The organism is Streptomyces sp. NPDC001450 (assembly GCF_053597295.1).
In genome coordinates, this window is record NZ_JBSFHY010000030.1 from 57,672 (window position 1) to 113,542 (window position 55,871).

50 protein-coding genes and 2 pseudogenes (2 of these 52 cut by a window edge) are annotated in these 55,871 nt (G+C 70.2%); 12 read left to right on the forward strand and 40 right to left on the reverse strand.

Annotated elements, in window-relative coordinates:
* The 5 genes and pseudogenes from ACWC5O_RS29125 to ACWC5O_RS29145 form a co-directional block, all read right to left on the reverse strand.
* Positions 1 to 438: the 5' end (the start) of an L-serine ammonia-lyase gene (locus tag ACWC5O_RS29125; protein ID WP_450581481.1), read on the reverse strand. It extends 945 nt beyond the left edge of the window; the window shows 438 of its 1,383 coding nt (coding positions 1-438); its start codon is at positions 436 to 438; the stop codon falls past the left edge of the window.
* A gap of 99 nt (positions 439 to 537) precedes the next feature.
* Entirely contained in the window at positions 538 to 1,719 is a 1,182-nt protein-coding gene (locus ACWC5O_RS29130) for an NAD(P)/FAD-dependent oxidoreductase (protein WP_450581482.1), read from the reverse strand.
* Between the two features lie 227 nt (positions 1,720 to 1,946).
* Complete coding sequence (locus ACWC5O_RS29135) at positions 1,947 to 3,080, reverse strand: aromatic ring-hydroxylating oxygenase subunit alpha (RefSeq protein ID WP_450581484.1); 1,134 nt, start codon at positions 3,078 to 3,080, stop codon at positions 1,947 to 1,949.
* Positions 3,081 to 3,100: 20 nt separating this feature from the next.
* Positions 3,101 to 4,249 (reverse strand): N-methyl-L-tryptophan oxidase, encoded by a 1,149-nt coding sequence (gene solA, locus ACWC5O_RS29140; RefSeq protein ID WP_450581486.1) that lies wholly within the window; start codon positions 4,247 to 4,249, stop codon positions 3,101 to 3,103.
* A 277-nt stretch (positions 4,250 to 4,526) separates the two neighbouring features.
* Positions 4,527 to 4,832: pseudogene (locus ACWC5O_RS29145) on the reverse strand (alcohol dehydrogenase catalytic domain-containing protein); the annotation flags it as partial.
* Between the two features lie 392 nt (positions 4,833 to 5,224).
* Here ACWC5O_RS29145 and purU point away from each other — a divergent pair.
* Both purU and ACWC5O_RS29155 read left to right on the forward strand, forming a co-directional pair.
* The gene (gene purU, locus ACWC5O_RS29150) at positions 5,225 to 6,094 is read left to right on the forward strand and encodes a formyltetrahydrofolate deformylase (RefSeq protein ID WP_450581488.1); all 870 of its coding nucleotides are present in this window, start codon (positions 5,225 to 5,227) and stop codon (positions 6,092 to 6,094) included.
* A gap of 72 nt (positions 6,095 to 6,166) precedes the next feature.
* Entirely contained in the window at positions 6,167 to 6,964 is a 798-nt protein-coding gene (locus tag ACWC5O_RS29155) for an IclR family transcriptional regulator (RefSeq protein ID WP_450581490.1), read from the forward strand.
* Here the strand turns inward: ACWC5O_RS29155 and ACWC5O_RS29160 are convergent.
* From ACWC5O_RS29160 to betA, 15 genes are all read right to left on the reverse strand, one after another.
* Complete coding sequence (locus ACWC5O_RS29160; protein ID WP_450581491.1) at positions 6,952 to 9,282, reverse strand: FdhF/YdeP family oxidoreductase; 2,331 nt, start codon at positions 9,280 to 9,282, stop codon at positions 6,952 to 6,954. The genes ACWC5O_RS29155 and ACWC5O_RS29160 overlap by 13 nt on opposite strands.
* Positions 9,283 to 9,318: 36 nt before the next feature.
* Complete coding sequence (gene folP, locus ACWC5O_RS29165) at positions 9,319 to 10,146, reverse strand: dihydropteroate synthase (protein WP_450581605.1); 828 nt, start codon at positions 10,144 to 10,146, stop codon at positions 9,319 to 9,321.
* Between the two features lie 112 nt (positions 10,147 to 10,258).
* Positions 10,259 to 10,609: a bifunctional 3-phenylpropionate/cinnamic acid dioxygenase ferredoxin subunit gene (locus ACWC5O_RS29170; protein ID WP_450581493.1), complete on the reverse strand. Its 351-nt coding sequence runs from the start codon at positions 10,607 to 10,609 to the stop codon at positions 10,259 to 10,261.
* Positions 10,606 to 11,229, reverse strand: a complete 624-nt coding sequence (locus ACWC5O_RS29175; protein WP_450581494.1) for a sarcosine oxidase subunit gamma — start codon at positions 11,227 to 11,229, stop codon at positions 10,606 to 10,608. Before ACWC5O_RS29175 ends, ACWC5O_RS29170 begins: the two co-directional genes overlap by 4 nt.
* A complete protein-coding gene (locus ACWC5O_RS29180) occupies positions 11,222 to 14,497 on the reverse strand; it encodes a sarcosine oxidase subunit alpha family protein (protein ID WP_450581496.1) in 3,276 nt (1,091 codons plus the stop codon). The genes ACWC5O_RS29175 and ACWC5O_RS29180 overlap by 8 nt, the downstream gene beginning before the upstream one ends.
* Positions 14,498 to 14,509: 12 nt before the next feature.
* The gene (locus tag ACWC5O_RS29185; protein WP_450581497.1) at positions 14,510 to 15,742 is read right to left on the reverse strand and encodes a sarcosine oxidase subunit beta family protein; all 1,233 of its coding nucleotides are present in this window, start codon (positions 15,740 to 15,742) and stop codon (positions 14,510 to 14,512) included.
* The gene (glyA, locus tag ACWC5O_RS29190) at positions 15,739 to 17,025 is read right to left on the reverse strand and encodes a serine hydroxymethyltransferase (protein ID WP_450581499.1); all 1,287 of its coding nucleotides are present in this window, start codon (positions 17,023 to 17,025) and stop codon (positions 15,739 to 15,741) included. Before glyA ends, ACWC5O_RS29185 begins: the two co-directional genes overlap by 4 nt.
* Positions 17,022 to 17,882: a bifunctional methylenetetrahydrofolate dehydrogenase/methenyltetrahydrofolate cyclohydrolase gene (locus ACWC5O_RS29195; RefSeq protein WP_450581501.1), complete on the reverse strand. Its 861-nt coding sequence runs from the start codon at positions 17,880 to 17,882 to the stop codon at positions 17,022 to 17,024. The genes glyA and ACWC5O_RS29195 overlap by 4 nt, the downstream gene beginning before the upstream one ends.
* 22 nt (positions 17,883 to 17,904) lie before the next feature.
* Positions 17,905 to 20,343 (reverse strand): GcvT family protein, encoded by a 2,439-nt coding sequence (locus ACWC5O_RS29200; protein ID WP_450581504.1) that lies wholly within the window; start codon positions 20,341 to 20,343, stop codon positions 17,905 to 17,907.
* A gap of 217 nt (positions 20,344 to 20,560) precedes the next feature.
* On the reverse strand, positions 20,561 to 21,529 hold the full coding sequence (locus tag ACWC5O_RS29205) for an ABC transporter substrate-binding protein (RefSeq protein ID WP_450581506.1): 969 nt from the start codon (positions 21,527 to 21,529) through the stop codon (positions 20,561 to 20,563).
* Positions 21,530 to 21,543: 14 nt separating this feature from the next.
* Positions 21,544 to 23,544 carry an ABC transporter permease gene (locus tag ACWC5O_RS29210; RefSeq protein WP_450581508.1) on the reverse strand — a complete coding sequence of 667 codons (2,001 nt, stop codon included), beginning with the start codon at positions 23,542 to 23,544 and terminating at the stop codon, positions 21,544 to 21,546.
* The gene (locus ACWC5O_RS29215) at positions 23,544 to 24,632 is read right to left on the reverse strand and encodes a quaternary amine ABC transporter ATP-binding protein (RefSeq protein WP_450581510.1); all 1,089 of its coding nucleotides are present in this window, start codon (positions 24,630 to 24,632) and stop codon (positions 23,544 to 23,546) included. Before ACWC5O_RS29215 ends, ACWC5O_RS29210 begins: the two co-directional genes overlap by 1 nt.
* Positions 24,633 to 24,652: 20 nt before the next feature.
* Entirely contained in the window at positions 24,653 to 26,122 is a 1,470-nt protein-coding gene (locus ACWC5O_RS29220) for an aldehyde dehydrogenase family protein (RefSeq protein WP_450581511.1), read from the reverse strand.
* 138 nt (positions 26,123 to 26,260) lie between these two features.
* Positions 26,261 to 27,097 (reverse strand): 5,10-methylenetetrahydrofolate reductase, encoded by an 837-nt coding sequence (locus ACWC5O_RS29225; RefSeq protein WP_450581513.1) that lies wholly within the window; start codon positions 27,095 to 27,097, stop codon positions 26,261 to 26,263.
* Between the two features lie 3 nt (positions 27,098 to 27,100).
* The gene (gene betA, locus ACWC5O_RS29230; RefSeq protein WP_450581514.1) at positions 27,101 to 28,771 is read right to left on the reverse strand and encodes a choline dehydrogenase; all 1,671 of its coding nucleotides are present in this window, start codon (positions 28,769 to 28,771) and stop codon (positions 27,101 to 27,103) included.
* Between the two features lie 150 nt (positions 28,772 to 28,921).
* Between betA and ACWC5O_RS29235 the strand changes: the two genes are divergently transcribed.
* The gene (locus ACWC5O_RS29235; protein WP_450581516.1) at positions 28,922 to 29,719 is read left to right on the forward strand and encodes an IclR family transcriptional regulator; all 798 of its coding nucleotides are present in this window, start codon (positions 28,922 to 28,924) and stop codon (positions 29,717 to 29,719) included.
* 70 nt (positions 29,720 to 29,789) lie between these two features.
* Here ACWC5O_RS29235 and ACWC5O_RS29240 read toward each other — a convergent pair whose 3' ends face one another.
* The 5 genes from ACWC5O_RS29240 to ACWC5O_RS29260 all read right to left on the reverse strand — a co-directional run bounded on the left by ACWC5O_RS29240 (position 29,790) and on the right by ACWC5O_RS29260 (position 34,458).
* Positions 29,790 to 30,923: an aromatic ring-hydroxylating oxygenase subunit alpha gene (locus tag ACWC5O_RS29240; RefSeq protein ID WP_450581518.1), complete on the reverse strand. Its 1,134-nt coding sequence runs from the start codon at positions 30,921 to 30,923 to the stop codon at positions 29,790 to 29,792.
* Between the two features lie 41 nt (positions 30,924 to 30,964).
* Complete coding sequence (locus tag ACWC5O_RS29245; RefSeq protein ID WP_450581519.1) at positions 30,965 to 32,128, reverse strand: NAD(P)/FAD-dependent oxidoreductase; 1,164 nt, start codon at positions 32,126 to 32,128, stop codon at positions 30,965 to 30,967.
* Positions 32,125 to 32,487, reverse strand: a complete 363-nt coding sequence (locus tag ACWC5O_RS29250) for a bifunctional 3-phenylpropionate/cinnamic acid dioxygenase ferredoxin subunit (RefSeq protein ID WP_386575325.1) — start codon at positions 32,485 to 32,487, stop codon at positions 32,125 to 32,127. Before ACWC5O_RS29250 ends, ACWC5O_RS29245 begins: the two co-directional genes overlap by 4 nt.
* Positions 32,488 to 32,740: 253 nt before the next feature.
* Positions 32,741 to 33,376, reverse strand: coding sequence for an MBL fold metallo-hydrolase (locus tag ACWC5O_RS29255; RefSeq protein ID WP_450581522.1), 636 nt, complete (start codon positions 33,374 to 33,376; stop codon positions 32,741 to 32,743).
* On the reverse strand, positions 33,373 to 34,458 hold the full coding sequence (locus ACWC5O_RS29260) for an S-(hydroxymethyl)mycothiol dehydrogenase (protein WP_450581524.1): 1,086 nt from the start codon (positions 34,456 to 34,458) through the stop codon (positions 33,373 to 33,375). Before ACWC5O_RS29260 ends, ACWC5O_RS29255 begins: the two co-directional genes overlap by 4 nt.
* A 711-nt stretch (positions 34,459 to 35,169) precedes the next feature.
* Between ACWC5O_RS29260 and ACWC5O_RS29265 the strand changes: the two genes are divergently transcribed.
* Together ACWC5O_RS29265 and ACWC5O_RS29270 are read left to right on the forward strand one after the other, a co-directional pair.
* Positions 35,170 to 35,382, forward strand: coding sequence for a helix-turn-helix domain-containing protein (locus ACWC5O_RS29265; protein WP_450781102.1), 213 nt, complete (start codon positions 35,170 to 35,172; stop codon positions 35,380 to 35,382).
* Positions 35,383 to 35,611: 229 nt separating this feature from the next.
* Positions 35,612 to 35,935 carry a hypothetical protein gene (locus ACWC5O_RS29270; RefSeq protein WP_450581528.1) on the forward strand — a complete coding sequence of 108 codons (324 nt, stop codon included), beginning with the start codon at positions 35,612 to 35,614 and terminating at the stop codon, positions 35,933 to 35,935.
* Between the two features lie 62 nt (positions 35,936 to 35,997).
* On the opposite strand, the gene ACWC5O_RS29275 is transcribed toward ACWC5O_RS29270, so the two are convergent.
* The 3 genes from ACWC5O_RS29275 to ACWC5O_RS29285 form a co-directional block, all read right to left on the reverse strand.
* The gene (locus ACWC5O_RS29275) at positions 35,998 to 36,843 is read right to left on the reverse strand and encodes an alpha/beta fold hydrolase (RefSeq protein ID WP_450581530.1); all 846 of its coding nucleotides are present in this window, start codon (positions 36,841 to 36,843) and stop codon (positions 35,998 to 36,000) included.
* A gap of 65 nt (positions 36,844 to 36,908) precedes the next feature.
* Positions 36,909 to 37,355 carry an organic hydroperoxide resistance protein gene (locus ACWC5O_RS29280; protein ID WP_450581532.1) on the reverse strand — a complete coding sequence of 149 codons (447 nt, stop codon included), beginning with the start codon at positions 37,353 to 37,355 and terminating at the stop codon, positions 36,909 to 36,911.
* A 77-nt stretch (positions 37,356 to 37,432) separates the two neighbouring features.
* The gene (locus ACWC5O_RS29285; RefSeq protein ID WP_450581533.1) at positions 37,433 to 39,007 is read right to left on the reverse strand and encodes a tannase/feruloyl esterase family alpha/beta hydrolase; all 1,575 of its coding nucleotides are present in this window, start codon (positions 39,005 to 39,007) and stop codon (positions 37,433 to 37,435) included.
* A gap of 168 nt (positions 39,008 to 39,175) precedes the next feature.
* On the opposite strand from ACWC5O_RS29285, the pseudogene ACWC5O_RS29290 reads away from it, so the two are divergent.
* Positions 39,176 to 39,391 (forward strand): annotated as a pseudogene (locus ACWC5O_RS29290) (ABC transporter ATP-binding protein); the annotation flags it as partial.
* A 50-nt stretch (positions 39,392 to 39,441) separates the two neighbouring features.
* Here the strand turns inward: ACWC5O_RS29290 and ACWC5O_RS29295 are convergent.
* Entirely contained in the window at positions 39,442 to 39,642 is a 201-nt protein-coding gene (locus tag ACWC5O_RS29295) for a hypothetical protein (protein ID WP_450581535.1), read from the reverse strand.
* Positions 39,643 to 39,864: 222 nt separating this feature from the next.
* On the opposite strand from ACWC5O_RS29295, the gene ACWC5O_RS29300 reads away from it, so the two are divergent.
* On the forward strand, positions 39,865 to 40,905 hold the full coding sequence (locus ACWC5O_RS29300; RefSeq protein ID WP_450581537.1) for an alpha/beta fold hydrolase: 1,041 nt from the start codon (positions 39,865 to 39,867) through the stop codon (positions 40,903 to 40,905).
* Between the two features lie 31 nt (positions 40,906 to 40,936).
* On the opposite strand, the gene ACWC5O_RS29305 is transcribed toward ACWC5O_RS29300, so the two are convergent.
* The 4 genes from ACWC5O_RS29305 to ACWC5O_RS29320 all read right to left on the reverse strand — a co-directional run bounded on the left by ACWC5O_RS29305 (position 40,937) and on the right by ACWC5O_RS29320 (position 44,587).
* On the reverse strand, positions 40,937 to 41,416 hold the full coding sequence (locus ACWC5O_RS29305) for a hypothetical protein (protein ID WP_450581539.1): 480 nt from the start codon (positions 41,414 to 41,416) through the stop codon (positions 40,937 to 40,939).
* 56 nt (positions 41,417 to 41,472) lie between these two features.
* The gene (locus ACWC5O_RS29310) at positions 41,473 to 42,021 is read right to left on the reverse strand and encodes a CGNR zinc finger domain-containing protein (protein ID WP_450581540.1); all 549 of its coding nucleotides are present in this window, start codon (positions 42,019 to 42,021) and stop codon (positions 41,473 to 41,475) included.
* 112 nt (positions 42,022 to 42,133) lie between these two features.
* Entirely contained in the window at positions 42,134 to 42,931 is a 798-nt protein-coding gene (locus ACWC5O_RS29315; RefSeq protein WP_450581542.1) for a maleylpyruvate isomerase family mycothiol-dependent enzyme, read from the reverse strand.
* 141 nt (positions 42,932 to 43,072) lie between these two features.
* A complete protein-coding gene (locus ACWC5O_RS29320; RefSeq protein WP_450581544.1) occupies positions 43,073 to 44,587 on the reverse strand; it encodes an MFS transporter in 1,515 nt (504 codons plus the stop codon).
* Between the two features lie 130 nt (positions 44,588 to 44,717).
* On the opposite strand from ACWC5O_RS29320, the gene ACWC5O_RS29325 reads away from it, so the two are divergent.
* Positions 44,718 to 45,155, forward strand: a complete 438-nt coding sequence (locus ACWC5O_RS29325) for a MarR family winged helix-turn-helix transcriptional regulator (RefSeq protein WP_450581545.1) — start codon at positions 44,718 to 44,720, stop codon at positions 45,153 to 45,155.
* A gap of 50 nt (positions 45,156 to 45,205) precedes the next feature.
* Here ACWC5O_RS29325 and ACWC5O_RS29330 read toward each other — a convergent pair whose 3' ends face one another.
* Both ACWC5O_RS29330 and ACWC5O_RS29335 read right to left on the reverse strand, forming a co-directional pair.
* Complete coding sequence (locus ACWC5O_RS29330; RefSeq protein WP_450581547.1) at positions 45,206 to 46,009, reverse strand: SDR family oxidoreductase; 804 nt, start codon at positions 46,007 to 46,009, stop codon at positions 45,206 to 45,208.
* On the reverse strand, positions 46,006 to 47,013 hold the full coding sequence (locus ACWC5O_RS29335; protein ID WP_450581549.1) for an NADP-dependent oxidoreductase: 1,008 nt from the start codon (positions 47,011 to 47,013) through the stop codon (positions 46,006 to 46,008). Before ACWC5O_RS29335 ends, ACWC5O_RS29330 begins: the two co-directional genes overlap by 4 nt.
* Before the next feature lie 247 nt (positions 47,014 to 47,260).
* On the opposite strand from ACWC5O_RS29335, the gene ACWC5O_RS29340 reads away from it, so the two are divergent.
* A complete protein-coding gene (locus ACWC5O_RS29340; RefSeq protein WP_450581551.1) occupies positions 47,261 to 47,767 on the forward strand; it encodes a DUF485 domain-containing protein in 507 nt (168 codons plus the stop codon).
* A complete protein-coding gene (locus ACWC5O_RS29345; protein ID WP_450581553.1) occupies positions 47,764 to 49,380 on the forward strand; it encodes a sodium/solute symporter in 1,617 nt (538 codons plus the stop codon). Before ACWC5O_RS29340 ends, ACWC5O_RS29345 begins: the two co-directional genes overlap by 4 nt.
* Positions 49,381 to 49,519: 139 nt before the next feature.
* Here ACWC5O_RS29345 and ACWC5O_RS29350 read toward each other — a convergent pair whose 3' ends face one another.
* Positions 49,520 to 50,695, reverse strand: coding sequence for a PucR family transcriptional regulator (locus ACWC5O_RS29350; RefSeq protein ID WP_450581555.1), 1,176 nt, complete (start codon positions 50,693 to 50,695; stop codon positions 49,520 to 49,522).
* A 224-nt stretch (positions 50,696 to 50,919) separates the two neighbouring features.
* On the opposite strand from ACWC5O_RS29350, the gene ACWC5O_RS29355 reads away from it, so the two are divergent.
* A complete protein-coding gene (locus ACWC5O_RS29355; protein WP_450581557.1) occupies positions 50,920 to 51,570 on the forward strand; it encodes a carboxymuconolactone decarboxylase family protein in 651 nt (216 codons plus the stop codon).
* On the forward strand, positions 51,563 to 52,372 hold the full coding sequence (locus ACWC5O_RS29360) for an SDR family NAD(P)-dependent oxidoreductase (RefSeq protein ID WP_450581558.1): 810 nt from the start codon (positions 51,563 to 51,565) through the stop codon (positions 52,370 to 52,372). Before ACWC5O_RS29355 ends, ACWC5O_RS29360 begins: the two co-directional genes overlap by 8 nt.
* An 85-nt stretch (positions 52,373 to 52,457) precedes the next feature.
* Here the strand turns inward: ACWC5O_RS29360 and ACWC5O_RS29365 are convergent, their stop codons facing one another.
* The 4 genes in view from ACWC5O_RS29365 to ACWC5O_RS29380 are tightly spaced (at most 5 nt apart) and all read right to left on the reverse strand, a layout consistent with a single transcriptional unit that may run on beyond the window.
* Entirely contained in the window at positions 52,458 to 53,735 is a 1,278-nt protein-coding gene (locus ACWC5O_RS29365; RefSeq protein ID WP_450581559.1) for an ABC transporter substrate-binding protein, read from the reverse strand.
* Between the two features lie 5 nt (positions 53,736 to 53,740).
* Entirely contained in the window at positions 53,741 to 54,925 is a 1,185-nt protein-coding gene (locus ACWC5O_RS29370) for a branched-chain amino acid ABC transporter permease (RefSeq protein WP_450581561.1), read from the reverse strand.
* Positions 54,922 to 55,803: a branched-chain amino acid ABC transporter permease gene (locus ACWC5O_RS29375; protein WP_450581563.1), complete on the reverse strand. Its 882-nt coding sequence runs from the start codon at positions 55,801 to 55,803 to the stop codon at positions 54,922 to 54,924. Before ACWC5O_RS29375 ends, ACWC5O_RS29370 begins: the two co-directional genes overlap by 4 nt.
* 5 nt (positions 55,804 to 55,808) lie before the next feature.
* Positions 55,809 to 55,871, reverse strand: partial view of an ABC transporter ATP-binding protein gene (locus ACWC5O_RS29380; protein WP_450581565.1) — the end only. 744 nt of this gene lie beyond the right edge of the window; only the last 63 of its 807 coding nucleotides appear in the window; its start codon lies off the right edge, out of view — the gene reads right to left on this strand; it ends in the stop codon at positions 55,809 to 55,811.

Genomic DNA, 55,871 nt, shown 5'->3' on the forward strand with positions numbered 1-55,871 from the left:
CAGCAGCGGCAGGCCGTCGGCGTCGTGGGCGAACAGGGTCATGCCGTTGGCGTGGTACGGCAGTGACCGCCGGCGGTGCAGGACCAGGTGGGTCGAGACGTCGAAGCCGATCTCGTGGGCCGTACCGATCTCCGCGCCGAGGAGGCGGATGCGCCGCGTGGCGCGGACCCGCTCGACGTCCAGCTCGGCCTGGGCGACGTCGACGGTGTGCGGCTCGTTGCCCTCCAGCCCGAGCAGTACGGCCTTGGGGGTCCCGTGGCCGTGGCCGGTGGCCCCGAGGGAACCGAACAACTCCGCCCGCACCGCGGCGGTCTGGGCGAGCAGGCCGTCCTTCTTCAGCCGGGCGGCGAACATCCCGGCGGCCCGCATCGGGCCGACGGTGTGCGAACTGGACGGGCCGATGCCGATGGAGAACAGGTCGAAGACGCTGATTGCCACGCCATACTCCGTGGGAGGGGCGGGGCATGCCCGGCATGTCCCGGGCACGCCCCTGCGGGAGGGTTGTCGGTCACCGGCCGGGGTGGTGGGACGGGCGGCTCATGCGACGGTTGCCGCGGTGGCCGGGACGAGAGTGCGGCGCAGCCGGTTGAACAGCTTCGGCTGGTTGAGGGAGAGCACGGCGACGGCGGAGCCCTCGCGCCGGTACACGGCCGTGAAGGAGCGGCTGTCGAGGTCGCCCTCGACGACCTCGGGCACGGCGCCGGCGGCGACGTGCCCGGCGAGCTGGATGCGCACCTGGTACTGGTCGGACCAGAAGTACGGCGCGGTGCGCGGGGCGGGGGCCGGCACCCCGGAGAGCAGCGTGCGGGCGGCGGTCTTCGCCTGTTCGGTGGCGTTGGTCCAGTGCTCGACACGGGCATGCCGTCCGGTGAACGGATGCGGGCAGCGGGCGACGTCGCCGACGGCGACCACGCCTGGGACAGTGGTCGAACAGCCGGCGTCGCACACCACGCCGTCGTCGACGTGTACGCCGGAGCCGGCGAGCCAGTCGGTGGCGGGGCGTACCCCCACCCCGACCACGACGATGTCGGCGGGCAGCACCCGCCCGTCGGCCAGTCGTACTCCGGTGACCCGGCCGTTGCCGGTGAAGCCCGCCACGCCGGTGCCGCACAGCAGACCGACCCCGTGATCGCTGTGGAGCGAGGAGCACACCAGCCCCATCTCGCGGCCCAGTTGGCGCTCCAACGGCACGTCGAGCGCCTCGACGACGGTGACATGGAGCCCGAGCCGGTGGGCGGTGGACGCCACCTCGGCGCCGATGAAACCGGCCCCGATGACGACGACCCGGGGCAGGCCGTTCAGCAACTCCGTGCGCAGGGACCGGGCATCGTCCAGGGTCCGCAGGGTGTGGACGCCGGCCAGTCCCTCCATGCCGGGGAGCCTGCGGGGGGCGGCGCCCGTCGCGATGACCACTCCGTCGGTGCACAGCCGCCGTCCTCCGGCCAGGGTGACGGAGCGGTCCGCCGGGTCCAGCCGTACCGCGCGCTCGCCGAGCAGCCACCGCACCTGCAGCTCCGCGTACTCGTCCGCGTCGCCCAGCGCGAGCGCGTCGGCGTCGAGGTCGCCCTTGAGGAACTCCTTGGACAACGGAGGCCGGTCGTAGGGGGTGTGGCGCTCCTCCCCGACCACGACGATCTCGCCTTCGTAGCCCTCCGCGCGCAGCGCGCGCACCGTGCTGAGGCCGGCCAGCGACGCTCCGACGACGGTGATGCTCCTCATGCCGGCCCTCCGGATACAGAACACTGTCTCGAATAACACAACATCTATCGCTATACGCAACATGCTTTCCGTTGCGCCGATCGGCTGTCAAGAGATGTGCGGACATTTGTCTTCCATGGCGAACCGGATATCACTATGCGCAACACAGTGGCGGGCACGGAAAGCGCCCGTCCACCCGCCGGAGGGGCCGAACGGCGGGTGGACGGGCAGTACTGGTGGCGGCTTGATCAGCGGACGGGGCGTACGTCGAGCTTGTCCTGCAGCCAGGTGTGGAAGGCGCCGATGTGGTGCTCGCTGGGCACCAGGACGCCGCCCTTGGTGTAGGCCCGCGAGCTCATCCCGGGCTGGGTGCGCTCACAGGCGTCGAAGTCCTGCTGGTTGACGCGGTGGAAGAGTTCCACGGAACGGTCCACGTCCTTGCCGCTCTCCACCACGTGCGGCAGGTAGAGCCAGTCGCACTCCACCACCGTGCGGTCGTGCGCCAGCGGGTACATCCGGTGGAAGATCACGTGGTCGGGCACGAGGTTGATGAAGACCTGCGGCTTGACGGTGATGGCGTAGTACCGGCGGTCCTGGCCCTCCGCGACCCCGGGAATGCGGTCCAGGCCCTCGGAGCCGTCGACGGTGAAGCCCTTGACCTCCTCCCCGAACTCCGCGCCGTGGCCCACGTAGTACTGCGCCGCGTAACCGTCGGCGAACTCCGGCAGGACCTCGGTGAGTTCGGGGTGGATGGTGGCGCAGTGGTAGCACTCCATGAAGTTCTCGATGATCAGCTTCCAGTTGGCCTCCACGTCGTAGGTGATGCGCCGGCCCACCTGGAGGCCGTCGATGCCGTAGTTCTCGATCGACTCGGTGTCGCCCAGCCGCTCGACCGCGGCCCCGATCACGTCCGCCTCGAAGGACGGCGGGTTGTCGGCCAGGCACACCCACACATAGCCCAGCCACTCCCGGACGTGGACGTTGACCAGGCCGTACGCGGTCCGGTCGATGTCCGGCATCGAGGTCAGGTTCGGCGCGGCGACCAGCTTGCCGTCGAGGCCGTAGGTCCATGCGTGGTAAGAACACTGGAACGCCCGCTTGACCTCGCCGGAATCCTCGGTGCAGAGCTTGGCACCGCGGTGCCGGCAGATGTTCAGGAACGCCTTGATCGCGCCGTCCCGGGAGCGGGAGACCAGCACGCTCTCCCGCCCGACCTGACAGGTGCGGAACTGGCCGGGCTTGGCCAGTTCCGCGGCACGGGCCACGCAGAACCACATGGCCTCGAAGACGCGCTCCTGCTCCAGAGCGAAGACGGCGGGGTCGGTGTAGTACTCCCCGGAGAGCGTGGAGATCAGGCTCGGGGGCAGATCGGTCGTGGTCATCGGTGTCACCTCGAAAGATGTCAGACGCGGACGCGGCGCGGGGCGAAGAGGGCGATGGGGTGATCGGTGGTGCCGTCCGTGGCCAGGTCGGCGATGATCTCGCCGATCACGGGTACGAACTTGAAGCCGTGGCCGGAGAAGCCGCAGGCCACGGTCACCTGCGGGTGCTCGGGGTGCTGGGCGAGGACGAAGTGCTCGTCGGGGGTGTTGCTGTACATGCAGGCCGCAGCCTTGAGGAAGCGGCCTGGCAGGGCCGGGATACGCGGGCGCAGATACGCGGCCATGGCCTCGATCTCGTCCGGGTGGATCCGCCGGTCCAGGGTGTCCGGGTCGCTGGGGACGCCCTTGCGGAAGAAGGCGACCTTGGCGCCGCCCTCGGAGCCGTCGAGGGACGGGAAGCCGTAGATCTGGGTGCCGTCAGGGTCCTCCCAGATGTAGACGGGGTGCCGGTCGGCGGTGAACGGGCCGGTTCCGCCCTCGGGTTGGAACCAGTACATGACCTGGCGCTCGACCGTCACCTTCACGCCGAGGTCGGGCAGGAGCTTCGACGCCCAGGCCCCGGGGGCGAAGACGAGCCGGTCGGCGGTGTAGGCGCCGCGGTCGGTGACCACCCATGCCTTGTCGCCCGGGCCGTCGGCCTCCCAGCCGAGGACCACTTCCGCGAAGCGCAGATCGGCGCCGTGGGCGCTGGCCAGATCGAGGTGCGCGGTGACGGTCGCCTCCGGCCGGGCGATGCCGGCCCTGCGCTCGTAGAAGGCGACATCCTCGGCGGCCGGGTTGAAGGTGGGGAAGCGGCGCCGGATGTCGGCCGCGCCGAGGACCTCGTGGTCCAGGCCCCACTGCCGGGCACTGTGCAGGGTGCCGGCGAAGGCCGTGCTGTCCGCGCGGCCGATCATGAGGCCGCCGGTCTCGGTGAAGACCTCGCGCCCGGAGTCGACGGCCAGCTTCTCCCACAGTTCGTGGGCGCGGAGCAGCAACGGTACGTAGGCCGGATCCTCGAAGTAGGCCTGGCGGTAGATGCGGGAACCGCCGTGGCTGGAGCCGAGGTTGTGGGCCGGGCCGAAGCGTTCCAGGCCGAGCACCCGCTGACCGCGGGCGGCGAGGTGGTAGGCGGCCGCGCTGCCCATCCCGCCCAGGCCGACGACGATCACGTCGTACGAAGGGGCCATGTGTCCATCTCCTGGGAATCGTGCTGACGATGCGTGGGTCCGTCCCCGGGGCGGTTCAGCGCCGGATGCGCGACATCTCGGGGTCGACCAGCGGCTCGGCGGCGGTGACGGCCACGCCGACTCCACCTCGTCCAGGGCGGTCGCCTCGCTGACGAAGCCCTTCAGGTCGAAGCGGCCTTGCAGGTACAGGTCGATCAGGGCGGGAAAGTCGCGGGAGGGCAGGCAGTCGCCGTACCAGGAGGACTTCAGCGCCCCACCGCGGCCGAAGACGTCCGACGGGGGCAGCCTTGCGACAGGACCGGCACTTGCCGCAGACGGCCCGCCAGTTGAGTACGACGAAGTCGCCGGGCGCGACGTCCGTGACGCCCTCGCCGACCGCCTCGACCACGCCTGCCGCCTCATGGCCCAGCAGGAACGGGAACTCGCCGCTGATCCCGCCCTCCCGACAGTGCAGGTCGGTGTGGCAGACGCCGCAGGCCTGCACCCGCACCTCGCCCGGACCGGGGTCCGGCACCCGGACGGTCTCCGCCGTCACCGGGGCTCCCTTCTTCCGGGCGACTACGGCGCGTACCTCGTGTGCCACTTGGTTCCTCCTCGCTGAGGGGATGTTCGGGACGGCGGGGCGTCGACCGCTCCCCCGGAGTGATCGGCGGAGGCAGAATGCTTGTTGCGCATTACGCACTAATCATCGCTATAAGCAACAGGCAAACTGTCTGCTCCCGCAGCGGCGGCTGTCAAGGGGTTGCCCGCGCGTCGTGCGTGCGCGCCAGGAGCGTTCGCCGCCACCCTCCCGCAGACTGTCGCGAAGCCCCGCGTCAGCCACCCCTGAGCCCGCCGCAACACCCACAACCGTTGCGCATCGCGCAGCGCAATGCCCCAAGAAGAACACCACCTCTTGACCAGGCAGCCACCCTGCCTGGACCATGTTGCGTATCACCCAAATAGTTGCGCATAGCGCACCAAGGGAGGATGTCCATGTCTCCTCGACCGCAGTCCGGCCGCGAGTTCGTCCTCACCCTCTCGTGCCCTGACCGGGCCGGTCTCGTCCACGCCGTGACCAGCTTCCTGGTGAGCCACTCGGGCAACATCCTGGAGAGTCAGCAGTTCGACGACCGGCTCCAGGACCGCTTCTTCATGCGGGTGCACTTCGACGTCTCGGGTCCCGCCTCGCTGGAGGACCTGCGTACCGGTTTCGGTCCGGTCGCCGAGGCGTACCGGATCACCTGGCGGCTGCACGACGCGTCCACCCCGACCCGCACGCTGATCATGGTGTCGAAGTTCGGCCACTGCCTGAACGACCTGCTCTTTCGCAGGTCCACGGGCGCGCTCAACATCGAGATCCCGGCGATCGTCTCCAACCACCGCGACTTCGAGCCGCTGGCGCGGAACTACGGCATCCCCTTCCACCACATCCCGGTGACGCCCGACACCAAGGCGGAGGCCGAGGCCCGGCTGCTCCGGCTCGTCGACGAGCTCGACATCGATCTGGTGGTGCTCGCCCGGTACATGCAGATCCTCTCCGACGACCTGTGCAAGCAGCTCGAGGGCCGGGCCATCAACATCCACCACTCGTTCCTGCCGAGCTTCAAGGGGGCCAGGCCGTACGTCCAGGCCCACCAGCGCGGCGTCAAGCTCGTCGGGGCCACGGCGCACTACGTCACGCCCGACCTCGACGAAGGCCCGATCATCGAACAGGACGTCGTCCGCGTGACCCACTCGCACGCCCCGGACGAGCTGGTCACCCTGGGCCGCGACGTCGAGGCCCAGGTGCTCGCCCGCGCCGTGCAGTGGCACAGCGAGTCCCGGGTGCTGGTCAACGGCCACTGCACGGTCGTCTTCCGCTGACGCGCCGGCCGCCCGCGCCGTTGCTCCGCCGCATCCACGGGACGCGGGGACTCCACTGCGTATAGTTGCGCCATGAGCAACTACACGGCAGATGGAGAAACGGCCGGCCCCGGAGTGAACGGGGTGCAGTCCGTCGACCGTGCCGTCAGTGTCATGGAGATCCTCGCCCAGCGCGGCGAAGCGGGCGTCAGCGAGGTCGCCGCCGAGCTCGACGTCCACAAGTCGACCGCGTTCCGGCTGCTCGGGGCGCTCGAGGCGCGCGGTCTGGTCGAGCAGGCGGCCGAGCGGGGCAAGTACCGGCTGGGCTTCGGGATCGTGCGTCTCGCCGGTGCCGTCACCGGCCGCCTCGACCTCACCCAGCAGGGCCGGCCGGTGTGCGAGCGGCTGATAGACGAGGTCGGCGAGACGGTCAACATCGCCGTCCTGCAGGAGCACTACGCGGTCAACCTCTACCAGGTGCGGGGCCCGGGCGCGGTCGGCTCGCACAACTGGGTCGGGCAGCTCACCCCGGTGCACGCCACGTCCAGCGGCAAGATACTGCTGGCCCATCTGCCGGCGAAGGAGCGCGCCCGTGTGCTCGCCGCCTCCGGGCTGCAGAAGCTGACGCCGCACACCCTGACCGCCAGGACGAAGCTCGAAAAGAACCTCGACGAGGCGCGCGAGCGCGGATACGCCGTGACGCTGGAGGAGTTGGAGATCGGTCTGCACGCGATGGCGGCCCCGATCCGCTCCCGGGACGGCGAGGTCATCGCCGCCATCAGCGCATCGGGGCCGGCCTACCGCTTCACCGAGGAGCGCATCCACGAACTCGCACCCGCGCTGCTCAAGGGCGCGCAGGAGATCAGCCACCGGATGGGCTACCTGGGCTGAGCCCCCTCCCGGCCCGCGGCGGGCGTGACACGGCGTTCCAGGCGTACGACGACGCTCTTGGACGTCGGTGTGTTGGAGGTGTCGGCCACCGAGTCGAGCGGGACGAGGACGTTGGCCTCGGGGAAGTAGGCCGCACAGCAGCCACGGGGCGTGTCGTACGCGACGGCGCGGAACGCCTGCGCCCGCCGGTCCGGGCTGTCCGGCCACTCGCTCACCAGGTCCACCTGCTCGCCGTCCTCGATCCCACGCTCCGCGAGGTCGTCGGGGTGGACGAAGACCACCCGTCGTCCGTGGTGGATACCGCGATAGCGGTCGTCGAGGCCGTAGATCGTGGTGTTGTACTGGTCGTGGCTGCGCAGGGTCTGCAGCAGCAGGCGGCCCGGCGGTACCCGCAGCACCTCCACGGGGTTGACCGTGAAGTTGGCCCTGCCCGTGCGCGTCGGGAAGCGCCGTTCGTCGCGGGGGGCGTGCGGCAGGGTGAAGCCGCCGGGGCGCCGTACCCGCGTGTTGAAGCCGGTGAATCCGGGCACGACCCGGGCGATGCTGTCGCGGACGACGTCGTAGTCGGCCTCGAAGACCGCCCACGGCACGTCGCCGTCCTGACCGAAGAGGCTCTGGGCCAGCCGGCAGACGATGGCAGGCTCGGAGAGCAGGTGCGGCGACGCGGGCGGCAGTCCGCCCCGGGAGGCGTGCACCATCCCCATCGAGTCCTCGACGGTGACGAACCGGTTCGCGCCGTCCGGCCCCGGGTCGCGTTCGGTACGGCCGAGCGTGGGCAGGATGAGGGCCTCGCGGCCGCAGACGGCGTGGGAACGGTTCAGCTTGGTGGAGACCTGGACGGTGAGCCGGCAGCCGCGCAGGGCGCGCTCGGTGGCGGCCGTGTCCGGGGCGGCGGAGACGAAGTTGCCTCCCATGGCGAAGAACACCTTCACCTCACCGGTGCCCATCGCACGGATCGCCTCCACCGCGTCGAGACCGTGGTGGCGGGGCGGCTCGAAGCCGAACTCGTCGCGCAGCGCGTCCAGGAACTCCGGCGCCGGCTTCTCGTAGATGCCCATCGTGCGGTCGCCCTGCACGTTGGAATGGCCGCGCACGGGACACACCCCGGCGCCGGGGCGCCCGATGTTGCCGCGCAGCAGCAGGAAGTTCACCACCTCACGGATGGTGGGCACGGAGTGCTTGTGCTGGGTCAGTCCCATCGCCCAGCACACCACGATCGACCGGGCGGACAGGACGTCGCGGGCGGTGGCGTCGATGGCGTCGAGCGGAAGTCCGGTCGCCTCCGCGACCTCGCCCCAGTCGAGTTTGCGCAGCTGGTCGGTGTAGGCCTCGAAGCCGTCGGTGTGCCCGGCGATGAAGTCGTGGTCGAGGACCGTGCCGGGCGCGGCGTCCTCGGCGTCCAGCAGCAGCCGCGACAGCGCCTGGAAGAGCGCCAGGTCGCCGCCGAGCCTGATCTGCAGGAAGCGGTCCGCCAGGGGCGTGCCGCCGCCTGCGACACCGCGGGCGTTCTGCGGGTTCCTGAAGCGCAGCAGCCCGGCCTCCGGCAGCGGGTTCACGGCGACGACGCGCGCTCCGCGGCGCTTGGCCTGCTCGAGGGCGGACAGCATCCGAGGATGGTTGGTGCCGGGGTTCTGCCCGACGACGAAGATCAGCTCGGCGTCGTACAGGTCCTCGAGGTGGACGCTGCCCTTGCCGATGCCGATGGTCTCGGTGAGCGCCGACCCGCTCGACTCGTGGCACATGTTCGAGCAGTCCGGCAGGTTGTTGGTGCCGAACTGCCGCACGAACAGCTGGTAGAGGTACGCGGCCTCGTTGGAGGTGCGGCCCGAGGTGTAGAAGGCGGCCTCGTCGGCGCTGCGCAGTGTCCTGAGCTCTCGGGAGACGATGTCGAACGCCGTCTCCCAGGTGACCGGGACATAGGTCTCCGAGTCGGCCGGCTTGTACATCGGTTGGGTGAGCCGGCCCTGTTGGCCCAGCCAGTAGTCGCTGCGGCCCGAGAGTTCGCTCACCGGGTGCGCGGCGAAGAAGTCCGGGGTCACCCGGCGGACGGTGGCCTCCTCGGCGACGGCCTTGGCGCCGTTCTCGCAGAACTCGGCCGCGTGCCGGTGGTCCGGCTCGGGCCAGGCGCAGCCGGGGCAGTCGAAGCCGTTCTTCTGGTTGACCTTGAGCAGGGTCAGCGCGGTGCGCCGGACGCCCATCTGGTCGTACCCCATGCGCAGTGCGTGTGTCACCGCGGGGATCCCGGCGGCCCACTGCTTGGGCGCGGTCACCTCGAGGGCGCCCTCGCCGGGTTCCTCGCGCGGGGCCTTGCGTGCCATGGCTGTCTCTCCTCATGGACAGGGCGAACAGTGCCGTCAGCGCGGCTGGGCCCGCGCCGGCGTATCCGCCTCGACACCCCAGCGAGCGGTCACCCGTACCGCGTCGCTCGTCGAGGCCACATCGTGCACACGCAGGCCCCAGACGCCCTGCGCCGCGGCCAGAACGGACACGGCGGTGGTCGCGGCGTCCCGCCGCGGCGCCGGGCGGGGGTGTCCGGTCACCGGATCCGCCAGCAGTCGGCCCAGGAACGACTTGCGTGACGCCCCCAGGAGGACGGGACGGCCCAGTGCGGCCACTTCCCGGAGCCGGCCCAGCAGTTCCCAGTTGTGCTCGGGTTCCTTGGCGAAGCCCAGCCCGGGATCGACGATCAGGCAGCGCGGCGGGATCCCCGCCCGCAGCGCGGCCTCGATCCGCAACCGCAGCTCGTCGACCACGTCCGTGACGACGTCTCCGTAGACGGCGTTGGCCTGCATGGCGGCGGCGTGTCCGCGCCAGTGCATCAGCACGTACGGCGTGTCCGCCCGGGCCATCAGCGGCAGCATCGCGGGGTCGGCGAGGCCGCCCGAGACGTCGTTGACCAGCCGGGCACCGGCGTCGAGCGCGCGGGCGGCGACCTCGGCGCGCATGGTGTCCACGCTGACGGTCCCGCCCGCCGCGACGAGTTCCCGGACGACGGGCAGTACGCGCCGCAGCTCCTCCTCGACCGGCGGGCGTACGGCGCCCGGCCGGGTCGACTCACCGCCGACGTCCACGATGTCGGCGCCCTGTTCGAACAACGCGAGTCCGTGCGCGACGGCCGCTTCCGGGGCGAACGACCGGCCGCCGTCCGAGAACGAGTCCGGGGTCACGTTCACCACGCCCATGACCAGCGTCCGGCCCGGCCGGGGCAGCCCGTGCGGGTGCAGGGCCGGACGCCCAGGGCGCGTCGAGACGGTGGCGGTCACCGGGCCTCCGCCTCGCGCACGGGCCCGCTGGTCACGCGGCGCCCCCGGCGGCCACGCCCGCCGCGAGCCGTGCCGCGACGCAGGAGGGCGGGAGGTTCGGCGCTGCCTCGGAGAGCCTGACGTGGATCATGCCGTCCTCGATCAGGACCTGGTGGGTGCGCACGGGAAGCCTGGCCGACGGCGCGTCCACGCTGCCGGTGCGCAGATCGAACTGCGAGGCGTGCAGCGGGCATTCGACCTCGCAGCCCTCCAGCCATCCGTCGGCGAGCGAGGCGTCCTGGTGGGTGCAGGTGTCATCAATGGCGTGGATCTCGGGAGGGTCGGACTCGACGCGCAAAGCCTCACCTCGCGGCAGATCGGCGAGACGGCACACGGGAATCATGACGCCCCCCTCGATGCACAGGCGTATTCCGCGGCCGCGTCCAGCAGCCAGTCGGCCAGGTAGCCGGCGAAGGAGGAGCGCACCAGTACCCAGAAGCCGGCCCTGGTCTCGTCGCGGGCGACGAGGACGACCTGGGCGCGGGCCAGCGTCGTCTGCGCGCACCGACCGGGTCCGAAGGCACGCGGGTGGAGGTCCAGCGGACAGCCGTGGGAGAGCAGGTCGCGGGCACGGGGGCCCCCGACGAGGAGGGTGGTGCGCTGGGCGGAGACGTCGGTGACGGAGACGGGTTCGTCCCCGGCCGCCGCGCGGATCCGGTCCTCCAGGTCCCGCTCGGTGCCGGGCCTGCCTACCACCAGCCATTCGTCGGGGCCGAGCCACACCGCGGTCACGTCACCCGCGTGCACGACGGTGTCGGGTTCCAGGGGCAGTTGGAGTCCCAGGACCAGCCCGACGGCGTCCGCTGCCGGGCTCTTGGCATCGAGGCGGACGTTCACCTGGGCCAGGAAGGGCAGTTCGGCCAGGCGGACCGCGCCCCGGGAGGAGCGCGTCACGGCGGCCAGGCGGTGCGCGGCATCTGCCATGGGGCTGCGCTGCCATGCGGTCGGGGCGGTGTCAGCCATCGCGGCGGGCTCCCTCGGGGTCGTAGAGGACAGGGCTTGCGACGGTCACCGGCAGCAGCCGGTCGGCGACGGGCGCGTAGAGGCGCTCGCCGATGCGGTCCCGGCCTCCCTTGACGAGGGCGAGCGCGAAGGTCCGGCCGAGTGCCGCGCTGCGGTAGCTGGAGGTGACGTGGCCGAGCATCGGGACGGGCGGGGCGGGCAGTTCGCTCTCGGCGACCAGGTGCGTGCCCTCGGGGAGGAAGGCGCCGGGATCGTCCGGGAGCAGGGCGACCAGCTGCTTGCGGTCGGGGCGGACGCTGTCGGCTCGGGCGTAGGAGCGCTTGCCGATGAAGTCGGGCTTCTTCTTCGACACCGCCCAGCTCATGCCGAGGTCCTGCGGGGTGACCGTGCCGTCCGTGTCCTGCCCGATGATCGGGTAGCCCTTCTCCGCGCGCAGGACGTGCATGGTCTCGGTGCCGTACGGGGTGATGCCGTACGGGGCGCCTGCCTGGTACAGCGCCTCCCACAGGGCGAGGGCGTCCCAGGGTGAGACGTTGATCTCGTAGGCGAGTTCCCCGGAGAAGCTGATCCGGCACACGCGCGCCTCGATGCCGGCGACGGTCGTCTCCCGCCATGCCATGAACGGGAAGTCTTCGTTGTTCACGGCCAGTCGGGGCGCGAGCGAGCCGAGAACCGCGCGGGACTTCGGCCCGACCAGCGCAACAGTGGCCCACTGCTCGGTGACCGAGGTGCAGTGCACCCGCAGTTCGGGCCACTCGGTCTGCAGCCACTCCTCCATCCAGTCCAGGACGGCCGCCGCGTTGCCGGTCGTGGTGGTGACCAGGAACCGGTCCTGGGCGAGCCGGATGACCGTGCCGTCGTCGAACACCATCCCGTCCAGGTGGCACATGACGCCGTAGCGGATCATGCCCACCTTCAGGGTGCTCATCATGTTGGTGTAGAGCCGGTCGAGGAAGAGCGCGGCGTCCGGCCCCTGCACGTCGATCTTGCCGAGCGTGGAGGCGTCCATGAAGGCCACGCCCTCGCGGGCGGCGCGGCACTCGCGCAGCACGGCGGTCTCCATGTCCTCGCCGTCCTGCGGGTAGTACCAGGGCCGCTTCCACTGGCCGACGTTCTCGAAGAGGGCGCCGTGCTCGACGTGCCATGCGTGCAGGGCGGTCGTGCGGACCGGGTCGTGCAGTGCGCCACGGTCGCGGCCCGCGAGGGTGGCGAAGGAGACGGGGGTGTACGGCGGCCGGAAGGTCGGCAGGCCGAGCGCCGAGACGTCCACGCCGAGGAGTTCGGCGACGACCCCGCTCGCCAGGACGCCCCCTGTCTTGCCCTGGTCGTTGGCGGTGCCCGCCGTGGTGTACCGCTTGGTGTGCTCCACCGAGCGCAGGCCCGCCCCGGTCGCCCGCGCGAGGTCGTCGACCGTGACGTCGCGCTGGAGGTCGACGAACCGGGGGGCGCCGGTGGCGGTCGGGATGGTGAAGACCTGCATGGGCGGGGTGTGCGGCTGAGTCACGACGGCGGGAAGGGCGGGTGCCTGAGCGGTGTACCCCTCCGCCTCGACCGCGCGGGCGCCGGCCGCCGCGCCCTGCGCCAGGGCCGTGGCGAGGTCGAAGGCCCCATTGGCGCTACCCGCGACCTCCACCGCCTGACGGCAGCTGTCGGGAACGAACGTGCCGAGCACGTCGTCGTGGCGGAGCTTGCCGCCCGCCTGGCTGAACAGGTGCGCGACCGGGTTCCAGCCGCCGGAGACCAGGAGCAGGTCGACGGCGAACTCCCGCTGTCCGGCGGTGTCCCCGTAGGGGGCGACCGTCACCGCGGTGAGGCGGGCTCCGCCTTCGGTGCCGGTGACCGCGTGTCCGGCCAGGACCTCGATCCCGGCGGACCTGGCGCGTTCGGCCCACTCCCCCGGCTCGGTCCGGGTGTCGACGATCGCCGCGATGTCCACGCCTGCCGCCGCCAGATCGAGTGCGGCGGCGTAGGCGCTGTCGTTGGTCGTGAACACGACCGCGTGCCGGCCGGGCAGAACGGCGTACCGGTTCAGGTACGTCCGGGCCGAGGCGGCCAGCATCACGCCGGGGCGGTCGTTGTCGCCGAACGCCAGCGAGCGCTCGTGGGCGCCGGTGGCGAGGACGACGCGCCGGGCGCGGATCCGCCAGACCCGCTCGCGGGAGACGTGGGCCGGGGCCTGGGCGCCCAGGTGGTTGGTGCGGCGCTCGACGGCGAGGAGGTGGTTGTCGTCGTAGTGGCCGAAGACGGTGGTGCGGCGCAGGACGCGTACCTCGGGGGCGGCTTCGAGCCGGGCGCGTGTCGCCGCCACCCAGTCGGCCTGCTCGCCGGTGCCGAGCAGGCTGCCGCCGGGCTCCGGCTGGTCGTCGGCGAGGATGACGCGTGCGCCGCTGGTCGCTGCAGCCGCTGCCGCCGCGAGGCCGGCCGGGCCCGCGCCGACGACCAGCAGGTCGCAGTGGGCGTGTACGGCGTCGTAGCGGGCGGGGTCGGGTTCGGTGGCGAGGCGCCCCTGGCCGGGGAGGCTGCTTGCGACCAGGCCGTCGTACAGCTCGACGGTGGTGGCGGGGAGCATGGGCTCGGGGAACGGGGCCTCGATCTGGACGACCGCGCTGGGTTCCTCGACGCCTGCGGAGAAGATGCCTCTCGGGCGGCCGAGCTTGATGCTGGTGGCGGCTTGGACGACGCCGTTGGCCAGGAGCGCTGAGGCCAGGGTGTCGCCCCGGTAGCCCTGGTATTCGATGCCGTCGAAGGTGAAGGTGAGGGGGGTGTCACGGTCGATTCGGCCGCCGGTGGGGCGGCGGAACGGATGGTCTGCGGCGGAGCCGCTGATGGATGCGGCGCCCCCGCCGTCCCTACCCGTCCCATCCTCCAGGGGCTCCGCCGCCTGGACCCCTGTCGGCCCCGAAAGGGCCTCGTCCTCAAACTCCCCCACAGGGGGTACCCCCGGACGGGCTGATGGTGCCGGCCGCGGCTGAGATGTGACCGCAGGTCGCTCCACCGTCTCCGGGCGAGGCTCGCCCGCCCGGTACACCGCCAGGATCTCGTTCGTCGCCGTGTCCCGTACCGCGTTGAACCACCTGCGGCAGCCCGCCGCGTGGCTCCAGCGCTCGGCGAACGGGCCCTTGGGGTTGTCGCGGAAGAAGAGGTAGCGGGCCCACTCCTCGTCGGTGAGGGCCGACGGGTCCTCCGGATACGGGACGTGGGCCTGGCCGCCGTAGTGGAACTCGGCCTCGTCACGGGGCCCGCACCACGGGCAGGGGATCAGCAGCATGGGTTCGGCTCCCTAGTGGGCCACCGCGGCCGCGCCGTGCTCGTCGACGAGCGCGCCGGTGGTGAAACGGTCGAGCGAGAAGGGGGCGTTCAGGGCGTGCGGGGTGTCGTGCGCGATGGTGTGGGCGTAGACCCAGCCGACGCCCGGGGTTGCCTTGAAACCGCCGGTGCCCCAGCCGCAGTTGAGGTAGAGGTTGTCGACCGGGCTGAGGCCGATGATGGGTGAGGCGTCCGGGCTGACGTCGACGATGCCGCCCCAGGTGCGCAGCACATGAGCGCGGGCGAAGACCGGGAAGAGTTCCAGGGCGGCGGACATCTGCTCCTCGATGATGTGGAACGCGCCGCGCTGGGTGTAGGAGTTGTACGCGTCGATGCCCGCGCCCATGACCAGCTCGCCCTTGTGCGCCTGGCTGACGTACACATGCACCGCGTTGGACATCACCACCGTCGGGTGGACCGGCTCCAGCAACTCCGACACGAGCGCCTGCAAAGGGTGGCTCTGGAGCGGGAGTTCTATGCCCGCCATCGCGGCGAGGACCGAGGTGTGGCCGGCCGAGCACAGGGCCACCCTGCCCGCCGCGATCGGGCCGCGGGTGGTCTGCACGCCGACCACCCGGCCGCCGGCCACGTCCAGGCCGGTGACCTCGCAGTTCTGGATGATGTCGATGCCGGCGGCGTCCGCGGAGCGGGCGAAGCCCCAGGCCACGTAGTCGTGCTTGGCGATGCCGGCGCGCGGCTGGTAGGTGGCGCCGAGGACCGGGTAGCGCACATCGGGTGAGATGTTGACGATCGGGCAGACCTCTTCGACCTGTTCGGCGTCGAGCCATTCGGCGTCGACGCCGTTGAGCCGGTTGGCCTCGACCCGGCGCACGCTGTCGCGGACGTCCTGCAGGCTGTGGGCGAGGTTCAGCACGCCGCGCTGGGAGAAGAGGATCGGGTAGTCGAGCTCCTCCTCCAGTCCCTCCCACAGCTTGAGCGCGTGCTCGTAGATTCCCGCGCTCTCGTCCCACAGGTAGTTGGAGCGGATGATCGTGGTGTTGCGGGCCATGTTGCCGCCCGCCAGCCAGCCCTTCTCCAGGACCGCGACGTTGGTGATGCCGTGGTTCTTGGCCAGGTAGTGGGCGGTGGCCAGGCCGTGTCCGCCTCCGCCCACGATCACCACGTCGTACGACCGCTTGGGCTCGGGATCGCGCCAGAGCCAGTCCGGGTGGTCGGGCAGGTCGGCGCCGGGGGTGCGCAGGCTCATCGGGCGTCTCCTGAAGGACCGGAAAGGTGCGGGTAGAGCGGGTGCTTGGCCGCCAGCGCCTCCGTGCGGGCACGCAGGGCGGGCACGTCCGGCTCGGGCTGGAGGGCCAGCGCGATCACGTCGGCGACCTCGGCGAAGTCCTCCTCGGTGAAGCCGCGGGTCGCCAGCGCCGGGGTGCCGATGCGCAGGCCGGAGGTGACCATGGGCGGGCGCGGGTCGAAGGGGACTGCGTTGCGGTTGACCGTGATGCCGATCTCGTGGAGGAGGTCCTCCGCCTGCCGGCCGTCCAGCTCCGAGTCCCGCAGGTCGACCAGGACGAGGTGGACGTCGGTGCCCCCGGTCAGCACCTTCACTCCGGCCGCGGCCGCGTCGGGCCGGGTGAGGCGCTCGGCGAGGACGCGGGCACCGGCCAGGGTGCGGGCCTGGCGTTCGGCGAACTCGGGCGATGCCGCGACCTTGAAGGAGACGGCCTTCGCGGCGATGACGTGCTCCAGCGGGCCGCCCTGCATCCCGGGGAAGACCGCCGAGTTGAGCTTCTTGGCGAGGTCGGCGTCGTTGGTGAGGATGACTCCGCCGCGGGGCCCGCCGAGGGTCTTGTGCGTGGTGGTGGTGACGACGTGGGCGTGCGGGACGGGGCTGGGGTGCAGTCCGGCGGCGACCAGACCCGCGAAGTGCGCCATGTCGACCATGAGGAGGGCGCCGACCTCGTCGGCGATCCGGCGGAAGGCCGCGAAGTCCAGCTGCCTCGGGTACGCCGACCAGCCCGCGATGATCATCTTGGGGCGGTGTTCCTTGGCGAGCCGCTCCACCTCGTCCAGGTCGACGAGGTTGTCCGCCTGGGAGACGTGGTAGGGCACGACGTTGAGCATCTTGCCGCTGTAGTTGATGCGCATGCCGTGGGTGAGGTGGCCGCCGTGCGCGAGGTCGAGGCCGAGGACGGTGTCGCCGGGCTGGAGCAGGGCGAAGAAGACGGCGGTGTTCGCCTGGGCGCCCGAGTGCGGCTGGACGTTGGCGAAGTCCGCGCCGAAGAGGGACTTGACGCGTTCGATCGCCAACCGCTCGGTGACGTCGACGTGTTCGCAGCCGCCGTAGTAGCGACGGCCGGGATAGCCCTCGGCGTACTTGTTGGTCGCGACCGAGCCCTGTGCCTCCATCACGGCGGTGGGCGCGAAGTTCTCGGAGGCGATCATCTCCAGGGTGGACTGCTGGCGGTGCAGCTCGGCGCGGAGCGCGGTGTGGACCTCGGGGTCCAGCTCGGCCAGCGGGGTGTTCAGCGCGTTCATACGGGGTTCGCGTTCCTCTCGGCGGCCTCGACGACGTTGGCGAGCAGCATCGCCCGGGTCATGGGTCCCACTCCCCCGGGCATGGGCGCGACCCATCCGGCGATCTGGGCGGCCGCCGGGTGGACGTCGCCGACGAGCCCGTGCTCGGTGCGGGTGATGCCGACGTCCAGGACGGCCGCGCCGGGGCGCAGCATGTCCTGGGTGATCAGTCCGGGCGAGCCGGCCGCCGCGACGACGATGTCCGCCTCGCGTACGTGCCAGGCCAGGCCCTTGGTTCCGGTGTGGCACAGGGTGACGGTGGCGTTCTCGGAGCGCCGGGTGAGCAGCAGTCCGATCGGCCGCCCGACGGTGATGCCCCGGCCGACCACACACACGCGCGCTCCGGCCAGCGGGACCTCGTGGCGGCGCAGCAGCTCGACGATGCCGCGCGGGGTGCAGGGCAGTGGGGCGTCGACGCCGAGGACGAGCCGGCCGAGGTTGACCGGGTGCAGGCCGTCGGCGTCCTTGGCGGGATCCATGCGCTCCAGTACGGCGCCCGCGTCCAGGTGGCGCGGGAGCGGCAGTTGGACGATGTAGCCGGTGCAGGCCGGGTCGGCGTTGAGTTCGTCGATGACGTCCTCGACCTGCCGCTGGGTGGCGTCGGCGGGCAGCTCGCGGCGGAGAGAGGCGATACCGACCTGCGCACAGTCGCGGTGCTTTCCGGCGACGTAGGCGTGGCTGCCCGGGTCGTCACCGACGAGCACGGTACCGAGCCCCGGCCGCCGCCCGGTGGTGGCCGTCAACTTGGCCACGCGTTCGGCGAGTTCACGACGGACGGCGGCGGCGGTCGCCCTGCCGTCGAGGAGTTGTGCGGTCACCGGTGGTTCTCCTTCTCCACGGTCAGCCACGAAGGCGGGACATGGTGGGGTCGAACAGGGGCTCCTCGGCGACGGTCGCCTCGACGCGCTCGTCGAAGTAGCCGATGTGCACCGTGGTACCGGGGGTGGCCAGCTCCGCCGGAAGCCAGGCGTACGCGATGCCCTTGCCGACCGTGTAGCCGTAGGCGGCGCTGGTGACGTAGCCGACGGCGCGCTCACCGTCGTAGACCGGCTCCTTGCCCATGACCACGGCGCGCGGGTCGTCGATGGTGAGACAGCTCAGTCTGCGGCGCACATCGGCCTTGCGGCGCTCCAGTGCGGCCTTGCCGATGAAGTCGCCCTTGTCGGGCTTGACGGCGAAGGCGACGCCGGCCTCGTAGGGGTCGTGCTCGTAGGTCATGTCGGTGCCGAAGGAGCGGTAGCCCTTCTCCAGGCGCAGGCTGTTGAAGGCGCCGCGGCCGGCGATGACGCCGCCGAGCGGCTCGGCCGCCTGCCACAGGGTGTCCCAGAGCTTCGCGCCCTGGTCGGCGGTCGTGTAGAGCTCCCAGCCGAGTTCGCCGACGTACGACAGCCGCATCGCGGTGACCGGCACCGAGCCGATGTAGGCGCGCTTGGCGCGGAAGTACTTGAGGCCGTCATTGGAGAAGTCCTCGTCGGTCAGCGGCTGCAGGACCTCGCGGGCTAGCGGGCCCCACAGGCCGATGCAGCAGGTGCCGGCGGTGATGTCGCGGACCTGGACGGTGCCGTCGGCGGGCAGGTGGCGGGTGAACCAGTCGAGGTCCAGGTTGCCGTTGGCGCCGACCTGGAAGAGGTCGCGGGCGAGGCGGGCGACGGTGATGTCGCTGCGGATGCCGCCGTCGTGGTCAAGGAGCAGGGTGTACGTCACCGAGCCGACGGACTTGGCGACCTTGCCGGTGACCAGCCGCTCCAGGAAGTCGGCGGCACCGGGGCCGCTGACCTCCAGGCGCTTGAGGGCCGTCATGTCGTACAGGGCGACGGTCTCACGGGTGACCTGGGCCTCGGCGCCGACGATCGGCGACCAGTAGCGGGCTGCCCAGTCGTTGGGGGTGGGGACGGCGCGGCCTTCGACCAGGCCCGCGTTGGCCTCGTACCACTGGGGCCGCTCCCAGCCGTTCGCCTCCAGGAAGAACGCGCCGTGTTCCTGCTGGCGGGCGTGGAAGGGGCTGGTGCGGATCGGGCGCGGCGTCCCGGACGGCTGCAGGGGGTGGAGGATGTCGTAGACCTCGACGAAGTTCTGGCAGTCGCGGGCCAGGACGTACTCCGGGGCGAGCTGGTGCGGTTCGAAGCGGTTGACGTCGCACTCGTGCAGGTCGAAGGAGGAGCAGTAGCCGTCGACCAGCCATTCGGCGACGGCGCGGCCGACGCCCGCGGAATGGGTGACCCACACGGCCTCGGCGACCCAGAAGCCCTTGACGTCCGGGGATTCGCCGAGCAGCGGGTAGCCGTCGGTGGTGAAGGAGAACAGGCCGTTGATGCCCTCCTCGACCTTGGCCTCGCGGGTGGCGGGAAGCAGCGACTGCGTCTCGGTCCAGGCGTCCTCGAAGTCCTCCTCGGTGAACTTCAGGACCGAGGGCATCTCCTCGGCTTCGTCCACGGAGAGGATGTCGTCGGCGGAGATCGGCATGGGGCGGTGGCCGTAGTAGCCGATGCCGAGGCCGTCGAAGCGGTCGCGGTAGTAGAGGTCGGCGTCCTGGTGGCGCAGGATCGGGCGGACCGCCTCCTCGGTCTGGCCGGCGAGAGCGGGGACCGGGCCGGTCCAGGCGAGCTGGTGGGCGAGCGGGGTGAGCGGCAGGTTCATCCCGACCATGCGGGCGATCTTCGGTCCCCAGACGCCGGCGCAGCACACGACGATGTCGGCGGGGATCTCGCCCTGGCCGGTCACCACGCCGGTGACGCGGCCCTCGCTCTGCCGCACGTCGAGGACTTCGTGGCGGGCGAGGAAGCGCACACCGCGCTCGGTGGCCCGGCGGATCTGGGCCTCGACGGCCAGGAGGGCCTTGGCGAGGCCGTCGGTGGGGACCAGCAGACCGCCGAGGACCTTGTCGCGGTCGACCAGCGGGTGCTTCTCCACGCACTCGTCGGGGGTCAGCAGGCGTGCCTCGATGCCCCAGGCGGTGATCCAGCCGTGGCGGCGCCGGAGTTCGGTGAGGCGCTCGGGGCTGGTCGCCACTTCGAGGCCGCCGACCTGGAGGAAGCATGGCTTGCCGTCGACGTCGAGGGAGCAGAACTTCTCGACGGTGTAGCGCGCCAGCTCCGTCATGGTCTTCGAGGGGTTCGTCTGGAAGACCAGGCCCGGCGCGTGCGACGAGGATCCTCCCGTGGCCGGGAGGGGGCCCTGGTCGACGACGGTCACCTCGGTCCAGCCGCGTGCGGAGATCTCGTCCGCCAGGGCCGCTCCCACGACGCCCGCTCCGATGATGACCACTCGGGGTCCCGCCATCGCCCAACCTCCGAACTTGAGACCGGTCCAGTTGCTTTCTCCGCAACTTGATTCAGGTTGCGCAACTCAATGTGCCTGTCCCGAGAGGGGGTGTCAAGGGGTCCGTGACGTCGGAAAACGGCCCGAAACACACCCCGGAACACGGCAATGCCCGGCGGGCGGCGCGCACCTGCACGCACCGCCCGCCGGGCATGTCCGGCCTTCCTTCCCGACTCGCCTACTTGAGCCAGGCGTCCACCTTGTCCTTGTGGGCGTCGACCCACTTCTTCGCCGCCGCCTCGTCGGACATCTTGTCCTGGGCGATGTACTTGGCGACCTCGTTCTGGTCGTCGTTCGTCCAGTTGAAGTTCTTCACCAGGTTGTACGCGGGGCTGCCGGACTTGGCGAACTTCGAGCTGACGATCTTGTTCAGGTTGTACACGGGGTAGTCGCAGGCGATCTTCGCCGCGTCCGCGTCGCAGCCCGTCTTGTACGCGGGCAGGGAGACCTTCTTCAGCGGGACCTCGGACAGGAACCACTGCGGCTCGTAGAAGTAGCCGATCACCCACTTCTTGTTCTTCTCGGCGTCCCGGAAGGACTGGATGAGCGCGGTCTCGCTGCCCGCGTACACCACCTTGAAGTTCAGCTTCAGGTTCTTCACCAGCGCCGCGTCGTTCGTGACGTACGACGGGTCGCCGTCGAGGAGCTGGCCCTTGCCGCCCGACTCGGAGGTCTTGAAGTTGGACGCGTACTTGTTGAGGTTCTTCCACTGGAGGATGTCGGGGTGCGCCTTGGCCAGCCACGGCGGCACGTACCAGCCGATGATGCCTTTGTTGCCGGTCTGACCGGCGTCGACGGCGGTCTTCTGGCCGGTGATGTACTTCTTCACCAGGTCGTCGTGGCCCCAGTTCTCCAGGACGGCGTCGACCTCGCCCGTGCCGAAGCCCTGCCAGGCGATCTCTTCCTTCAGGTTCTTCTTGTTGACCGTGCAGCCGAGGTTGTGCTGCGCGACGTACGCGACGACCGCCGCGTCGGCCTCGTACCCGACCCAGGGGTTGACCGCGAGGTTGAACGTGCCGCACTTGCCGGAGCTGCCGGAGCCGTTCGAGCCCGAGGAGGTGTCGCCGACCTTCGCGCCGCCGCACGCGGTGAGGGTGAGGCCGAGGACGGCCAGGCCGGCCGCGCCGGCTCGCCAGTGTCTTGCCATGGTGTCCTGCTCCTTTAAGCGCTCGCGCGTCGCGCCGCTGCCTGAGTGATCCTGTCGAACATGACTCCGAGCAGTACGATGGCGAGTCCCGCCGCCAGCCCCTTGCCGTACAGCTCTCCCTGCGAGAATCCGGCCACGACGTCGTAGCCGAGGGCGCCTGCTCCCACCAGGCCGCCCACAACAACCATCGACAGCACGTAGATCAGGCCCTGGTTGGTCGCGAGCGTCAGGGCACTGCGTGACATCGGCAGTTGAACCTTGGTGATGATCTGCCAGGTGTTGCACCCGGCGGAGGTCGCCGCTTCCACGGTGGTCTCGGGCACGGCCCGGATCCCGTCCGCGATGATCTTCATGGCGACGGGCGCCCCGTAGACGATCGCGGCGACGATGGCCGTGAAGCGGGTGGCGCCGAACAGCGCGAGGAACGGCACGAGGTAGACGAAGGGCGGCATGACCTGGGCCGCGTCCAGGCTGGGCCTGATCAGCCGGTCCACGAGCGCGCTGCGCCCCATCCACACGCCGAAGACGATGCCGAGGATCATCACCAGCACCGTCGCGACGAGAGTCGAGGCCAGCGTCGTCATGGCGTCCGACCACACGCCGGTGGCGACCAGCAGGCCCACGCACACGGCGGTGGTGATCCCGGCCTTCCAGCCGCCGAGCACCACTGCCAGTGCGACCAGCACCGCGCCGACGAGCCACCACGGGGAGTCGGTGAGGAGCGTCTGGAACGGGTTGAGCAGGCCGTTGGTGATGGCGTCGCGGAAGGCGTTGGTCAGGCCCGACAGGTTGTCCTGCGCCCAGTTGGTCGCGGTGTCCGCCGCGCTCGCGATGTGGCTGCCGACGGTGCCGTCACCGGGGAAGTCGGCCGCCCACAGGTAGGTGTGCGACAGGTAGACGAGAACCGCCGTGACCGCGGCGCCGGCGCCCAGCAGCGGCCGCCGCCACTTCACGAAGCGGTTCTTGGAACGCCGCGCGTTCTCCTCGCGCGCGCTGGCCGCGGTCGTGACCCGGTCCAGGACGATCGCCATGACCACGATGGCGAGGCCCGCGTTGAAAGCCGTGCCGACGTCGAGCGACTGCAGTGCCTGGAGGACGTTCACACCGAGACCCGGCGCGTTGATCAGGGCCGCGATGGTCACCATGGCCAGGGCGGCCATGATGGTCTGGTTGACGCCCATCACCACGGTCCGCTTGGACATCGGCAGCAGGACCTTCAGCAGCGACTGGCGGCGCGTGGCACCCAGTGAGTCGGCCGCCTCGACCGTCGTCTTCGACACGTTGCGGATGGCGTGCGCCGTGATGCGGATCGTCGGCGGGGCCGCGTAGATCACGGTGGCGATGGTGGCGGACGCGCCGCCGATGAAGAAGAACAGGGTCAGCGGCGCCAGGTAGACGAAGGTCGGCATCGTCTGCATGAAGTCCAGGAAGGGCGTCATGAGCCGGTTGAACCGGTCCGAAAGACCGGCCCACACCCCGAGCGGGATCGCGAACAGCAGGGCTACGAACACGGCACACAGGATGAGCGCCAGGGTGTCCATGCTCTCCTGCCACAGCCCCTGCAACCCGAAGAAGGTGAAGCCCGCAACGGCCAGCAGGGCGACCTTCCAGTTGCCCACGGCCCAGGAGACGTAGCCGGCCAGGCCGACGACGCCGAGCCAGCCGATCTCCGGGACCGGGCGGGCCCCGGACGGCTGGGAGATCAGATGCTGGACGAAGGTCACCAGGTTGTCGATGACCAGCCGGATCTCGTTGAAGAAGTACAGGAAGAGCGGGTTCGAGTTGCGGTTGGCGCCGATGGAGTCGTTGAAGTCGTTGATCCACCGGTGCAGGTCGGTCAGATCGGCCACCGCCAGGGACAGGGTCTGCTTGCCGCGCAGGACGGCGAACAGCACCAGCCAGACGACGAGGATCGCGCCGATCACCACGGGCCGGCTGACCTTGCGCGCGCCCTTGGCGGGCGCGGCCGGTACCGCGACCTCTGTCTTCTCGGGCTTCTCCATGGCGACGGTCATCACGCGCCGCCTTCCTGCCCGGCGACCACGGAGAGGATCTCCTCGTCGCCGACGATGCCGAGCAGCTTGCCGTCCTCGACGACCTTGACCGGCCTGTCGGCCGCCAGTACCGCCCGGGTGGCCTCCTTGACCACGACGTCCGGGCCCAGCTCGGGGCCGTCCAGCGCGTCGCCGTCCTCGGGGGCGCGCATGATCCACCGCAGGGTGAGGACGTCGCCGCGCGGTACGTCCTTGACGAACTCGCGTACGTAGTCGTCGGCGGGGGCGCCCACCAGCTCGTCGCCGGTGCCGCACTGGACCATCTTGCCGTCGCGCATGATCAGGATGCGGTCGCCCAGCTTGAGCGCCTCGGAGAGGTCGTGGGTGATGAACACCATGGTCTTGCCGACCTCGTGGTGCAGCCGGATGACCTCGTTCTGCATGTCGCGACGGATCAGCGGGTCGAGCGCGGAGAACGGCTCGTCGAAGAAGAGGACGTCCGGGTCGCCGGCCAGGGCCCGGGCGAGGCCGACGCGTTGCTGCATACCGCCGGAGAGCTGGTCGGGGTAGGAGTTCTCGTAGCCGGCGAGGCCCACCAGTTCGACGACCTCCAGGGCCCGCCTGGTGCGTTCGGCCTTGCTCATACCGCGGATCTCCAGGCCAAAGGCCACGTTGTCGACCACGCGGCGGTGGGGCAGCAGCCCGAAGTGCTGGAAGACCATGGAGAACTTGCGGCGGCGCAGCTCACGCAGGCGCCTGTCGTCCGCCTCGCGGATGTCCTGGCCCTCGAAGACGACCTCACCGGCGGTGGGTTCGATCAGCCGGGTCAGACATCGCACCAGCGTGGACTTGCCGGAGCCGGACAGGCCCATGACGACGAAGACCTCGCCCGGCGCCACCTCGAAGTTCACGTCGCGTACGGCGGCGGTGCATCCGGTGCGTTCCATCAGCTCGCGGCGGGAGAGACCGCACAGCTCCTCTGAGCCCGGCACCCGGTCGGCCTTCGGCCCGAACACCTTCCACAGATTGCGCACGGATATGACCGGAGTGGCGTCCGAGTCCTGGGGTGTGCCGCGCCGCTGCGGCACCTCGGTCTGTGTTGGGGTCACGATCGACCTCTTTTCGGCGTTCAGCCGCGGAACCAGTGCTGCGGCCGGGGGTGGATGTTCTGCCAGATGTGTTTGGGCTCTCGGTACTCGTTCAGGCCGGTCGGCCCCAGCTCCCGGCCCACGCCCGAGTGCCCGAAGCCACCCCATTCCGCTTGCGGCACGTAGGGGTGGTAGTCGTTGATCCACACCGTGCCGTGGCGCAGCCGCCGGGCGACCCGCTGGGCCTTTCCGGCGTCCTGGGTCCACACGGCTCCGGCGAGTCCGTACTCGGTGTCGTTGGCGATGCGTACGGCGTCGTCCTCGTCGGTGAAGCGCTCGACGGTGAGGACGGGTCCGAAGGACTCCTCGTGCACCACGCGCATGTCCTGCCGGCACTCGTCGAGGACGGTCGGCGGGTAGTAGTAGCCGTTCGCGAGGGCGGGGTCGGCGGGCCGCTGCCCGCCGCAGCGCAGTACGGCGCCCTCGGCGAGGCCGGCCGCGACGTACGCCTCGACCTTGTCCCGGTGCTGGGCGGAGATCAGCGCGCCGGTCTCGGCCTCGGGGTCGAAGGGTCCACCGAGGCGGATCCGCCGGGCGCGGCGGACGACCTCGTCGACGAAGCGGTCGTGCAGGGAGTCCTCGACGATCAGGCGGGCGCCGGCCGAGCAGACCTGTCCGGAGTGCAGGAAGACGGCCGTGAGGGCGAAGTCCACGGCCGTCTCGAAGTCGGCGTCGGCGAAGATCACGTTGGGGTTCTTGCCGCCGAGCTCCAGCGCCACCTTCTTCACGGTGGCGGCGGCGGTGGCCATGATCCGCTTGCCGGTCTCCAGGCCGCCGGTGAAGGAGACCATGTCGACGGCGGGGTCCTCGGAGAGCGGGGCACCCGCCTCGGGCCCGGCGCCCAGGACGAGGTTGGCGGCGCCGGGCGGGAGCCCGGCCTCCTCAAGTGCCTTCATCAGCAGGATGGAGGTGGAGGGGGTCAGCTCGCTCGGTTTCAGGACGATCGTGTTGCCCGCGAGGAGCGCCGGGGCGACCTTCCAGCCGGCCTGCAGCAGCGGGTAGTTCCACGGGGTGATCAGCCCGCACACGCCGACGGGCTCGTGGACCACGCGGCTGACGGCGTCGTCGCGGCCGGTGTCGATCACACGGCCGGCGTCGGTGCCGGCGAGCCCGCCGTAGTAGCGGAAGCAGGAGACGACGTCGGCGATGTCGTACTCGCTCTCCACCAGCCGCTTGCCGGTGTCCAGCGACTCGGCGCGGGCGAACTCCTTGGCGTCGCGCTCGATCAGGTCGGCGGTGCGCAGCAGCAGTGCGCCGCGCTCACGCTCGGGGGTACGAGGCCAGGGGCCGTCGTCGAAGGCGCGCCGGGCCGCGGCGATCGCCGCCTCGGTGTCGGGGCGGGTCGCCTCCGAGACCGTCGCGACCGGCGTACCGTCCGCCGGACAGCGGATCTCCCGGAGGCCGCCGGCCACCGCGGTACGCCATTCTCCGTCCACATACAGATCTGCCACTGCCGCGCCCTTCGAAAATTCGTTGCGCATTGTGCACTGTATTGCTTGTGGTGGAACACCCTGGCCGAATGTACGGACACCCGTCAAGGGGTCTGCGTGTCCCGATTCGGCCACCGGAGCGGCACTCCACCGGGGGTGTCAGCCGCCCAGCCGTTCCAGCACCTTACGGCGCCAGCACTCCGTCTCGGCGATCTGGTTGAAGGTGAAGAGGTGCAGGCCGGCCACTCCCGCCGACGGCCGGGTGAGCGCCTCCGCGCCGCGGGCGAGCAGCCGCTCCGGGTCGTATCCACCGGGCGCCGCGAACCGCAGGAACCAGGAGGCGTGCCGGGTGAGAAAGCGGGTCGACTCCCCCACCCCGATCTTCGTCGCCATGGACAGCAGCTTCGCCCGCTGCACGGGCCCGGCCACGCCCACGTACACGGGCAGTGTCACGTCGCGGCGCCGGATCCGGGCGATCCAGTCGCCGAGCGCGCGCGGGTCGAAGCACAGGTTGCTGACGATGTACGTGGCATGCGTCCGCTTGTCCCACATCGACTGGATGGTGATGTCGTCGTGGATGAGCGGATGGCTCTCCGGATAGCCGGTGATCCCCAGGTCCGCGAAGGGGCTGCCCAGCTCGCTCAGCCCGCGCAGCACCGGCAGGGCTCCGTCGTACGGCCCGGCCGGCGGGTCGGCGTCACCCGCCGGCACGAAGAGGTCGTCGACTCCCGCCGCCCGCAGCCGCTCGGCCACGTCCTTGAGGTGCGCGTCGTCCCGCAGCAGCCGCGCGGGGACGTGGGGGACGACGCGGTAGCCGTGCGCCGCGAGCCGCTCGGTGAGGCCGAGCGTCGGCTCCAGCCCCCTGACCGGCGACGCCGTGACCGTGACCACGACTTCGCGGGGCACATGGGCGAGGACCTTCTCCTCCGTCGCCTTCGCCGGCAGCACCTCGTAGCGGACCCGGGCGAGCAGCGCCCGCAGGGCCTCGGCGCCCACCGTCTACCCGGCCTGTTTCTGGGCGTCGCGGTGCCGGTAGTAGGCGGCCTTGGAGGGCGCCGGCGGCTCCTTGCCGAGGATGAGGTCGGCCGCCTTCTCGGCGATCATCATCACCGGCGCGTAGATGTTGCCGTTGGTGACGTACGGCATCACCGAGGCGTCCACCACGCGCAGCCCGTCCAGACCGTGCACCCGCATGCTGAGCGGGTCGACGACGGACATCTCGTCGGTGCCCATCTTGCAGGTGCAGGAGGGGTGCAGGGCGGTCTCGCCGTCCTTGGCGACCCAGGCGAGGATCTCCTCGTCCGTCTCCACGGACGGGCCGGGCGAGATCTCCCCGCCGTTGTAGGGGGCGAGCGCGGGCTGGCTGAGGAGCTTGCGCGCCACCCTGATCGCCTCGACCCATTCGCGGCGGTCCTGCTCGGTGGAGAGGTAGTTGAAGCGCAGCGCCGGGTGTTCGCGCGGGTCCTTGCTCTTGATCTTCACCGAGCCGATGGCGTCGGAGTACATGGGGCCCACGTGGACCTGGTAACCGTGGCCGCCGGCGGGCACGGAGCCGTCGTAGCGGACCGCGATGGGCAGGAAGTGGAACATCAGGTTGGGGTAGTCCACGTCCTCGTTGCTGCGGCAGAAGCCGCCGGCCTCGAAGTGGTTGGTGGCGGCCGGCCCCTTGCGCAGGAGCCACTGCAGGCCGATGAAGGGGGCCCGCCACTTCGCCAGGTACGGCTGCATGGAGACGGGCTGCTTGCAGGCGTACTGGATGTACACCTCCAGGTGGTCCTGCATGTTCTCGCCGACGCCAGGCAGGTCGTGGACGACGTCGATGCCGAGGGCGCGCAGTTCCTCGGCGTTGCCGACGCCGGAGAGCTGCAGCAACTGCGGGGAGTTGATCGCGCCGCCGCAGAGGATGACCTCCTTGGCCCGGACCTGCTGGAGGGCGCCCTTGCCGCGCTGGAACTCGACACCCACGGCCTTCTTGCCCTCGAAGAGGACGCGGGTGACGAGGGCGCGGGTCTTCACGGTGAGGTTGGGCCGCTTCCTGGCAGGCTTGAGGTACGCCTTCGACGCCGACAGGCGCCGGCCGCGGTGGACATTGCGGTCGAACTTGGCGAAGCCTTCCTGCCGGTAGCCGTTGACGTCGTCCGTGGGCGCGTAGCCCGCCTCCTGGGTGGCCTCGAGGAAGGCGGAGAAGAGCGGGTTGGTGGCCGGGCCGCGCTCCAGGACGAGGGGGCCGTCATGGCCGCGGAACTCGTCGTCCGGGTCGGCGGCCAGACAGTTCTCCATCCGGCGGAAGTACGGCAGACAGTGGGCGTAGTCCCAGGTCTCCATGCCGGGGTCGGCCGCCCAGCGCTCGTAGTCCATGGGGTTGCCGCGCTGGAAGATCATGCCGTTGATGCTGCTGGAACCGCCGAGCACCTTGCCGCGCGCGTGGTAGATGCGCCGGCCGCCCATGTGGGGCTCGGGCTCGGACTCGTACTTCCAGTCGTAGAAGCGGCTGCCGATGGGATAGGTCAGCGCCGCGGGCATGTGGATGAACACATCCCAGGGGTAGTCGGGGCGGCCCGCCTCCAGCACGAGCACCCGGTTGCCGGGCTCGGCCGAAAGCCGGTTCGCAAGTGCGCTGCCGGCTGATCCACCGCCGACGATGACGAAGTCGTAGTGCAGGAGAGCCATGGTGCCTCGTCTCGCTCGCGTCGTCGCTATGCGGGGATGCTAATACGAGTAGCGCCATACGCACCAGGTTGCGGACGACGCAACTTGTAAGAACTTTGTTCACACCGCGTTACTTGCCGCGGTGTTGTTTACTGCGCGTATAGTTCCGCTATGAGCAACTACAGTCCGGATACCGAAACGAACGGTTCACCGTCCGGCGGCGTGCAGTCCGTCGACCGGGCCATCAGCGTCCTGGAGATCCTCGCCCAGCGCGGCGAGGCGGGCGTGAGCGAGGTGGCCGCCGAGATCGATGTTCACAAGTCGACCGCGTTCCGTCTGCTCGGCGCCCTGGAGGCGCGCGGTCTCGTCGAGCAGTCGGGCGAGCGCGGCAAGTACCGGCTCGGCTTCGGCATCGTACGCCTGGCGGGCGCCGTCACGGGACGCATCGACATCACCCAGCAGAGCCGGCCGGTGTGCGAGCGCCTGGCCGAGGAGATCGGCGAGACGGTCAACATCGCGGTGATGCAGGAGCACTACGCGATCAACCTCTACCAGGTGCGTGGCCAGTCCGCCGTCACCGCGCACAACTGGGTCGGCCAGCTGACTCCCCTGCACGCCACCTCCAGCGGCAAGATCATGCTGGCTCATCTGCCCGCCGAGGACCGCGCCGCGCTGCTCACGGAGGCCGGCCTGAAGAAGCTGACCCCGCACACGATCTCCTCGAAGGCGAAGCTGGAGAAGAACCTCGCCGAGGCCCGGGAGCGCGGTTACGCCTGGACGCTGGAGGAGCTGGAGATCGGGTTGCACGCCATGGCTGCGCCGATCCGTGACCGAGAAGGCCAGGTCATCGCTTCGATCAGCGCCTCCGGGCCGTCGTACCGGTTCACCGAGGAGCGCATGCACGAGCTGGCTCCGGTGCTGGTGAAGGGCGCGGAGGAGATCAGCCATCGCATGGGGTACCTGGGCTGAGCGCACACAGTACGACCGCCGTACGGCCCGCGTTCGCCCCCCGCGCGGGCCACGGGCACCCTCCTCCGCCTCACTCCGGCTGCCGTGTACCGAGCCGCTCGTGCACCCAGTCGTGGAAGGCGCCGATGTGGTGCTCACTGGGCACCAGCACACCGCCTTTGGCGTACAGCCGTGAGCTCATGCCTGGCTGGGTGCGCTCGCAGGCGTCGAAGTCCTGGCGGTTGACCCGGTCGAAGAGTTCCACGGACCGGCTGACGTCCTTGCCGCTCTCCACCACGTGCGGCAGGTAGAGCCAGTCGCACTCGACGATCGTGCGGTCGGCGGCGACCGGGTACATCCGGTGGAAGATCACGTGGTCGGGCACGAGGTTGATGAAGACCTGCGGCTTGATGGTGATCGCGTAGTAGCGGCGGTCCTGGTCCTGGGACACGCCAGGAATGCGGTCCAGGCCCTCGGAGCCGTCGACCGTGAAGCCCTGGATCTCCTCACCGAACTCGGCGCCGTGGCCCACGTAGTACTGGGCGGCGTAGCCGTCGGCGAACTCCGGGAGCACCTCGGTCAGTTCGGGATGGATCGTGGCGCAGTGGTAGCACTCCATGAAGTTCTCGATGATGAGCTTCCAGTTCGCCTTGACGTCGTAGACGATCCGACTGCCCACCGCGAGGTTGTCGATGTCGTAGCGCTCGATCGACTCGACGTCACCGAGACGGGTGACCACCTCGCCGATGACGTCCTGCTCGAAGGAGGGCGGGTCCTCCGCCAGGCACACCCAGACGTAGCCGAGCCATTCGCGCACGGCCACACTCACCAGCCCGTACTCGGTGCGGCCGACGTCGGGCATCTTGGTGAGGTTGGGCGCCGCGACCAGCTTGCCGTCCAGGCCGTAGGTCCAGGCGTGGTACGGACACTGGAAGGCGCGCTTGACCTCGCCGGAATCCTCGGTGCAGAGCTTGGCTCCGCGGTGCCGGCAGACGTTGAAAAAGGCACGGATCGAGTGGTCCCGAGCCCGGGTGACGAGGATGCTCTCGCGGCCCACGTCGACGGTGCGGAAGGCGCCGGGCTTCGGCAGGTCCGCGGCGCGGGCGACGCAGAACCACATCGTCTCGAAGATGCGCTCCTGCTCCTGGGCGAAGATCCCCGGGTCCGTGTAGGCGGAGCCGGGAAGGGTGGCGATGAGGCTGTCCGGCAGGCTTGTCGAGGTCAACGCTGCACTCCTCGGGAAACGTCGTGGAAGGTTCAGTCACGTCAAGATGCAGTGGCGGTGAACTGCTTGCGCCAGCGGGTGAACAGCCGCGGCTGGTTCATCCCGAGCGCGGCGACCGGCCGGCCGGCCCGCCGGTAGACGGCCAGGAAGCTGCGGTCGTCGGTGGAGCCCTCCTCGACCGTCACACTGTCGGCCCCGGCGGCGTGGCCGACGAACTGGATCTTCACGCCGTACTGGTCGGACCAGAAGTACGGCGGCCGTGGCACACCCGGTTCCGCGGCACCGTGCGCGAGCAGCGTGGCCACGGCGGCGTCGGGCCGTTCCAGTGCGCCGGTCCAGTGCTCGACCCTGCGGTGGATTCCGGTGTGCGGGTCGTACCAGTTGGCGCAGTCGCCCACGGCGACCACCCCGGCGACACTGGTGCGCCCGTCGGCGCCGCACTTCACGCCGTTGTCGAGCGCGACACCGGACCCCTGGAGCCACTCGACGCAGGGACGCGCGCCGACCCCGACGACGACCGTGTCGGCGGGAACGGAGCGACCGTCCTCCAGCAGTACGGCATCGACTCTGCGCTCCCCGCTCAGCCCCTTCACCCCGACCCCGCACAGCAGTCGTACGCCGTGGTCGGCGTGGAGGGCCGAGACGACCCGGCCCATCGCCTCTCCGAGCGGTCCGGCCAGCGGCGTCGGCGCCGCCTCGATCACGGTCACGTCGAGGCCGAGGGCGTACGCCGTGGAGGCCACCTCGGCGCCGATGAACCCGCCGCCGATCACCACCAGCCGTCCGCCGCCGGCGAGGTCGTCCCGCAGGGCGCGGGCGTCGTCGACGGTGCGCAGCACATGGACCCCGGCAAGTCCCTCGGTGCCGGGCAGGGTGCGGGCGGCGGCTCCGGTCGCGATGACCACGCCGTCGGCGCGGATCTCGCGGTCGTCGGCGAGCCGGATCGCCCGCTCGGTGCGGTCCAGCCCGGTGGCGCGGACCCCGAGCACCCACTCCGCCCGGAGTTCCTCGTCGTCCCGCTCCAGTGCAAGGTCCGCCTCGCCGACGGCACCGGCCAGGAACTCCTTGGACAGCGGCGGCCTGTCGTACGGGCGGTGGGGCTCGTCACCGATGACGACGAGCCGGCCGTCGTACCCGCGCTGCCGCAGTGAGCGCGCGGCCGACAGACCGGCCAGCGACGCGCCCACCACGGCGACGGTCCTCACGCGGGGCCTCCGGCGAGGCGGGCGGCGACGCACGGCGGCAGGTTCGGCGCGTCCGTGGACAGCCGGACGTAGACCATCCCGTCCTCGACGACGACCTCGTGGGTGCGGACCGGGAGCTTGGCCGGGGGTGCGTCCACGGCTCCGGTCCTGAGGTCGAACTTGGAGGCATGCAAGGGGCATTCGACCTCACAGCCCTCCAGCCAGCCGTCGGCGAGCGAGGCGTCCTGGTGGGTGCACGTGTCGTCGATGGCGAAGAGCTCGCCGTCATCGGTGTGGAACACCGACACGGGCGGGTCGATGTCGAGCCGTTGGGCCTCGCCTCGCGGCAGATCCGCGAGACGGCACGCGGGAATCATCATGACACCTCGGTGCGTATAACGAAACGGATTGCGATTGACGCAACGCCAGTCTGCGGGCCGTTCTGAAGCGTTGTCAAGGCGTTCGCAGGCCGGGTTGCGCGGCGCCCGACGACCGTTTCCCGGGCACGTCGAAGCGACCTCGAAAGCGCAGGTGAAGCGGCGGAACCGGCGCGCACAGGGTGCGCCGACGGCCCTGCCGCCGGTGCCGTCCACGAGGTCCGTCACCGGGGCAGGGCCGCTTCGTCGGCAGCGGTCAGAAACCGCGGTCGATCCACTCCTGGAGGTGCGGCGCCTCGGCACCGATGGTGGTGGTCTCCCCGTGGCCGGTGTGCACGGCGGTGCCGTCCGGGAGGGCGAGGAGGCGCTCCCTGATCGAGGTGATGATGGTGGGGAAGTCGCTGTACGACCTTCCCGTCGCACCCGGCCCGCCGGCGAACAGCGTGTCGCCACTGAAGAGGGCGGAAAGGTGCGGGGCATGCAGGCAGACGGCTCCGGGGGCATGACCGGGGGTGTGCAGCACGGTCAGCTCGGTGCCAGCGACCAGGATGCGCTGCCCGTCGGTCAGTTCGCCGTCGGGCAGCCGGTCGGGATGGGTCTGCTTCCACAGCCGCAGATCGTCGGCGTGCAGCAGGATCGGGGCGCCGGTCCGGTCGGCGAGTTCGGGCGCGGCGTCGATGTGGTCGTTGTGCGCGTGGGTGCACACGATCGCCCGCAGGGTGCGTCCGCCGAGGGCCCGGACGATCGCGTCGGCGTCATGGGCGGCGTCGATGACGAGCGCCTCGTCGTCGTCCCCCACGATCCACACGTTGTTGTCGACGTCCCAGGTGCCGCCGTCCAGCGAGAACGTCCCCGAGGTGACGAGGTGTTCGATACGGGCGCCGCTCGTCACAGGACCACCACCGAGCGCAGAACGTCACCGTGGTGCATGCGCTCGAAGGCCTTCTCGACCTCGTCCAGGGCGATGGTCTCGGTGACGAAGGCGTCCAGGTCGAGGCGGCCCTGCAGATAGAGGTCGATGAGCATCGGGAAGTCACGGGAGGGCAGGCAGTCCCCGTACCACGACGACTTCAGCGCTCCGCCCCGGCCGAAGACGTCCAGCAGCGGCAGCTCCAGCTTCATCTCCGGGGTCGGCACGCCGACCAGCACCACGGTCCCGGCGAGATCGCGGGCGTAGAAGGCCTGCCGGTAGGTCTCCGGACGCCCCACCGCCTCGATGACGACGTCGGCGCCGAAGCCCCCGGTCAGCTCACGCACCGCGTCGACCGCGTCGGTCTCCTTGGAGTTGACCGTGTGGGTCGCGCCCAGCTTCGCGGCCGTGGCCAGCTTGCGATCGTCGATGTCGACGGCGATGACCTTCGCCGCGCCCGCGAGCTTGGCCCCGACGATCGCCGCGTCCCCCACGCCGCCGCAGCCGATGACCGCCACGGTGTCACCGCGCCCGACGTTGCCGGTGTTGATGGCCGCACCGATGCCCGCCATCACCCCGCAGCCCAGCAGTCCTGCGGCGGCCGCCGACGCGGCCCGGTCCACCTTGGTGCACTGCCCGGCCGCCACGAGCGTCTTCTCGGCGAAGGCGCCGATCCCCAGCGCCGGCGACAGCTCCGTGCCGTCGGTCAGGGTCATCCTCTGCTTCGCGTTGTGCGTGCTGAAGCAGTACCAGGGCCGCCCACGCAGACAAGCCCGGCACTGCCCGCACACGGCGCGCCAGTTCAGGATCACGAAGTCACCGGGCGCCACGTCGGTGACCCCCTCGCCGACGGCCTCGACCACCCCCGCCGCCTCGTGCCCCAGCAGGAACGGGAAATCGTCGCTGATGCCGCCCTCGCGATAGTGCAGATCGGTGTGGCAGACGCCGCAGGCCTCGATCTTGACCAGCGCCTCACCCGGGCCGGGGTCGGGCACGACGATCGTTTCCAGACTGACAGGGGCGCCCTTGCTCCGCGCGACGACAGCTCGGACCTGCTGAGACATGGCCACTCCTCGGCTGACAGAGGGACGAGACGTTGCCTAATACGGCACGCATCTCGTGTTTCGCAACACAGCATCGCGGAGGCCGAAGCAGCGGTCAAGGATCCGTCAGGCGGTACACGCAGATCTGCGGCAAGAGGGCGGCCTCCCCTGCGGACCACCCGGTCGGGTGAAGACGCCCTGCCGTGAAGAACCTCCCGCCTGAGCCCGAGCGTGATGGTGTGCGGGTGGCACGCCCCAAGTCGTCCTCGTCGACGGGCCCGCCGGGATCGGCAAGACCTCTCTTGCCCGGCACTTTCTGTCCGGCGTCACCTCGGACTGCTGCGTGGTGAAGGCCAGCGGCGAAGAACTCGAGATGGAGCTCACCTATGGACGGGGGCGAGGCCCTCGCGGTGCTGTTGCCGTACGAGAACCGCGCGGCCGAGCGACACCGATGGCTCGAACAGGCATCAGCCGCGCGTTGCCGGGGCCTGCTGGAGGAGGCGCTCGGCAACCGGGAAGCGGCGGACAAGGCGTTCCGGAAGGGGTTGCAATACTGCGAGCGGGGAGAGCCGTGCCGGGAGCAAGCGCTGCTCCATCTCTCGTACGGCACCTTTCTGCGCCACGCCCGCCAACGCCCGAAGGCGGTCGCCGAACTTCAGGCCGCCCACAAGACATTCCTGCAACTGCAGGCCACGCCGTATCTCAAGCGGTGCGCAGCCGAGTTGGCGGCCTGTGGCGGCCCGGAGCGGTGTCCGTCCTGCCGGGCTCACCGCACAGGAGCTGACCGTGGCCCGACTCGCCGTACAGGGCATGCCGAACCGCGAGATCGCGCAGGAACTGGTCCTCAGTGTCAGAACGATCGAGTACCACCTGGCCAATGCGTACATGAAACTCGGCATCACCTCTCGCATGGGACTGATCGGCAAGCTGGGCGGGGAGACCTGACGCCCGTCCCCGTAACCCGGGGCTGGATCCAGGGGAAATCACGGGGGTGCTCGCGGCCATTCCTTCGTAGCGTGCAGAGCGGACGGGAGCCCGCTGCCGAACAGGCGTTGTTCAGCAGCGGAGCCACACCCAAGAGTTTCCGATCTGTATGGGGGGGACCATGCGGCCTTGCACATCGGCGCCAGCCTCTCGGCTCTTCTGCGCCTTGGTGCTGGGCTTGATCCTTGTGATGAGCGGCTGCTCATCGAACGAGACCCCGGAGCTGCAGTGGTCCGTCCCCGACAGCGTGGTGGGCGTCTGGTGCGGTGGCGCGAACGACGCACCGGACGGTCACTGGACGTATGCCTTCAGCGACGAGGCCGAGGTCGCGGCAGCGAACGACAGGACCAGCTTCCACGGTCATGTCGTCACCGAAGGGAACGTCATGACCTTCTACATGGAGGGGACCGATCCCTTCCAGTCGACATGGTCGGTGGGCTACGGGGAAGCTCTCGGCGTCAACCTCCTCTACCTCGACGGCTACAGCTACGTCCCGGGAAGCTGCAACTCCTAGGGCTCTTGCTCCGCCCGCCGAGGGGTCGGGCGGAGCAACCGCCTACATCGGCGGAGCCGGCCTCAGCGCGTGGCTCGTGCCGCCTCCTCGATGACATCCGCGACGAGACGGGGATGCGATACGGCCACGGAATGCGAGGCGGCGACCTCGATGGTGTGGGCGTGGGCGCGCTGGGCCATGAAGCGCTGTACGGCGGCGGGGATGTTGAGGTCCTGGGTTGTGACGATGTCCCAGGTGGGCTTGTTCTTCCAGGCGGCGGCGGTGGCCTTCTCCTCCAGCGCGGCCTGGGCGATGGGCCGCTGGGTGGCAGCCATGAGGGCGGCCTGGTCCGCGGGGACGTCGGCGGCGAACTGGTGACGGAACTTGTCCTGCCGGATGTAGAGGTCGGTCCCGGTGGTGCCGTCGGCATTGGTGCAGGGAATGGGATCGAGTGCGGCGGGGAGGGTGGAGCCGGGGTACTTGTTCGTCAGACCGAGAGCGGTCTCGCCGGGGGCAGGGAGGAAGGCCGCGACGGAGACCAGGGCCTTGACCTGGGGGTCGTTGGCGGCGGCCTGACTGATGACAGAGCCGCCGTAGGAGTGGCCGACAAGGATCTTGGGGCCCTTGACATGGTCGAGGACGCTGCGCAGGGCGGCGGCGTCTCTGTGCGGACCGCGCAGCGGGTTGGCCGCCGCGACGACCGGGTAGCCGTCGGCGTGCAGCCTTTCGATCACGCCGTTCCAGCTGGAGCCGTCGGCGAAGGCGCCGTGTTCCAGGACTATGGTCGGCCTGGCCTGCCGATCCGCCACGGCCGGCCGGGACGCGCCGTTCGCGGAGACGGCGAGCGTACCGACCGCGGCACCCGCCATGACCGTCGCTGCGACAGCCATCGCGAACCGCCGCCCGCGCACACCCTTCGTACCGACCATGGGAAATCGCCCTCCGGAAACCTCGGACTGTTCGGACTGTGCTGGGTGAAAGCGCTGCTCGACGTTCACCGCGAGTCGTCCTTCGACGATGTCGTGGCCACGTGGCTGGTGACGGGGATGTTGCCCCGGGTGGCCTTGGAGTAGGGGCAGATCTGGTGGGCGGCCTCGGCGAGTTCCCAGGCGGTGTGCTGGTCGACGCCACCGAGGGTGGGGTTGAGCGTGGCGGAGAGGCTGAACTCGCCGTCGTCGCCGTGCGTGAGCGTGATCTCGGAGGTGATGGCGGTGCTGGTGAGCTTGATCCCACGGATGGCGGCGGCCCGGCGCAGGGCGCCGAGGAAGCAGGCTGCCCAGCCGGCGGCGAAGAGCTGTTCCGGGTTGGTGGCGTTGCCCGCGCCGCCGAGTTCCTTGGGGATGGAAAGGGTGTGGTCCAGGAGGCCGTCCTGAGAGCGGACGGTGCCGCCGTTGCGGCCCTCTCCGGTGACGTTGACGACGGCCGTGTAGCTGACTGCCATGGCAGGTCCCCCATCTTGGGTTGTGAGGTATCGGGATGTGTCGGATGTGGTCGAGATGCTTGGTGCCGGGATGTCGGTCAGTGCCGGTGCGGCGGGACGCAGCGGAAGCTGTCGGCGTCGGCCGGGCCCTGGCCCTTGTAGTGGGAGACCAGGGGGTAGCGGCACAGGTCACGGGTGAGCGTCCGGCCGGAGGCGTCGGTGAGCGAGGCGGTGAGGGTCTCGGGTGCCTTGCCCTGCTCGACCCACTTGGTCAGCGCGGCCAGGTCGTCCACCTTGTCCTTGAGCGCGCAGTGAGCCGTGCCCGGGGCGAGGAAGAGGCGGTAGAAGTCGTCGACCCGGTGTGAGCCGCCCAGCTTCCGCTGCACGCGCTCGCGGTAGTCCACGGTGCCCTGAGTGGGGATCAGCTGGTCCGCCTGACCGTGGTAGGTGAGAAGCTTGCCACCCGACTTGCGGAACGCCGACAGGTCCGGGTCGTCGGTGCCGATGACCTTGTCGTACTCGGCCTGGGACTGCCTGAACAGCTGCGTGAACTGGTCGTACGCCAGCTTCGAGGTGTCGAGGGAGGGCTGCTTCTTCACCCACGACGCGACCCAGGCGGCCGGGACGGGGAACGGGACGTCGCCCGCGAGACTCGTGAAGTCGGCGCCGACCGGCAGGCCGTACCACAGCCTCTCGCCCGACGTGGTCCGCGGGCCGTCCCAGATCCTGCGCACCACGGCCGCGTCGGCAGCCGTGATCGTCTCCTCCTCGCCGGCGCAGACGACCTTGGTGCCGATCAGCCTGCGAGGGTCGAAGGTGCACTGCTCGGGGTCGGAGACCAGGCCGTCCCTGACGCCGTCGAGCTTGTCGCAGGCCTTGAGGGCGGCCTGGTTGAAGGCGTTGAACTCGCAGGCGCTCGGGCGGGTCTTCGCCTCGTTCATCACCACCTGCGGCCACAGCGTCGCGACCTCGAACTCGTCCCAGTTGACGGCGGGCGCGTCGGCGAGGATGCCGTCGAAGTCGTCGGGGTGGCGCTGGGCCTCCATGTAGCCCTGGCGTCCGCCGGTGGAGCAGCCGTTCCAGTAGGAGTAGGAAGCGGCCTTGCCGTAGACCTCGTCGACGACCTGCTTGCCGACGAGCGCCATCTCGTGCTGGGAGCGGTCGGCGAAGTTCTTCAGCAGCGCGGTGTCGACCTGCCCCTCGCTGTTCAGCGCCCAGTGGGTGTCCAGGACGTCGCCCACGCCCGCGTCGGTGGTGGCCGCGGCATAGCCGTTCTTGACCGCCGTACCCAGGCCCACGCCGTTGTCCCCGGCGGCGTAGGCAGCGCCGCCGAGCGCCTGGAAACGGCCGTTCCACCCCTGCGCGGGCAGCCATGTCCGCACCTTGGCGTGGTCGCCGTCTCCGGGATGGGTGAGGGTGACCGTCACCTCGCAGTAGGCCGGTACACCGGAGACCGAACCACCCAGGATCCCGGTCCCGTTCACCGTGCCGCCCGCCTCGCGGGTCACCGTCACGGACTCCACCTCGGTGCCGGCCGGGGCCTGCACGGAGACGGTCGAGCAGGTGAACGGGGCGAAGGCAGCGCCTCGGTTGTCCGCGGAAGCGCCGGCCGGCAGGCACATGGCCGCCGCCAGCGGTACGCCGGCCGCGAGAAAGGTCAGAAGTCGTCTCATTGACGTTCCTGTCATGAAGTGGGGTGCGCCTGCTCTCTGCAGCGCAACACGTGTGAGGGCTCGGTTTCGAGTGAACCGAGTATGCGTAACCTCTTTAACTGGTGACGATGCTTGTACGGCAAGAGCGGCCCGTCAAAAAGGAGCGGGCCTGCAGCAGTTGACCTGCAGCAGGACTACGGCGTCCGGCTCGAACAGACCCAGGAACGGGAGACCTGAGACGCGGACCAGCGCGCCGCGCTCGTACTCGACGGTCTCGGCCTCGGCCCCTTCGGGCACGACCGGACGCTCGGATCGCTCTCCGGCGGACAACGCGGTCGACTGGCGCCGGCCGCACTGCCCGTCCGGCGACCCTCCGCGCCACTGCTGGACGTGCCGGCCGGCCATGACCGCCGGCCGCGCAGGCGCCGGCAGGGCCGTGAGATCCGGCTCGACACCTACAGCCCCAGGTCCAGAGCCAGACACGAGTAGTAGTTCCACGAGCCCTCGGGGTTGTACGAGGCCGCCACCCCGCCACTGCGGCCGGCTTCCGCCTCTTCGGTCATGTTCTCGAAGCGGATGCGCTCGGGAAGCTTGCCGTACCGCGCGTGCCGTGCCGCGGCGGCGGGGTCCGCCATCGGTTCCTTTGCCTTGTCCATGGCCGAACTCCACTTCTTCATTCCGTCCAGGGCCATACCCTGCATCGAGTAACCACTCTGACAGGTGACGAACCCAGCCGCAAGAATCATCACCACTCCAATCGGTTACTACATTAGATCCGTAACCTCTTTGACTAGTGACGCACTCTGTGCCAGTGTCGCCCTGCACGCAAACTCGCGGCACCTGTGCGGCACTTGGTCCAACAACACGGGAGGCTTCATATGATCAACAGGCGCACCTTCACCAAGGCGATGGGCCTGGGCACGGGAGCGACCGCCGTCTCACTGGCCGGTCTGCAGGGTGTTTCGAGCGCCATCCCGGCTTCCTCGGGCACTGCGGGCGCCCCGGGCGCCCCTACCGCCTTCCCCTCGCTGAAGCAGGTCAAGGCCGGTCTGCTGAACGTCGGCTACGCCGAGCTGGGCCCCGCTCATGGCCCAGTGGCCATCTGCCTGCACGGCTGGCCCTACGACATCCACAGCTACGTAGATGTCGCTCCCCTGCTCGCGGCCGAGGGCTACCGCGTGATCGTCCCCTACCTCCGCGGTCACGGCACCACGCGGTTCCTGTCCTCGCAGACCTTCCGCAACGGGCAGCAGTCGGCGATCGCCCTGGACATCATCGCGCTGATGGACGCTCTCAAGATCCATAAGGCCGTGATCGCCGGCTTCGACTGGGGCTCGCGAACCGGCGACATCCTCGCGGCACTGTGGCCCGAGCGCGTCAAGGCCCTGGTCTCGGTGAGCGGTTACCTCATCACCGACCGCAAGGCCCAGCTCGAACCGCTCCCTGCGGCCGCGGAGCACACCTGGTGGTACCAGTTCTACTTCGCCACCGAACGCGGCAAGAAGGCCATGGAAGACCACGACCACCGTCTCCAGCTGACCCGGCTCGTCTGGGACCTCGTCTCCCCGACCTGGAACTTCGACGACGCCACCTTCGCGCGCACCGCGGCCGCCTTCGACAACCCGGACTACGCCGCGATCGTCATCCACAACTACCGCTGGCGGCTCGGCGTGGCCGATGGTGAACGCCGTTACGACCGCTACGAGGAGAAGCTGGCCACGGCACCGTCCATCGCGGTGCCGACCATCACCCTCGACCCCGAGAAGGACCCCTTCACCCTGCCCGGGGACGGTTCCATGTACCGCGACAAGTTCACCGGCGCGTACGAGCACCGGAAGCTGACCGGCATCGGCCACAACCTGCCGCAGGAGGCGCCGACGGCGTTCGCCCAGGCCGTGGTCGACGTGGACCGCCTGTGAGGGAGTGAACTCGCCTTCGTCGCAACAGAAGTCAGCTTGTCGCGCGCTCCGCGAGGGCGTACGACACCGAGCGCTCCCGCTTGTGGCGCCGGATCCGCCCCTTCGCGACGAGTGATTCGAGGGTGTTGCGGACGACCTGCGGGGTGGGCGAGCGGTCCGGGTGTCGCTCCATCAGCTCGTCGCGCAGGGCCTTGGCCGACCGCGGCTCTTCATGGTTACCGAGCAGTTCGATCAGGGCATCTCCGAGCAGAGGCTGCTGCGGCTTCCCCGTCTCGGCGGCCTTCGCCCGGGTGACGGCGGGTCGCTGCTGTGCCTGCCCGGGAAGGGGAGCGGGATTCGCCTCTTCATACCGCTCGGCGAGCTTCAGGATGTCCATCAGGAGGGCTTCCTCCTGCTTCAACATCTTGATCTTCTGGGCCAGTTCACGCTGTCGGCGGCGGTTCTCCGCCAGATCCGACACTGCTTGTTCGACGTACCGCGCCCGGAGCGAGGCGGCTGATCGGCTGGTCACAACCGTTCACTCCCCAGTGAGTGCCAGATGAGGCTGCGCATCGTACCTACGTGACGTCAGCTCTTCCCACTGTGCTGGCGGGCCCGGTACGCGGCGGCCTTGACCCTGTTGCCGCACGTCCTCATGGCGCACCAGTCCCGTCGGTGGCCTCGTGAGCGATCGAGGTAGACCTGAGTGCACTCGGGACGGGCGCACTCGCGCAACAGCGCCGCCTCGCCACCCCCGATGATCTCGACGGCCTCACGGGCGAGGGCGGAGAGTCCCTGAACAGCCGTGCCGGTACGGGTCGCACCGTCGGGACCGAGCCGCACGGTCACAGGGAGACCCGCCGCCTGCAGGTTCACTTCGGCGACCGCCTCGGCCGGCAGTGGCCGCCGCTCGATCCGGGCCGCGACCAGGGAGTAGATCGCCTCGCGCAGCTCCAGGGCGAGGGCGAGGTCGGCCTCGCTCGCCCCGGGCGCCAGATCGAGCATCCCAGACTCCAGGAACCAGTCGTCGAGCAGCTCGGGGGAGGCGAGCTTCTCCATCGGCTCGTCGTTGCGTCGCGCGCGCAGTGTGCCGACGAAGTCCAGGGGAAGCGTCCCGCAGGGGAAAGCGTGATTCACGTAACCATACTGACCGGTGACTCACGGATGCGCAATAGCCTACCCGTGACAACGCTTCCGCGAGTCACCTGCTTGATCAGTTACACCACATGTGAACGCAGAGTGCGCCTTCTCAGAAGGCGGAGTTGGCGAACCAGTGGGCCAGCAGCTGCTCGTCACCCTCGTGGGCGAGGGCCTCTGCCTCGTAGGGCAGCCGGCCGTAGACAAGCAGGAGCAGGTCGGCCGCGGTTCCCTCGACGGTCGCGTCAGCGGCGGCCGCGGCCGGGTGGGCCGTGTCGAGCCCGAAGCTGTCGGGCCGCAGTCGGACGACCCAGGCATCGTCCCCGTCGGTTGCGCGGAAGCGGATGGTCCTGTCGGGGCCGCGCAGGTTGGCCACCTTGGGGGCGAAGAAGCCGGCGAAGGGCAGATTGACGAGGAACTCGTCGATCCCGTCGACCGCGACGGGGCGGTCGATCGCGGGCCGGAGTCCGAGTGCGAGCTCGGCGTCGGCTCGGTGCAGCAGGGTCTCGAAGAGCATCCGGCGTGCCCAGAACCGGGCGTACTGGTCGGCGCCCCATGCCCACATGGGCAGGTCCGGGTCGGTGGCCGCGAAGGCGTCCGCGGCCACGGTCGCGCTCTCGGCCAGCCAGTCGGCGTATCCGCCCTCCTGGTCCGGGAGCCGAAGGTCCACTTCACGGGTGCGCGGGGGTTCCTGGATACGCGCCCGCAGCAGGACCGAGAACCAGCGCTGGACGCTGCCGGTGTGCTTGACCAGGTCGGCCAGCGTCCAGCCCGGACAGCTCGGCACTGCTGTGGCCAGGTCGGCGTCCTTGACCGCCGCGACGAACCGGGCGGTCTCCGCCGCGACCGCCGTGCGGTGATCGACCGAGGTGAAATCGGACTCGTGCCGGGTGTGGTCAGACGTCTTCATCGTGACTTGCCTTTCGGGGAAACCGCGGGTTCAACCGGACTGCTGGTCGATGACGGCCTCGTCGTGGCTGAACCCGTCGTTGGACGCAGGTGCTGTGCCGGCCGCCCGTACGCAGGGCCGGCGGCGGTGCGTGAAGCACGGTCACACGAGCTCGGCACCGGCTTCGGCTTCCGCCTCCGCGATCCCCGCCGTCCCGGAGTCCGCGACCTTCTTCGACACGGGCGTACGAGGCGCATGCACCGACTTGATTCCGAGGAGGGACACGGCGACAACCAGGCCGAAGGCCACGCCGGCGATCACGAAGCTCGTCGTGAACTGGCTCTCCTGGGGCAGAGCGGGCGCTCCGGCCGGAAGCGGGATGGTCTTCGACGCCAGCAGTGAGGTGATCACCGCGCTGGCGACGGCGCTGCCGACCGAGCGGGAGATGGAGTTGATGCCGTTGGCGATGCCGGACTGGTGGGCGGGGACGCTGGCGACGATGAGCGCCGGCATGGCGGCGTATCCGAAGCTGATCGCCAGGCCGATGACCATGCCCGCGCCGATCACCGAGGCGGTCGCAGCGTGCGCGACGCTCAGCCAGGTGAAGCCGAGCACTCCGAAGCAGGCCCCGGCGGCCAGGGTGAAGCGTGCGCCGAGCCGGCGCACCAGTACGCCGCCGAACTGGGCGCCCGCGAGCGAAACGAGTGTGGTCGGAAGCAGATACACCACGGACGCTTCGAGCACGGAAGCGCCGAAGCCGTAGCCCGCGATCTTCTCCGGCACCTGGACGAGGTAGGAGACGCCGATGAACTGGGCGAACATCGCGAACCCCAGCAACAACCCGGCCAGGTTGGTGAAGAGAACGGGCCGGTGGGCGAACATCTTCATGTCCACCATCGGTTCCCCGACCCGGCTCTCGGTGATGACCCACACCACTGCCATGACGACCGCCCCGGCGAAGGAGCCGAGCGTACGGCCGGACGTCCATCCCCACTCGTGCCCCTGCGAGATGGGCAGAAGCAGCAGCACCAGCAGCATCGCCAGGGTGACCGCGCCCAGCCAGTCCGTCCGGCCTCCCGTCGTCGTCCGGGAAGCGGGCACCGTGAACAGCACTCCCGCCAGTGCCACCGTCGCGAGCACCACCGCGAGCCAGAAGACCCGATGGTAGTCGGGGTCGGAGCCGCGGGTGAGGAGCCCCGCACCGACCAGCGCGAGCCCGCTGCCGAACGCGAGCGTGCCACTGACCAGGGCCATGGCACCGTGCAGCTTCTCCGGCTTGATCTCCTCGCGCAGAATGGAGAGCGCGAGCGGGAAGATCGCGGTCGCCGCTCCCTGCATCACGCGGCCGACGATCAGCCACGTCAGCGAGGTGGTGGTGGCGGCGAGCACCGAGCCCGCGATCATCACCAGCAGAACGCCTACGAGGGTGGGCTTCTTGCCGTGCTGGTCGCCGAAGCGGCCGAGCAGCGGGGTGAAGACGGCGGCCGACAGCAGCGTGGCGGTGGTCACCCAGCTGACGTTCGCCGTGGTGGCGTGCAGGTCGCTCTGAATGATGCCCAGGATCGGGACGACCAGGGTCTGCATCATCGAGACGACCATCGCGGCAAGGCCTAGCACCAGGACGACCGCGGTGTCCGCCGAGCGGCGTCCGGCCGCCGTGTGCTGTTCGTGAGACACGGAATCTCTTCCCTCAGTGAGACTTCGACGAACTACTTCAGAACGTCGAAGCTTGAGAACTTCAAGTAATGGGGGAGACCGTAGTCGTCAATATTTGAGATCGTCAAGTTTCCGGGGGTAAGGTGCCCGCATGACGGCACTCCCCCGCGTCACCCCCGCCCAGCTCATGGAGCTGCTCTCCGTGTCGCTGGCTGCCTACTACGGCGACTTCACGACCGCCGCCGCGAGCGAGAACCTCACGGCCAGCCAGGGCAAGACACTCAATGTGCTGCGCCGGGGGCCCGCCTCCATGAGCGTGCTGGCCACCACGCTGACCTGCGACGCCTCCAACATGACCGGGATCATCGACCGGTTGGAGAAGCGCGGCTTGGTGCGCCGCGAGCCCAGCCCCTCCGATCGGCGCGTCAAGAACGTCCTCCTCACCGCGGAGGGCGAGCAGGTCATCGAGGTGATCCGCGGGAAGATGAACAACACGCTGGCCGGCCTGAACAAGCTCAGCCAGCAGGAGCAGGACACCCTGTACGCGCTGCTGGAGCGCGCCTTCACCGCGCAGGCCGCGGCTGCCTGACCCGGCGGCTCACCAGGGACGGCGAGCCGCCGAGTACCTCCGACCCCTCCTCAGATGCCGTCAGGCTTGCCCGGACCGGGGACCTTACGGAAACGGAACGGCTCCGGGTCGCGGCCGGGCTGGATGAACCAGCACTCCCCGGTGCCGTCTCCGGTGACGATCCGCAGCACCGTGTCCGCCACGACCTGAGCCGGGATGACCGGCAGCCCCTGCTCGGAGAGCATGTCGCGCAGCGGATCGATGATCCGCGACTCGGCAAAGCCGGGGCAGACGGCGTTGAAGCGTACGTTCTCCGGCGCAAGAGCCGGCCCCAGCGAGCGGGTAAGTCCTACGACCGCATGCTTGTTGGCCGCGTACAGGGGATCAAGCGGTACGGCCGCCAGGCCCGCCAGGGACGCCGTCGCCACGATCGTCCCTCCACCGCGGGCCCGCAGCGCCGGCAGCACCGCATGGGTACCGAAGACCACGCCGTCGAGGTTGGCCCCCATCGCGCGACGGTAGCGTGCCAGGTCGAAGTCCTCGCCGAGGCCGCATCCGGTCGCCACCCCGGCGTTGAGCAACGCGATGTCGATTCCGCCGCACTGCTCCTGGGTGAACTCGACCAGCGCGCGGTTGGCGTCGGGGTCGGAGACGTCACAGGCGCGGAAATGGCCGCCCACCATCTCGGCCACCTCGCGGCCACCCTGTGCGTCGAGGTCCGCGACGACCACGCGCGCGCCCGCCTTCGCCAGCGCCAGTGCCGTGGCCCGGCCCAGTCCGCTGGCACCGCCGGTGACGACGGCCACCTTGCCCTGAAGCGCGGCGCCGTCCGTCTGTCCCGGCCGTGCGGCGGCGTCGCTCTCGACGGCGGTCATGACAGCTCCAGGACGAGCTTGCCGACGTTCTCCCCGCGGAAGAGCATCCCCAACGTCTCGGGGAAGTCGTCCACGCTTCCCCTCACCACGTGTTCCTTGACCTTGATACGGCCGGCTCCGATCCAGGCGGAGATGTCCTGCGCGGCCTGCGCGTAGCGCTTGGCGTAGTCGAAGACGACGAAGCCTTCCATGCGGGCGCGGCGCACCAGCAGCGAGAGGTAGTTGGAGGGGCCCTTGACCGGCGTGGCGTTGTTGTACTGGCTGATCGCACCGCAGACCACGACGCGCGCGTGCATCGCCAGTCGCGTCAGGGCGGCGTCGAGGATGTCACCTCCGACGTTGTCGAAGTAGACGTCGATGCCGTCGGGGGCCTCCCGGCGCAGCGCCTTCCTGACGTCCTCGGCGCGGTAGTCGATCGCCGCGTCGAATCCCAGTTCGTCGGTGAGCATGGCGCACTTCTCCGGCCCTCCGGCGATGCCCACGACCCGGCAGCCCTTGGCCTTCGCGATCTGACCGGCGATGGTGCCGACCGCACCGGCCGCACCCGACACCACGACGGTCTCGCCGTCCTGCAGTGCCCCGACGTCCAGCAGGCCGAAGTAGGCGGTCATGCCGGGCATGCCCAGTGCGCCGAGATACGTCGAGGGCGGGGCGAGGGAGGTGTCGATCTTCATGGCCCCCTTGCCGTCGGAGACCACGTACTCCTGGACGCCGAACGCGCCGACCACGTGATCGCCCGGCTGGAAGTCGGGGTGGTTGGACGCGGTGACCTCGATGACCGATCCGGCGCGCATCACCTCGCCGATGCCCACCGGCGGCAGGTAGGAGGGACGGTCGTCCAGCCAGCCCCGCATCGCCGGGTCCAGGGAGATGACGCGCGTCCGGCCCGCGAACCGGCCCGGACCAGGCTCGTCGACGAGTCCTGAACAGTGCTCCCAGTCATCGGGTTTGACCTCACCCACGGGGCGGGCTGCCAGACGGATCTGGCGGTTGGTCGCAGACATGACGCCTCCTGTCGTTCACGGCTTCGCCGCAGGGTACCGACCGGTAGGTATGTCGGAGCGTGTGATGTTCGCCACGTGCTGGGCTGCGAGGCGGGGTGGCGAGCCGAACGGACTGTCGTTCACCCGACCCCGAAACGTGACCCACAGTGGGCTTATGGGCATCCCAACCAGTCGGTATCGTGCGCCGCCACAGCCACCTCCTCCCCGTCCACCTCCACGGATCCGAGCCGCAGCGGAAGGCCATGCGATGACATTCGCCGACGAGAACCGGTACCCGCCAACAGAAACGGGGTGGCCGCCCCGCATCGAGCCCCAGGGGTACGCACCCGACGCCCCTCGGTACGAGGCGTACGGGTCATACGGCTCGTACGACCCGTACGGGCAAACCCCTTGGGACGCACCGTACGGACAAGCCCCTTGGGGCGAACCGCACGCGCACGAGGCTCATCGGCGCAGTGCCGACCTCGCCGCTCTGCGCTCGGCCTACCGCCTGCTCCGCCGGATCTCCACGCTCACGGCGCTCGGCTCCTTCGTGGTGTACGTCGTGCTGTCCTGTTACGCGCCCGGCCTGATGGGGGCCAAGATCGCCGGAGAGCTGAGCCTGGGAATGGCCCTGGGGGTCCTTCAGCTCGTCGTCACCTTCGCGGCGGTCTCGTGGTACGGACGCAGCGCACGACGCTCGGTGGATCCGTTGGCCCGCACCGTCAGAGAGCGGGCGGTCCCCACCGGCCGGAACACGGGGACGGCGAGATGAACGACTTCAGCACCGGGACGCAGGCCACGGTCCTGATTCTGTTCACCACGCTGGTCACCGTCACGCTGCTGATGTGCGTGATGGCGGGACCGGACCGCGACGACCTGACGAACTTCTACACCGGCTACCGCTCGCTCACCCCGTTCAAGAACGGCCTGGCGATCGCGGGCGACTACATCTCCGCGGCCACGGTGCTGAGCACCACGGGCATCATCGCGCTCGCCGGATACGACGGTTACGTCCTCGCGGTCAGCACGGCTCTGTCCCTGGTGCTGCTGATGTTCCTGCTGGCCGAACCCTTGCGCAACGCCGGCAGGTTCACCATGGGCGACGTCCTGGCCCGCAACATGCCCGGGCGGGCCGTGCGTATCGCCGCCTGCGTGGTGACGCTTTCGGCGACCCTGCCGTTCCTGGTCGTCCAGCTCTCCGGGGCCGGGTCGCTGCTCACCTTCATCCTGAACATCCCGCACGTGGCGGGCGCCAGGACGGTGTGCATCGTCATCGTCGGCAGCCTGATGATCCTTTACGCGGCGCTCGGCGGGATGAGGGGCACCGCGCTCATTCAGATGATCAAGATCGTGCTCCTGCTCGGCACCAGCCTCGCCGTTGCCGCTCTGGTACTGCACCGCTTCGACTGGAGCCCCGGAGACGTCCTCAGGGCGGCCCAGCACGGCAGCGGCGCGGGCCCCGCCTTCCTCCAGCAGGGCCTTCAGCTGGGCACCTCCGCCCTGGACCGGCTGGACTTCGTCGGTCTCCAGATCACCGTGGTCCTCGGCGTGGCCTGCCTGCCCCACATCACGATGCGTCTGTACTCCGCGCAGGACGTGCCGGCCGTGCGCCGCTCCATGTCGTGGGCGGTCGGCACGGTCACCACGTTCTGCCTGCTCGTGATCATCATGGGTACGGGCGCGGCGGCGCTGGTGGGATCGCGGTACATCACCGCGGCCGACCCGCACGGCAGGACGTCGGTGCTCATGCTGTCGCAGGTGCTCGGCGGAGCCTCCGACTCCGCAGGCTCGACGATTCTCTACTCGGCCGTGGCGGGCATGGTGTTCATCACCCTGCTGTCGTCGGTCGCGGGGATGACTCTGGCCGCGGCCTCGTCGCTCGCCCACGACCTGTTCGCCCATGCGGCGCGCCGGGGAGAGGCCGAGCCGCGTACGGAGATGACGGTGGCGGCGTGGACGAGCGTGGCCGTGGGGACCGTTGCCATCGGGCTCGCCACCCTGGTCCAGAACTGGGACGTCGGCGTGCTGACCACTCTGGCCATCTGCATCGGGGCATCGGCGGTGGCACCCGCGCTCACCTACTCCCTGTTCTGGCGAGGCTTCACGCGCACCGGCCTGCTCGCCACCCTCTACGGCGGCGCGGCCTGCGCGCTGCTGCTCATGGCACTCTCCAAGGCCGTTTCGGGCACGCCGTCCGCCGTCTTCCCGAACGCCGACTTCGACCTGTTCCCCATGCAGTCCACCGGACTGGTCTCCATCCCGTTCGGCTACCTGGCGGGATGGCTGGGCAGCCGATGGGACCACCGGCGCCGCCCCGCCGTCAGCCACGAGAACCAGCGGCTGTACGAGGAGAGCGAGGCCCGGCTGCTCGCCGCAGCCGAATGACCATGTCGGCGGAGGCGGACCGCACGAACGGCCTCGGTGCCTGCGCTGTGGTCCGCCAGGGGCCCAAGTCCCGTCGCGCGGTGTCGCGATCCTGCCGCGAGAACCTCATCCGCTTTTGCACCGGACACCGCTCGGAAGCCTATTCCGCCGGGCCTCGCGGCGGTGTCCCCAGCTCGCGTGCCGCCAAGGCCCAGCTGAGTTCCACCGCGGTGTCCGGAGCGTCCAGGCTGGAGCCCGTGAGCTGCTCGAAACGGCGCAGCCGGTAGCGGACGGTGTTGACATGGACATGTGCGCCGCGAGCGACTTCGCGGATGTGCCGTCCGCTCTCCAGGTATCCCCGCACCGACTCCTCGATGAGCGCGCCGAACTCCCCCTCCGCCTCCAGTGGGCGCAGATAGCGGTCGAGCAGCAACTCGGCGAGTTCCGGTTCGGCGACGACCGCCACCCGCCAGGACAGGTCGCTCAAGTCGTACACGCCGCGCAGACGGTACGCTCGGGCGGCTTGCAGCAGCCTGCCGGCGGCGCGGAAGGAATGGTGCACCGCGGCCAGGTCCGTCGGTGGGCCCAGCCCCGCCGTCACCTCCAGGTCACCGGTCTCCGGCTTCGCCTCGACGACTCCGGCGACCGCCTCGTCCAGCACGGTGAGCAGCGCGCCTCGGCCGTTCCAGCGGCCGTGGGACTCCAGGGAGCGTTCCAGCGCATCCGGACCGACGTTGCCGTTCGGTACAGCTCTGATGGCCCGGTACGGCCGCGACAGGTCCAGTCCGTAGATCGCCGCACCGCTGTGGATCTCCGCCGCGCTCAGCGTCCCGTAGAGCAGTCCACGCAGGAAGTCGGCGCGGCGGCGGGCGTCGGACAGGGCGGAGGCGACCTCGGCCTGCCGGTGGACGGCGGCGATCTGCAGGCTCGCGACGTCCGCCAGCTCCCACAGGCACTTGGTGCGGTCGACGATGAGGCCGGGGTCCAGCCCGCGTTGGGTCGCCTCGGCAAGGAACAGATCCCGTATCGCGCTCAGCGCCCGGCGGAAGGCACGGAGTCCGTCGCTGAGCGGCACGCCGCGGGCGGCCCGGTCCCGGGCCACATCGGCTTCGTCGAAGTCCTCCGGCGCGGGCACCGTCCCCTCTCTCACCACCGCGAGAGCTCGCTGGAAGTGCCGATGCCAGATCCGGTCCAGGAGTTCTGGCGGAACCGCGCGGTAGGACGGGATGTGGTCCGCCAGATCCGTGTGCAACCGCCCGCCCACATGCGTCTGCTGCGCGGCCATCGCGGCGATGACCTCTTCGAGGGACGCCACCGCGCCCGACTGTCCGCCCATGGGCCTCACCTCCGCCCCTCCGGCACCGGCCGTTGTGCAACTGACCAATATGCCGCCCTACGGCCTTGGCCGGAGAGCCGTCGACAACCCGCCAGCCCCGAAAGCACAGTGGCACGGCGGCAAAGGGTGCCCGCATCGACGCGCACGCGACGAGGCGCCGATCGACCGTGCTCAGAGCCGCCCTAGTGCTACCGCCCCACCCGACGAAGAGTGCGGAGACCACCATGACCGACGAGCACCATCACCGCCCCCACCACGCGGCCCCGGACACCGGCCCACGCCTCGCGCCACTGTCCGAGGACGGATGGGACCCGTTCACCCGGGAGCTGCTCGCCCCGATTCCCCGGGACGCCGACGGCCACCTCGCCAACGTCTTCACCACCTTGGTGCGGCATCCTGCCCTCTTCCGGCACTTCCTGCCGTTCGGCAGCTATCTGCTGCGCGAGGGCCGGCTGCCGGACCGGACCCGGGAACTTCTGATCCTGCGCACCGCGTGCAACACCCGGGCCGGTTACGAATGGGGACGACATGTACCGCTGGCCAGGGCCGCCGGGGTCACCGACGAGGAGATCCGGCGCGTCGGCGCGGGCCCGGACGCCCAGGGGTGGACGCCGGCCGACGCCCGTCTGCTGCGCGCCGCCGACGAACTGCACCGGGACGCACGCCTGTCCGCAGCCACCTGGTCCGCACTCGCCGCCGATCACGACGAGGCACAACTGATCGAAATCACCATGCTCGTCGGTCAGTACCACATGGTCGCGTTCTTCCTGAACTCCGCCGGTACCCGGCTCGAGCCCGGCTACGAAACGGAGACCCTGCCCGGGGCCACCGGGGCCGGCGCGGACGCGGCGAAGGGGGCACACGCCGATGCCTGAGCCCCGGCACACCATGACCCACCCGGCCGGCCTCCTGGCCGGCCGGAACGTACTGGTCGTCGGAGCGGGCACTCGCCCCAGCGGCGATCCGAAGGCCCCAGTGGGCAACGGGCGGGCGGTGGCCGTGCTCGCCGCCCGCGAAGGAGCCTCCGTGGCCTGCGCCGACGTCTCCCCCTCCGCCGCGGCGGCCACTGCCGCCCTGGTCGATGAGGAAGGCGCCCGTGGCCTGCCCGTGGTCGGTGACGCCACGGATCCCGGCCAGTCCTCGGCCATGGTCGCCGAAGCCCTCCGCGAACTCGGCTCGCTCGACGCGATCGTGGTCAACGTCGGGATCGGCCTCGGCGCGGGCCTGGCGGAGACCTCACCGCAGCAGTGGGAACGTGTGCTCTCGCTCAACCTGAGCGCCCCGTTCTTCGCCGCCAAGTACGGACTGCCCGCGATCGCCGACGGAGGATCGATCGTCTTCGTCGGTTCCCTGGCCGGATTGCGCGCGGCCACCGACTCGCCCGCCTACGACAGTTCCAAGGCCGGCCTGTTCGGTCTCACCCGCCATGTCGCCAAGGAGGGCGCGCCGCGCGGGATCCGCGCCAACCTGGTCGTCCCCGGCCTGATCGACACCCCGATGGGCCGCGAGGCCTCGGCCCGACGGGCGTCGCGTTCCGCCTCGTTCACGCGCATCCCGCTCGGCCGCCAGGGCACCGCCTGGGAGGTGGCCGAAGCCATCACCTTCCTGCTCTGCGACCGCGCCTCCTACATCACCGGGCAGAGCCTGGTGGTGGACGGAGGGCTGAACGCCGTCTGAGCACCTGGACGCCTGTCCGCACGGTGCCGACGCGGCGGGGGCGGTCCCCAGGGTCAGGGCATCGACCGGGACCGCCCACGCCGGCTCACTTCGCCAGCGGGCCGAACTCCTTGCGGGTGTCCACCGGCTTGCCGAACAGCTGCCACCGCTCGCCCTTGAACCGCATCAGCTGCATCGTTTCGAGCGGGAAGGCGTCGCCGTGGCCCGTGGACAGGGTGACACCCGGCAGCAGCAGTCCCACCTTCACGTCCTTCAGGTTACGCACGGCGTCCCGCAGCCCTTCCCTGGTCGGGCACTTCATCGCGTCCAGGGCCTTGTGCAGGCTGGAGGCGACGGCCCAGCCGTAGGCGTTGAACTGGTTGGCCGGGTCGGCGTCGGGGGCGTACTTGTGAAGGGCGTTCATGTAGGTCTTCATCTCGGGGTCGTTCGCCCAGTGCGGGTCGGCGGGGTCCTTGAAGTACGTCGCCGAGACCACGCCCTGCACGTTCTTGAACCCGACGGGCTGGAGCACGGCGGCGGACGAGGCCACGTTGTTCACGATGTGCAGCGGGTTCCACTTGGTGTTCTTGGCGTCGGCGGCGAGGGCCTGGCTGCCGAACTTGGGGGTGGTGACGTCCAGCAGCACGTCCGCCTTGGAGCGGGAGAGGCTCGCCATCTGCGCCGACACGGACGGGTCGGTGACCTCGTAGCTCTCCTCGGCGACCACCTTGATGCCGCTGCCGGCGACGGCCTTCTTGAACCCGCCGAGCAGGTCCTTGCCGAAGTCGTCGTTCTGGTAGAGGACCGCGACCTTGGCCTTGTGCCGCTCGTCCTTGAGGTACTTGGCGTACACCCTGGCCTCGGCCACGTAGTTGGGCTGCCACCCGATGGTCCAGGGATGCTTGGTGTCCGTGCCCCAGACGGAAGCACCCGTGGCGACGAAGGGCTGCGGCACCTTCTGCTTGTTGAGGTAGTCCCACGCGGCCGCCGTGGATGGAGTGCCCAGGGTCTGGAACACGGCGAAGACCTTCTCCTGCTCGACGAGTCTGCGGGCCTCCTCGACCGCCTTGGGCGGCTGGTAGCCGTCGTCCCGGACGATGAACTGCACCTTGCGGCCGTCTATGCCGCCCTTGCCGTTGACGTACTTGAAGTAGGCGGCCACGCCCTTGCTGATCGTGCCGTAGGCGGACGCGGGTCCTGACAGCGGGTAGATCCCGCCCAGCTTGATGGTCTTGTCGGTGATGCCGGTGGTCTGCTGGCCCTTGCACGCGCCACCGGCGGTGGTGGACTGGTCGTCCTGCCCTCGCTGGCTGCTGCAGGCGGTGGCGGTGAGCAGGGCGGCGGTCGCGGCCGCAGCCGCCCGCAGAGCGGTCGTCTTGCGCATGTGGTTCATTCCTTTTCCGTGCGGGGCGGTGCGCCCACGGGTTCGGCGTCGACAACTGCGGGGTCCGCAGGAGTGAGGGTCGTGGCGGGTCGGGATCCTGCCGGGGACTTCCGTTCCGCATCGGGTGCGGAGTCCGCCTCGGACACGGAATCCGCCTCAGGCACGGAGTCCGCCTCGGGTGTCCGGTCGAGGGCGGCGATGGTGCGGGGCAGGCGACGGACGACAGCGCCCAGGACACGGCCCGGCAGACCGGCCAGTCCCGTCGGGGCCACGAACATCACCGTGATGATCAGCAGGCCGAACACGACTCCCGGTGCGGCCTCGCTGACGTCCTGGGACACGCTCGGCACGTACATCACGAACGCCGCGCCCAGCAGGGGTCCGTACAGCGAGGCGAGCCCCCCGACCACCAGGCCGGCCAGCAGGGTGATGGACAGAACGAAGCTGAAGGAGTCGGGCGAGACGAAGCCGATCACCCAGGTGTACAGACACCCGGCGACGCCCGCGAACATCGCGCTCCACGCGAAGGCGAGGGTCTTGTGCAACGACAGCCGCACGCCCATGACCTCGGCGGCGCTCTCGTTGTCCCGCACGGCGAGCAGTGCCCGGCCGACCCGGGACCGCAGCAGGTTGCGGGCGAGCAGCAGGGCCACCGCGGTGACGGCGAGGACGACGAAGTACATCCACTGGTCCTCGGCCAGCCCGCTCCACGCGGGCGGCTGCAGCTTGTCCACGGTCAGGCCCATGGAACCGCCCGTCACCGGCTCGAGCCGCTTGAGCAAGGGCGGCAGGAACACCGCGAACGAAAGGGTGACCAGGGCCAGGTACAGCCCGCGCAGCCGCAGGGCGGGCACTCCGAACCCGAGGCCCAGCAGGAAGCATCCGGCGGCCGCGACCGGCAGCGTGGCCAGGTGGCCGGTGTGGTACCGGTCGAGCATGACCGCCGCCGTGTAGGCCCCCGCCGCGAAGAACGCGCCGTGCCCGAGCGATATCTGCCCGCCGAAGCCGACCAGCAGGTTCAGCCCGGCCAGCGCCACGGCGTACAGGAGCACCATGGTCAGCTGGAAGACCTGGAAGGGGGCGAAGTAGAAGGGTGCTCCGACGGCGACCGCCCCCGCAAGCAGGACAGTGAGCGCGGCCCGCAGCCGCCGGGCCCGGTCGGTGCCGAGCGCCGTTGTGATGGTGTTCATGCGCGCTCCACCGCCGCCCGTCCGAACAGGCCCTGGGGCCGCACCAGCAGCACCGCCAGAATGATCACGAGGGGGACGCCCACCTTCAGATCGGCACCGATCACGTCCACGTACGCCCCGGTCAGGGTCTCGGCGACGCCCACGAACAGGCCGCCGACAACCGCGCCCACCGGGCTGTCGAAGCCCCCCAGGGTGGCCGCGGCGAACGCGTAGATCAGTACCCCGCCCATCATGTTGGGCTCCAGGAACAGCACCGGGGCGACGAGCACGCCCGACACCGCGCCGACCGCCGCGGCCAGCCCCCAGCCGAGCATCAGCACCCGTCCCACCCGGATGCCCGACAGCCGGGCCGAGGAGGGGTTGCAGGCGACCGCCCGCATCACCAGGCCGATGGAGGTGTGCTGGAACAGCAGATACAGCAGGCCCATCACGACGGCCACCACGCCGAGGATCCCGAGCGTCGACCAGTCCACGCGCACCCCCGCCAGGTCGAGCCCGCCGTCGGGGAAGGGCTGCGGGAAGTCCTTCACGGTGAACGACCAGATCAGGCCGGCCATCGCGTTGACGAGGATGAACAGGCCGACCGTGACGATGACCACCGTCAGCTCGGGCGCGCCCCGCACGGGGCGGATGACGATCCGCTCGATCAGCATGCCCCCGGCGAAGGACGCCGCGAGGGTGACCGGCAGCGCCAGCCAGAACGGCATCCCGGACGCCACCAACTGCCAGGCGACGTACGTCGACAGCATGGCCAGCTCGCCCTGCGCGAAGTTGACGATCCCCGTGAACCGGTGGATCAGCACCAGGGCCAGCGCCAGACTGGCGTACACCGCGCCGGAGCCCAGTCCTTCCACCACTTGCTGGAGAAGATCGGTCACAGCGCTCACCCGGCCTTCCGGGAGCGGACGGAGACACCGAGGTACACCTCGGCGACCTGCCCGTCCTC

What these genes read in the sequence shown, in the direction of transcription:
- ACWC5O_RS29170 (WP_450581493.1), bottom strand. Translation starts at nt 10,609, where the DNA reads ATGATTCCCGTGTGCCGTCTCGCCGATCTGCCGCGAGGTGAGGCTTTG.
- ACWC5O_RS29330 (WP_450581547.1), bottom strand. Translation starts at nt 46,009, where the DNA reads ATGACCGCCGTCGAGAGCGACGCCGCCGCACGGCCGGGACAGACGGAC.
- ACWC5O_RS29350 (WP_450581555.1), bottom strand. Translation starts at nt 50,695, where the DNA reads ATGGGCGGACAGTCGGGCGCGGTGGCGTCCCTCGAAGAGGTCATCGCC.
- ACWC5O_RS29275 (WP_450581530.1), bottom strand. Translation starts at nt 36,843, where the DNA reads ATGGTCGGTACGAAGGGTGTGCGCGGGCGGCGGTTCGCGATGGCTGTC.
- ACWC5O_RS29260 (WP_450581524.1), bottom strand. Translation starts at nt 34,458, where the DNA reads ATGTCTCAGCAGGTCCGAGCTGTCGTCGCGCGGAGCAAGGGCGCCCCT.
- ACWC5O_RS29360 (WP_450581558.1), top strand. Translation starts at nt 51,563, where the DNA reads ATGCCTGAGCCCCGGCACACCATGACCCACCCGGCCGGCCTCCTGGCC.
- folP (WP_450581605.1), bottom strand. Translation starts at nt 10,146, where the DNA reads ATGGGCGTGGTGAACGTGACCCCGGACTCGTTCTCGGACGGCGGCCGG.
- ACWC5O_RS29280 (WP_450581532.1), bottom strand. Translation starts at nt 37,355, where the DNA reads ATGGCAGTCAGCTACACGGCCGTCGTCAACGTCACCGGAGAGGGCCGC.
- glyA (WP_450581499.1), bottom strand. Translation starts at nt 17,025, where the DNA reads ATGAACGCGCTGAACACCCCGCTGGCCGAGCTGGACCCCGAGGTCCAC.
- ACWC5O_RS29270 (WP_450581528.1), top strand. Translation starts at nt 35,612, where the DNA reads ATGAGCGGCTGCTCATCGAACGAGACCCCGGAGCTGCAGTGGTCCGTC.
- ACWC5O_RS29155 (WP_450581490.1), top strand. Translation starts at nt 6,167, where the DNA reads ATGAGCAACTACACGGCAGATGGAGAAACGGCCGGCCCCGGAGTGAAC.
- ACWC5O_RS29175 (WP_450581494.1), bottom strand. Translation starts at nt 11,229, where the DNA reads ATGGCTGACACCGCCCCGACCGCATGGCAGCGCAGCCCCATGGCAGAT.
- ACWC5O_RS29200 (WP_450581504.1), bottom strand. Translation starts at nt 20,343, where the DNA reads ATGGCGGGACCCCGAGTGGTCATCATCGGAGCGGGCGTCGTGGGAGCG.
- betA (WP_450581514.1), bottom strand. Translation starts at nt 28,771, where the DNA reads ATGGCTCTCCTGCACTACGACTTCGTCATCGTCGGCGGTGGATCAGCC.
- ACWC5O_RS29355 (WP_450581557.1), top strand. Translation starts at nt 50,920, where the DNA reads ATGACCGACGAGCACCATCACCGCCCCCACCACGCGGCCCCGGACACC.
- ACWC5O_RS29340 (WP_450581551.1), top strand. Translation starts at nt 47,261, where the DNA reads ATGACATTCGCCGACGAGAACCGGTACCCGCCAACAGAAACGGGGTGG.
- ACWC5O_RS29315 (WP_450581542.1), bottom strand. Translation starts at nt 42,931, where the DNA reads ATGAAGACGTCTGACCACACCCGGCACGAGTCCGATTTCACCTCGGTC.
- ACWC5O_RS29345 (WP_450581553.1), top strand. Translation starts at nt 47,764, where the DNA reads ATGAACGACTTCAGCACCGGGACGCAGGCCACGGTCCTGATTCTGTTC.
- ACWC5O_RS29160 (WP_450581491.1), bottom strand. Translation starts at nt 9,282, where the DNA reads ATGGCACGCAAGGCCCCGCGCGAGGAACCCGGCGAGGGCGCCCTCGAG.
- ACWC5O_RS29335 (WP_450581549.1), bottom strand. Translation starts at nt 47,013, where the DNA reads ATGTCTGCGACCAACCGCCAGATCCGTCTGGCAGCCCGCCCCGTGGGT.
- ACWC5O_RS29210 (WP_450581508.1), bottom strand. Translation starts at nt 23,544, where the DNA reads ATGACCGTCGCCATGGAGAAGCCCGAGAAGACAGAGGTCGCGGTACCG.
- ACWC5O_RS29250 (WP_386575325.1), bottom strand. Translation starts at nt 32,487, where the DNA reads ATGATGATTCCCGCGTGCCGTCTCGCGGATCTGCCGCGAGGCGAGGCC.
- ACWC5O_RS29370 (WP_450581561.1), bottom strand. Translation starts at nt 54,925, where the DNA reads ATGAACACCATCACAACGGCGCTCGGCACCGACCGGGCCCGGCGGCTG.
- ACWC5O_RS29185 (WP_450581497.1), bottom strand. Translation starts at nt 15,742, where the DNA reads ATGAGCCTGCGCACCCCCGGCGCCGACCTGCCCGACCACCCGGACTGG.
- ACWC5O_RS29130 (WP_450581482.1), bottom strand. Translation starts at nt 1,719, where the DNA reads ATGAGGAGCATCACCGTCGTCGGAGCGTCGCTGGCCGGCCTCAGCACG.
- purU (WP_450581488.1), top strand. Translation starts at nt 5,225, where the DNA reads ATGTCTCCTCGACCGCAGTCCGGCCGCGAGTTCGTCCTCACCCTCTCG.
- ACWC5O_RS29295 (WP_450581535.1), bottom strand. Translation starts at nt 39,642, where the DNA reads ATGGACAAGGCAAAGGAACCGATGGCGGACCCCGCCGCCGCGGCACGG.
- ACWC5O_RS29135 (WP_450581484.1), bottom strand. Translation starts at nt 3,080, where the DNA reads ATGACCACGACCGATCTGCCCCCGAGCCTGATCTCCACGCTCTCCGGG.
- ACWC5O_RS29300 (WP_450581537.1), top strand. Translation starts at nt 39,865, where the DNA reads ATGATCAACAGGCGCACCTTCACCAAGGCGATGGGCCTGGGCACGGGA.
- ACWC5O_RS29180 (WP_450581496.1), bottom strand. Translation starts at nt 14,497, where the DNA reads ATGCTGCTGATCCCCTGCCCGTGGTGCGGGCCCCGTGACGAGGCCGAG.
- ACWC5O_RS29325 (WP_450581545.1), top strand. Translation starts at nt 44,718, where the DNA reads ATGACGGCACTCCCCCGCGTCACCCCCGCCCAGCTCATGGAGCTGCTC.
- solA (WP_450581486.1), bottom strand. Translation starts at nt 4,249, where the DNA reads ATGGCCCCTTCGTACGACGTGATCGTCGTCGGCCTGGGCGGGATGGGC.
- ACWC5O_RS29205 (WP_450581506.1), bottom strand. Translation starts at nt 21,529, where the DNA reads ATGGCAAGACACTGGCGAGCCGGCGCGGCCGGCCTGGCCGTCCTCGGC.
- ACWC5O_RS29365 (WP_450581559.1), bottom strand. Translation starts at nt 53,735, where the DNA reads ATGCGCAAGACGACCGCTCTGCGGGCGGCTGCGGCCGCGACCGCCGCC.
- ACWC5O_RS29235 (WP_450581516.1), top strand. Translation starts at nt 28,922, where the DNA reads ATGAGCAACTACAGTCCGGATACCGAAACGAACGGTTCACCGTCCGGC.
- ACWC5O_RS29285 (WP_450581533.1), bottom strand. Translation starts at nt 39,007, where the DNA reads ATGAGACGACTTCTGACCTTTCTCGCGGCCGGCGTACCGCTGGCGGCG.